Raw genomic sequence first — 56,138 nt, 5'->3', positions numbered from 1 at the left:
ACCGCTACGGTCTGGGCCCTGGAACGGTTCCCGGCGCGCGCGCGCGGCATGGCGGCCTGACGCGGCCGCAAGACGAATGCACATGGAAGATAAAGCAATGGACAAGCAACACGAAGACGACAAGCCCGGCGCCCCTGGCGCGCCCGATACACGCGACACTCCCGATACGGCTGGCGATGCCCTGGCGGACGCGGCGCGGCGCAGGTTGATGGTGCGCGGCGGCCTCGTCGCCGGGGGCATGGCGGCCTTTGCCGCCGGCTATGGCGAAACCGTCACCCGCGCGGTGAAGGGCCTGGCGCACGGCACGGCCGGCGTCCCCACGGCGCATGCCGTGCGCGGCAATTCGCTGGCGGCGGAATTCCGCATCGACCCGCTGACCGGCGTGCTCTCCGCCCAGCCGGGCCAGACGGTCAGCCCGTCCAGCTGCCTGGGCTGCTGGACCCAGTGCGGTGTGCGCCTGCGCGTGGACACCAAGGAAAATCGCATCCTGCGCGTGGCGGGTAACCCCTACCACCCGCTGGCCACCACGCGCCCCGCCGCGATGGAAACCCCGGTGCGCGAGGTCTACGCGCAACTGGGCGGCGAGAACGGCCTGGAAGGCCGCGCCACGTCCTGCGCCCGCGGCTCGGCCATGCTGGAACAGATGAACAGTCCGTTCCGCGTGCTGCAACCGATGAAGCGCGTGGGCGGGCGGGGCGAAGGCAAGTGGCAGACCATCTCATTCGAACAGCTGGTGCAGGAAGTGTGCGAAGGCGGGGACCTGTTCGGCGAAGGCCACGTGGAGGGCTTGCGCGCCGTCTTTGACCGCGACACGCTGCTGGACCCCGACAATCCGGAGTACGGCGCCAAGGTCAACCAGTTCCTGTTCACCGACGCCTCCAACGAAGGCCGCACGCCGCTGATCCAGCGCTTTGCCGCGCAGTCGTTCGGCACGGTCAACTTCAGCAACCATGGTTCGTATTGCGGCCAGAGCTTCCGCGTGGGCGCGGGCGCCGCATTCGGCGACCTGAAAGGCATGCCGCACGGCAAGCCCGATTGGGACAACGCGCGCTTCGGCCTGTTCATCGGCGCGGCGCCGGCGCAAGCGGGCAACCCGTTCCAGCGCCAGGCCCGGCAACTGGCCGAGGCACGGGTGCGGCCTGAGGCGGACAGCTTCACGTATGTCGTGGTGTCGCCCGTACTGCCCGCGTCCTCCAGCCTGTCGGCAGGCTCGGGCAACGAATGGCTGCCGGTGAACCCCGCCAGCGACCTGGCCTTGGCGATGGGCCTGATCCGCTGGATCCTCGACAACGAGCGCTTCGACGCCCGCATGTTGGCGCAGCCCGGCCCCGATGCCATGAAGGCGGCGGGCGAAGCGGCTTGGACCAACGCCACGCACCTGGTGGTGGCCGAACCCGGCCACCCGCGCCTGGGCACGTTCGTGCGCGGCGCGGACCTGGGCTGGCCGCGTCCGGCCGACGCCGACGAAAAATGGGAAGACGTCTACGCGGTGCGCCTGGAAGACGGCACGCTCGCGCCGCACACGACCGCATCGGCCGCCACGATGTTCGTCGACGAGCGCATCGCCGTGCCCGGCATGGCGGGCGGTTCGGAAACCGTGCGCGTCTGCTCGTCGTTGGCCTTGCTGCGCGAGGAATCGCACCGCAAATCGCTGGACGACTACGCCGGCTTGTGCGGCGTGCCCGCCGACAAGATCGCTGCGCTGGCCAAGCGCTTCACCAGCTACGGCAAGCGCGCCGTGGCCGACGCGCATGGCGGCACGATGAGCGGCGCGGGGTTCTATACGGCCTACGCCATCGCCATGCTCAACACGCTGGTCGGCAACCTGAACGTGGACGGCGGGCTGGTGCTGGACGCCGGCCCGTTCCCGCCTTACGGCCCCGGCCCGCGCTACAACATCGCGGGTTTCGCCAACCGCGCCACGCCCAAGGGCGTCGCCTTGTCGCGCAACCGCTTCCCATACGAGAAGTCCAGCGAATTCAAGCGCAAGAAGGCGGCGGGCCAGCCGGCGTATCCGGCATCCGCGCCGTGGTATCCGGCCACGGGCGGCCTCAGTTCCGAAATGCTGGCGTCCGCCCTGGCGGGGTATCCGTACCGCGCCAAGGTCTGGTTCAACCACATGAGCAACCCGATCTACGGCATCGCGGGCTTGAAGGGCGTGATCATCGACAAGATGAAAGACCCGCGCATCCTGCCGCTGTCGGTATCGATCAACCCGTTCATCAACGAAACCAACGCGCTGGCCGACTACATCGTGCCGGACACCGTCACCTACGAAAGCTGGGGCGTGTCGGCACCCTGGGCCGACGTGGTCGCCAAGGCCTCCACCGTGCGCTGGCCTGCCGTCGCGCCGCGCGTGGCGCGCACGGCCACCAATGAACCCGTCTGCCTGGAGACCTTCCTGATCGCCTGCGCCAAGCGTCTGGGCATGCCGGGCTTCGGCGAAAACGCGATCTCGGACAAGGACGGCGCGAAGTACGCGTTGGACACACCGGAAGACTTCTTCCTGCGCGGCATGGCCAACATCGCGTTCTCGGCCGGCCGCGCCGTGCCCGAGGCCAGCGACGACGACATGGCGCTGACGGGCGTGGACCGCTACCGCAGCCTGTTGCAGCACAAGCTCAAGCCCGGCGAATGGCGGCAGGTCGCCATGCTGATGAGCCGGGGCGGACGCTTCGACAAGATGGAGGATGCCTGGGTGGACAAGGGCCAGAACCGGCATACGCGCCAAGCCTACGCCAAGCCCTTGCAGATCTGGAGCGAGGAACTGGCGGGGTTCCGCCATGCCATGACGGGCGAACGCTACAGCGGCTGTCCCACCTGGTATCCGGCGCGCCTGGCCGACGGCCGCGCCATGCGCGCGGCGTACCCGGCGCAGCAATGGCCGTTCCTGCTCAGCTCGTTCAAATCGAACCTGATGAGCTCCATGTCCATCGGCGTGAACCGCTTGCGCCAGGTGCATCCGCACAACCCGGTGTCGATCAACCGGCAGGACGGTGAACGCCTGGGGCTGCGCAATGGCGACGCCGTGCGCATCGTGACCCCGGGCGGCGCGGTGACGGGGCTGGCCCTGTTGCGCGACGGCATCCAGCCGGGCGCGGTGGGCATCGAGCACGGCTACGGCCATACCGAGCTGGGCGCGCGCGCCCACGTGGTCGACGGCAAGCCGATGCCGCACGATCCGGCGCTGGCGGCAGGCGTCAACCTGAACGACTTGGGGTTTGGCGACGCCACCCGGGGCGAGCACGCCAACGTCTGGATCGACTGGGTGTCGGGGGCGGCGGTGCGTCAAGGGCTGCCGGCGCGGATCGAACGCGCGTAGGCCGTCGGGGGCTCGGCTGCGGCCCTGACCCCGGCTCCTGACCCCGGCTGACACCGGCGCGCCTTAGCGCACGACGGTGTCGGCCACCAGTTCCAGACCGTCCGCGCCGACGGCCACGTCAGGCAGTATGCCGCTCAGGTCTCCGGGCCGTGCGGCGGCGGTGCCTGACCGGCTGATGCGGATCTCCACGCGCACGTTGCCGGCCCGCGACAGCGTGGCGTCGGGCGACATGGCGCTGCTGTCATCCAGCACGAACGCGCGTGGCAGGTCCGACACGCGCCACTGCAGGATCGCCAGCGGCATGCGCGAGCCCTCGACGGGCCGCGCCAGGATGAACACGGTATCGCCGGGCTGGACCTGGCTGCGCAAGGCCTCGGCGATGCGGGCATGTCCGCTGATGCGCGCGGCCGGGGCAGACGCGCCGCCGGCGGGCTGCGCCTGGGCCGTGGCAGGCGCAGCCGGCGCACCGGCAGTCATCGCGCGCGCCTGGGCGATATTGGATTGGATCTGCCGCGCGGCCTCGGAGTCCGGCGGCAGCAGGGCTTGCAGGCGCTCCCAATGGGCCAGCGCCTCGGCCGCGTCGCCGCGCCGCAACGCCATCATGCCCGCCAGCGCCAGGGCCTTGGGCTGGTCCGGCTGCGCGGCCAGCGCCTGCGCTACCGCCGCGACCGAATCGGCGTCAGGCACGCCCTGGTTCGCCGAGAGCAGCGCGTCGGCCATGTCGGCCAGCACCGCGGGTTGGCCGGGGAACAGGCGCAGCACCTGCCGGTAGGCGGCCACGGCGTCGGCATAGCGGCCCAGCGTTTCATAAGAGCGCGCCAGCGTGTACCAGCCGTCCGCATCGTCGGGCGCGTTGCGCAGACGCTGCGCCAGCGCATTGATGGCCAGCGCCATGTCTTCGCCCGATTCGGCTGCATGCGGTTCGGCGGCGCCTGCCATGACGGAGACATCCGCCGCGGCGCGCGGATTGCCCAGCTTGCCGTAGAGCAGCACGGCGGCCACGGGGATCAGCACGCTCAGCAGGCAAGCCGTCGCCACGCCTGCCCGCTGGCCGCGGACCGGCGCGGCCTGCCGCTGGCGCAAGGCCAGGTCTTGCAGCAGGTCGCGTTGCAGCTCGTCTTCCGCCCGCGCCAGGCCGTCGGCGCTCAGGCTGCCGTTCTGCCGGTCGCGCCGCAATTGCTCGCGCTGGGCCAGGTAGAACGCGCGCACGCTGGCGTCCGACGCCGGGTCCGCCTTCGGCGCCCGGCGTACCAGCGGCGGGATCAGGCACAGCAGCGTCGCCAGCAGCAGCGACAGGACGACAAGCCAGAGCGTGGTCATGAGCCGGTATCCAGAAAGCGCGCGGCGCGGGCGCGTTCGTCGGCGGTCAAGGGCGCGCGCGCGCCCGTGCGCCGTTTCAGCGTGCGCAGCAGCACCCAGAATCCCAACGCCAGCAGCGCGAATGGCCCCAGCCACAGCAACCAGGTGATGGGCTTGAAGGGCGGGTCATAGCGCACGAAATCCCCGTACCGGTCTTCGAAGAAGCGCATGATCTGCGCATCGCTGCGGCCCTCGGCCAGTTGGGCATGGATCAGGTTGCGCATGTCGTGCGCCAACGGCGCATTGGAATCGGCCAGCGTCTGGTTCTGGCAGACCAGGCAGCGCAAGCCATGCGCCAGCTTGTCGGCGCGTTGCTGGTCGGCGGACGACAGCGGGGGCAGGGCGGGCGGCGTCTGCGCGGCGGCCGTGCCGGCCGCGCCCATCGCGAGGGCCAGCGTCAGCAGAAGCGGGGCAAGGAATCCGGGCGCTCTCATCGCAAGCTCTCGATCAGGGGTTGGATCCGGGTGCGCCAGATGTCCGGGGTGATCAGGCCAAGCTGCTTGTAGCGGATGCGTCCGGCGCCGTCGATCACGAAAGTCTCGGGCACGCCGTAGACGCCATATTCGATGCCGACGCGGCCGTCGGTGTCGCTGGCGGATGCGATGTACGGATTGCCGTTGCGCGCCAGCCACTCCAGCGCGTCCTCGGGCTTGTCCTTGTAGTTCAACCCGTACAGCGGAATGCCGTGGCGCTGGGCGACGTCGCGCAGCACCGGCAGCTCCTCGCGGCACGGGCCGCACCAAGACGCCCACACGTTCAGCAGCCAGACCTGGCCGCGCAGCGCCTGCACGTCCAGCTGTGGGCCGGGTTGTTGGATGGATTGCTGGCCGGATTGTTGCCCGGGCGCCCGCAGCAGCGGCAGGCTGATGGCGGGGGCGGGTTTGTCGATCATGGCGGACGGCACCGCGCGCGGGTCGCGCGACAGGCCCATCGCCAGAAACACCGCCATCGCCATGAAGACGCCCAGCGGCAGCAGGTATCGCAGCATCAGTACCCCTCCCGCGCCGCGTGGGCGGATGGGGCGGCCTCGGTCCTGGGCGGGCGCGCCGAAGCCTCCTGCGCGTGGCGGTAGCGCTTGTCGCCCGCCGCCAGCAGGCCGCCCAGCGCCATCAGCAGGCAGCCGGTCCAGATCCAGGTCATGAAGGGCTTGACCTGGATGCGCACGGTCCAGGCGCGGTCGCCCACGGGTTCGCCCAGCGCCACGAACAGGTCGCGGGTGAAGCCGCTGTCGATGTCGGCCTGGCTCAACGCCATGTCCTGCACCGTATACAGGCGCTTTTCGGGATACAGCGTCACGACCGGCTTGCCGTTGCGGGTAACGGGGAACACGGCGCGCTGCGCGCTGTAGTTCGGGCCGGCGGCGGGCGCCACGCTGGCGAACGTGAACTGGTAGCCGCCGGCTTCCTGCGTGGCGCCCAATTCCATGCGCAGCTCGTGCTTGACCTCGTAGCCGTTGGCCAGCGTGACGCCGGCGATGAAGATGCCCACGCCCGCGTGCGCCAGCAGCATGCCGTACCAGGCGCGCGGCTGGCGGCCCAGCCGGCGCAGCCATTGGCCGCCGCCATCCGTCAGCCGTTGCGCGGCGTGCGCGGCGGCGCTGCCGACCGACCACGCCGCCAGCCACAGGCCCAGCATGATCATGGGCGAGCCCAGCCGCAACGGGCCCGGCATCGCCAGCGGCAGCAACACGGCCGTCGCCACGCTGACCGCGAACGCCGCGCGCAGCCGCCGGCCCAGGTCGGGCAGGGTGGCTTGTTTCCAACGGGCCATCGGGCCCACCCCCATCAAGAAGACGGCCGGGGTCATCAGCGGCACGAACACGGCTTCGAAGTAGGGCGGCCCGATGGAGATCTTGCCCCAGTCCAGCACGTCCAGCACCACCGGGTATAGCGTGCCCAGCAGCACCGAGCCCGCCGCCACGGTCAGGACGACGTTGTTCGACAGCAGCAGGGATTCCCGCGACAGCAGAGAAAAGCCGCCGCCCAGGCCGACCGTCGGCGCACGCCACGCGTACAGCGTCAGCGAACCACCGACGATCACGGTCATGAACGCCAGGATGTACAGTCCGCGGCCCGGATCCACCGCGAAGGCGTGCACCGAGGTCAGCACGCCGGAGCGGACCAGGAACGTCCCCAGGATGCTGAGCGAAAACGTGCAGATGGCCAGCAGCACCGTCCAGCTGCGGAAGGCCCCGCGGCGCTCGGTCACGATCAGCGAGTGGATCAGCGCGGTGCCCGCCAGCCACGGCATGAACGAGGCGTTCTCCACCGGGTCCCAGAACCACCAGCCGCCCCAGCCCAGCACGTAGTACGCCCATGCGCTGCCCAGAAGGATGCCGACGGTCAGGAAGGTCCAGGCGGCCAGCGTCCACGGCCGGACCCAGCGCGCCCACAGCGCATCCAGTTCGCCCGACAGCAAGGCCGCGATCGCGAAGGCGAAGGCCACGGAAAACCCCACATAGCCCATGTACAGCATGGGCGGGTGCACGATCATGCCGGGGTCCTGCAGCAGCGGGTTCAGGTCGCGGCCGGCCATGGCGGGCGGCATCAGCCGTTCAAAGGGGTTGGACAGGAACAGCAGAAACAGCAGGAAGCCCACGCTGATCCAGCCCATCACCGCCAGCACGCGGCCGGCGAACGCCAGCGGCAGGCGGCGGCTGAACACGGCGACGGCCAAGGTCCAGGCGGTCAGCAGCAGCAGCCACAGCAGCAGCGACCCCTCGTGCCCGCCCCAGACCGCCGCGAAGCGGTATGCGGCAGGCAGGTCTGCGTGGGAATTGCCGGCCACATACAGCACCGAAAAATCGTTGTGCACGAACGACCAGGCCAGACAGCCGAAGGCCAGCACGGTCAGGCAGAACTGGCCCACGGCGGCCGGCCGCGCCACGCGCAGCCCCGCCTGCCAGCCGGTGGCGGCGCCGATCAGCGGCAGGATGGCCTGCGCCAACGCCGTCAGCAGCGCCAGGATCAGGCTGAACAAGCCGATTTCGGGAATCATTTCGCCTGCCCCTGCATCGTGTTGGCGGCCGTGGCCTGGCCGGCGCGCTTGAGCGCATCGGCGGCCTCGGGCGGCATGTAGTTCTCGTCATGCTTGGCCAGCACTTCGGTGGCGCGGAACACGCCGTCGGCGTCCAGCCTGCCGGCCACCACCACGCCTTTGCCTTCGCGGAACAGGTCCGGCAGCAGGCCCTGATAGGTCACGGGCACCGTGTGCGCGGTGTCGGTCACGAGGAACCGCAGGGTCAGCCCGTCGGCGTCGCGTCGCACCGAGCCTTGCTCCACCAACCCGCCCACGCGGAAGCTGCCGTTGCGGGGGGCCTCTTGCGCCACCACCTGCGTCGGGCTGAAGAAGAACACCAGGTTCGATTGCAAGGCGTTGAGCACCAGCGCGGTCGCCAGGGCCAGCAGGCCCAGCCCGCCCGCGATGGCCAGCACGCGGCGCTTGCGCGGCGTCATGGGCGGGCCTCGCCGGCTTGTCCACGCGCCGCCGCGCGCCGGGCGCGTGCCCGGCGCCACAGCACGGCGGCCTCCAGCCCCATCAGGGCCAGCGTGACGCCGTAGGCGCCCAGGATGTAGGGGCCGTGGCCCTGCAAGGAGAACAGCGCGTCCCAGCTCATGGCGCCTCCGGGGCGGGGCGGCCGGTGCGCGCCGCACCCGGCTCGCGTTCGGCGATGATGCCGCGCACGCGCGCCAACGCCACCGCCGCGCTGTACAGCCAGAAGGCCGCCACCATCAGCAGCATGGCCGAGACCATGATGCGCGCCATGCTGGGTGCCGTGGTCAGGTTGATGGATGCGCCTTGATGCAACGTGCTCCACCACCGTACCGAGAAATAGATGATGGGAACATTGACGACGCCGGCCAGCAGCAGGATGGCGCCGCCGCGGTCGGCGCGACGGATATCGTCGGTGGCGGCCTGCAAGGCCATGAAGCCCAGATACAGGAACAGCAGGATCAGTTCCGACGTCAGCCGCGCATCCCAGACCCACCAGGCGCCCCAGGTGGGCTTGCCCCACAATGCGCCCGTCCACAGCGTCAGGAACGTGAAGAGCGCGCCGGTGGGCGCCAGCGCCCGCATCATCATGAACGACAGGCGCGTGTTGTAGATCAGGCCCAACGCGGCGTAGCCCGCCATGACCAGGTACAGGAACATCGACATCCAGGCCGCCGCCACGTGGATGAACAGGATGCGGTAGACCTCGCCCTGCTGGCTGTCGGCAGGCGCCACGGCCAGGCCGACGTACAGGCCCGCGCAGGCGAAAAGCGTGGCCGCCAGCGCCAGCATCGGGATCAGGCGGCCGGCCAGCGGGTAGAACACGGCCGGCGAGGCGTAGCGCATCCAGCCCGCGCCGGCGGGGGCCGGGCCGGCGGCATAAGGCGAATCGAAAGCGGGTTGCTTGTGCATGGGGCCTCTCAGTCCAGCGCCACGCGCAGCGCGGCGGACGCGCTCCAGGGGCAGAGCAGGATCGCCAGGCACAGGCACGCGCCCAGCAACGACAATTGCGGTCCTGCGCCCAGGCCCGCATGCGTGGCGGACACGGCGCCCGCCCCGAAGATCAGCACCGGCACATACAGCGGCAGCACCAGCAGGGGCAGCAGCGCGCCGCCGCGCAGGCCCAGCGTCAGCGCAGCGCCCAGCCCGCCCACCAGCGCCAGCGTGGGCGTGCCCAGCAGCAGGGACAGGACCAGCACGCCGATCGCCTGCGGCGGCAGGCCGAATTGCAGGGCCAGCACGGGGCTGGCCAGGATCAGCGGCAGGCAGCCGGTGAACCAGTGCGCGACCAGCTTCACGCCCACCAGCAGCGGCAGCGGATGCGGCGACACCAGCAGTTGCTCCAGCGCGCCGTTGGCATGGTCCTGCGTGAACGGGCGGTGCAGGCTCAGCAGGATGCCCAGCAGCGCGCAGACCCACAGCACGCCCGGCCCGATCGCCAGCAGCAAGGCGGGGTCGGGGCCGACCGCCAGCGGGAAGAGGGATCCCGCGACGATGAAGAACAGCGTGGCGCCCAGCGTATCCGCCGGCCGCCTCCAGGCAAGCCGGATGTCACGCAGCGCCAACTGAGACAGCGTAGCCAGCATCCGCGTAGTCATCCATGTTCAGGGTTTGCGTGCGAGAGGCGGCGGTGCCGGGCGTCCGGTGCGACGCCACCACCGCCGCGCCGCCTGCGTCCAGGTGCGTGTCCAGCGCGCGCCACAACTGGTCCAGGCTGGCCGCGTCCAAGCCGGCGTCGGGTTCGTCCAGCAACCACAGGGGCTTGCCGCCCAGCGCCACGGCGGCCATCGCCAGCCGGCGGCCCTGGCCTTGGGACAGCCGGGCGGCGGGCAGGTGCAGGCCGCCTTCCAGCCGCCAGCCGCGCAGGCCCGCGGCAATGGCCGTATCGTTCTGCGGGGTGCCCGCGACATGCAGGGCATAACGCACGTTTTCCAGCGCGGTCAGTTCGCCGCACAGCCCGTTGGCATGCCCCAGGAACGCCACGCCCGCGAAATAGGCGGCGGGGTCGCGGCGCGCGTCGATGCCCTGTGAATGCAGCGTGCCGTCCAACGGGCGCAGCAGGCCCGCCAGCATGCGCAGCAGGCTCGTCTTGCCGCTGCCGTTGGCGCCCCGCACATGCAGGAGCTGGCCGCGATGCAGGTCGAAATCGACCGGGTGTGCGCCATCGGGGCCGCCGCGCGGGCTGCGCAGCCCGCTGGCGGCAAGCATCGGCGGCGGCGCGTCAGCGGGCCGCATTCGCCACCTCTTTGGGCGCCCCGGCCGGCGGCGTCGCGTCAGAGGTCTGGCCGGGCGGGATGTGCGGCAGCGTATGGGCGATGCCCTTGTGGCAGTCGATGCAGGTCTTGGTCTTGTCCGCCAGGTAGGTGGAGTGCATGTTCTGCGCGCGCACGCTCTGGCGCGTGAAGTCCATGTATTCGTAGTTGTGGCAGTTGCGGCATTCCAGCGAGTCGTTGGCCTTGAAGCGCGCCCATTCGTGCTGGGCCAGTTCCAGCCGCTTGTCCACGAACTTTTCGCGTGTGTCGATGGTGCCGAAGATCTTGCCCCACACTTCCTTGGAGGCCTGCATCTTGCGGGCGATCTTGTCCGTCCAGTTGTGCGGCACGTGGCAGTCCGAACACAGGGCGCGCACGCCTGAACGGTTGGTGAAATGGATGGTGCCCTTCAATTCCGCGTACACGTTGTCGCGCATTTCATGGCAGCCCGTACAGAACTTCTCGGTGTTGGTCAGCTCCATCGCGGTGTTGAAGGCGCCCCAGAACAGGATGCCGCCGATGAAGCCGCCGATCGTCAAAAATCCCAGGCTGAAGTGCACGCTGGGGCGGCGGATGATGTTCCAGTAGCGCTTGATGAGCTTGAACATGGCGGCATCAATCCCTTACTTCTTGTCGGTGGCCGGGGCGGTCAGGCGCTTGAGGATCCCGTCGATGTCCTGATAGGTGTTGGACACCAGCGGCTTGGCCTCGGCCTGCGGCACGTGGCACTGCACACAGAAATAGCGCCGTGGCGACACCTCGGCCAGCACGTTGCTGTCGCGGTCCATGTAGTGCGTCACGCTCAGCGGCGGCGCCTGGGTTTCCTCGGTGTTCACCCGCGCGTGGCAGGCCAGGCAGCGGTTGTAGTTCTTGTCGATCTGGTAGCCGTCGATCTTGTGCGGGATGGTGGGCGGCTGCATCGAATAGGTGCGCATCCGCTTGATGTCCTTGTTCTCGATCGGGCTGATCAGCGGCGGGTCGGCCTCTTCGGCGATCGGGGTGGGCCCCCGCATGGGGTCTTCGACCTCGAACGGCGGGGCGGCCCAGGCAGCCGAACTCAGAAGGATGCTGAAGGCGATGATGGCGGCGCGTAGGTTCATGGCTGTCTCCCGGGGGCCGTTCAGACCTTGACGATCTTGACCGCGCACTTCTTGAAGTCGGTCTGGAACGAGATCGGGTCAGTGGCGTCCAGCGTGACCTTGTTGATCAGCTGGCCGGCGTCGAACCAGGGCACGAAGACCAGGCCGCGCGGCGGCTTGTTGCGCCCGCGGGTCTCAAGCCGGGTGCGCATCTTGCCACGGCGCGATTCGATCTCCACTTCCACGCCGCGCCGCAGGCCCATCGCCTGCGCGTCGTCGGGGTGCATGAAACAGACCGCGTTGGGAAACGCCCGATACAGCTCGGGCACGCGCCGCGTCATCGATCCGGAATGCCAGTGCTCCAGGATGCGGCCGGTGGACAGCCAGAACGGATATTCCTTGTCCGGCGATTCGGGGGGCGGCTCGTAGGGCAGGGCGTAGATCACGGCGCGGCCGTCCGGATTGCCGTAGAACTCGAAACCGGCGCCGGCCTTCACATAGGGATCGCTGCCTTCGCGGTAGCGCCACAGGGTCTCTTTGCCGTTGACGACGGGCCAGCGCAGGCCGCGCGTCTCATGATAGGTGTCGAAGGGGGCCAGGTCATGGCCGTGGCCTCGGCCGAATTCCGCATACTCCTCGAACAGCCCTTTCTGCGCATAGAAGCCGAAGGCTTTCGATTCCTGGTTTTCATACTCCGCGTTCAATTCGCTGTTGGGGAATTTGTTGACGCGGCCGTTGGCGAACAGCACGTCGAACAGGGTCTTGCCCCGGTATTCGGGCTTTTTCGCCAGCAAGTCGGCGGGCCAGACCTCTTCCACCTTGAAGCGCTTGGAAAACTCCATCAGCTGCCACAGGTCGGACCGCGCATCGCCCGGCGCGTTCACCAGTTGATGCCAGAACTGCGTGCGCCGTTCGGCGTTGCCGTAGGCGCCTTCCTTTTCCACCCACATGGCCGCGGGCAGGATCAGGTCGGCCGAAATGGTGGTGACCGTGGGGTAGGCGTCCGACACCACGATGAAGTTGTCGGGGTTGCGGTAGCCCGGCAAGCCCTCGTTCATCAGGTTGGCCGCCGCCTGCATGTTGTTGTTGACCATCACCCAGTAGGCGTTGATCTTGCCGTCCTTCAGCATGCGGTTCTGCAGCACCGCGTGCGCGCCCACCTTGTCGGGGATGGTGCCGTCAGGCAGTTGCCAGATGTCTTCCGCGTGCGCGCGGTGCTTGGGGTTGGTGACGACCAGGTCGGCGGGCAGGCGGTGGGAAAACGTGCCCACTTCGCGCGCGGTGCCGCAGGCCGACGGCTGGCCGGTCAACGAGAACGGGCTATTGCCCGGCGTCGAGATCTTGCCCGTCAGCAGATGGATGTTGTAGACCATGTTGTTGGCCCACACGCCGCGCGTGTGCTGGTTGAAACCCATGGTCCAGAACGAGGTCACGCGGATCTTCGGGTCGGCATAGAGCTCGGCCAGGTCCTGCAACTGCTTTTGCGGCACGCCGCTCAGCTTGGACGTGTATTCCAGGTCGTACTTCGAGACGAACTTGGCGAACTCGTCGTACGTGATGGGCTTTGAGCCGCCCGCCTTGTCGGCATTCTTGGCGGCCTTCTGCAAGGGGTGGTCGGGCCGCAGGCCATAGCCGATATCGGTGTTGCCTTCGTGGAACACGGTGTGCTTGTCCACGAAGTCGCGGTTCACGCGCTTGGTCTGGATGATGTGGTTGGCGATGTAGTTCAGGATCGCCAGATCCGTCTGCGGCGTGAAGGTCAGCGTCAGGTCGGCCAGTTCGTACGAGCGGTGCTCGAAGGTCGACAGCACCGCCACGCGGGTCCTGGGCGCGGACAGCCGGCGGTCGGTCACGCGGGTCCACAGGATGGGGTGCATCTCGGCCATGTTCGAGCCCCACAGCACGAAGGCGTCGGCGTTCTCGATGTCGTCGTAACAGCCCATGGGCTCGTCGGCGCCGAAGGTCCGCATGAACCCCACGGCCGCGGACGCCATGCAATGCCGCGCGTTCGGGTCCAGATTGTTCGACCGGAAGCCGGCCTTCATCAGCTTCAGCGCGGCATAACCTTCCCAGACGGTCCATTGGCCCGACCCGAACATGCCGACGGCGGTCGGCCCTTTGTCTTTCAACACCCGCTTGAACTGTTCGGCCATCACGTCGAACGCCTGGTCCCAGGACACCGGCGCGAACTCGCCGTCCTTGGCGTACTTGCCGTCCTTCATGCGCAGCAGCGGCGTGGTCAGCCGGTCGTTGCCGTACATGATCTTGGACAGGAAATAGCCCTTGACGCAGTTCAGGCCCTTGTTGACCTCGGCGTTGAAGTCGCCGTGCGTGGCCACGACCTGGTTGTCCTTCACCGCGACGTTCACGCCGCAGCCGGTCCCGCAGAACCTACAGGGCGCCTTGGACCATTTCAGCTTGGCCGCTTCGGATTCGGTCACGATGTTCTGCGTGTACCCGACGATGGGGATGCCCGCCACCGTGGCGGCGGCCGCAGCGGCGGATTGCTTGATGAAGTCTCTACGAGCCATGGACATCGCCAATCTCCTCGTTCATCGTGGCAAGCGTGTCGGCGTGCTGGTAGACCAGCGCCGAGGCCAGCACGCCATCCAGGCGCTGGATCTCGGAGATCCGCGCCATCATGTCGTCGGTGGAAGGCGCTTCCAGCGTGATCACCAGTTTTCCGGTGTCGGACGCGCCATGGATTTCAGAGCCCGCGACGGCCAGGATGGCGGCGCGGACATCGGGCAGGCGTTTGGGCAGGGCGTGCACGACCAGGCTGGCGATGTGCAGCTCGGGCGGCGGCGTGGACGCCGGGGGGGAGGGAAGCGCGGACATGGGGGTTCCGTCGCGTCGCATCAGCTGCCCGGAGGGCCGGCGATCAGCTGATAGAACCAGACGATGAAACCGTAGCCCGCCACGATGACAACCGTCAGAACGGGGGCCATGACAGCCGTCAGGAACAGGAAACTTCGCAGCTCCTGAGGCTTGGTGTAGCCATCAGACTCGTTTTGCACACACCACCTCACTACGACAGTTGGGGTATTGCGTTTAACGTGCGGATGTCGAAGTTTTTAGCAGTGCTTTTACCGGGCGTCAATGTTGCATCACAGCGAAAAAATCTTGCCGTGGCGCTATATATTGAAATGCATAACGCCTTTTCGGGATGGGGTCCGGAAGGCGTCACGCACTTGATACTGATTCGTGTTGAGGATTAGCCGATGGCGCCGTAGATGCGGCGCGCGTCTTCTGCCGTGGCCAATGGCCGGCCCAGCGCGCGCGCGCCTTCGGCGGCCTGACGGACCAGCGCCGCATTGCCCGGCGCGATGCTGCCGTCACGCAGCTTCAGGTTGTTTTCGAAGCCTACGCGCATGTGGCCGCCAAAGGCCGCTGCGGTCGTGACGCAGGCGTTTTCCTCGGCGCCGAATGCGCAGATCGCCCACGGCAGCGTGTGGTCGTACGCCGCCAGGAAAGGCAGCAGGTCATAGGCCGAAGACGTCTGGCCCACGCTGTAGCGGCCCAGCACGAACAGCACCGACCACGCGCCCGGCGGCACCAGCCCGCGGGCGCGCAGCGACTGCCAGCGCCGCACGTCGCCTTCGTCGTACAGGATGATCTGGGCCATGATGCGACGTTCGGCTACCCATGCGAAAAACGCCGCCAGTTCCGTTTCGGGGATGTCCGGCACCGCGATTTCGCGCAAGCCCATGGACACGGCCTCGGGCTGCAGTTCACGCACCAATGCGATCTGTTCGGCCGCCTGGTAGACGCCGGCGGCTTCGCTGGTGACCTGCACCAGCAGCTCGCGGCCCACGGCGCGGTCGACGGCGGCCAGCGCTTCGCGGTAGGCATGCGCGTCCAGCAAGTGGCTGCCGTCGGGCTTGCGCACGTGCATGTGCATCATGCCGGCGCCCGCGTCCAGGCAGGCGCGCGCTTCAAGCGCCAGCGTTTGCGGCGTCATCGGCACGGCAGGATGGTCGGCGGCTTTCTTGTATGCGCCGTTGGGCGCCACGGTGATGACGACGGGGGAATCGGCCAGCGCGGCGCGCGGCAGGGCAGACGCGTTCAAGGCTGGATCTCCGGCAGTTCGGGGCTGATCAGGTCCAGGCCGGCGCGCAGCAGGCGGTCGTAGCGGGCGCGCTCGGCGGCGATGGTCTCGGGCGTCCAGGCGTAGAAGCCTTCGCCCGCTTTCATGCCGTAGCGGCCGTCGGCGGCGCGTTCGGTCAGGCAGCGCGCGGGGTGGTCCGCATTGCAGAAGGTCGGATACATGGTCGCGCCCGCGGCGGCGTGCACGTCGATGCCCGCGTGGTCGCGCTGCATGACGGGGCCGGCCGCCAGGAAGCGGAAGCCGAAGCCGAAGCGCACGGCCGCGTCCACGTCTTCCGGCGACGCGATGCCGCGGTCGATCAGATCGAACGCTTCGCGCGACAGCGCGTGCTGCAAGCGGTTGGCCAGGAAGCCGGGCAGGTCCTGCTTGACTTTCACCGGCACGCTGCCGCAGCGGCGCATGAAGGCGATCAGCGAATCCGCGCAGGCGTTGTCGCTGGCTTCGCCCAGCACCACTTCCACCAGCGGCACCAGGTGCGCGGGCATGAAGAAGTGCAGGCCCAGCATGCGGCCGCGTGTTTCCAGGCCCTGGCCGATGGCGCTGATGGGGAAGCTGGAACTGTTGCTGGCCAGGATGGCGTCCGGGCGGGCGCGCTTGGCCAGGTCCGCGAACAGCGCCTGCTTGATGTCCAGGCGTTCAGGGATGCACTCGATGACGAGATCCACGGTCGACCAGTCCACCGCGTCCAGGCCGGGCGCGGTGGCCAGCAGGGCGGCATTGGCTTCTCGGCCGATGGTCTTCAAGTTTTCGGCGACGCGGGCGGGCAGGCCGGCCGCGCGTTCCGCGTTGGATTCGATCACGGTCGTCCGGCAGGCCGCGCGGGTCAGCACCACTGCCACGTCCGCGCCCATCGTTCCGCCGCCCACTACCACCGCATGCGCCGCGCCCGGGTTGGGCAGCGCTGTTGCGTCCGTCTGCATGGTTTGCTCCTTTCTTGCATCGTCGTTGGGGGCGAGTGTAGAGAAGGCGCTTTGATTGATGAATCAGATTTTTTGGATAGAATGATCGGTAAAACAGATCAATAGAGACAAACAAGACACCATGCAGATCAATCTTTCGATGCGCGATATCGACACCACGCTGGTGCTCGGCCGCACGCTCAATTTCCGGCAGGCGGCGGCGCAATTGCACCTGTCGCAATCGGCGCTGTCCACGCAGGTCCAGCGCATCGAAGAGGCCCTGGGCGTGCGGCTGTTCGACCGCACCACGCGCACGGTGCGGCTGACGGCGGCCGGCGAAGTCTTCATGCAGCAGGCCGCGACCTTGCAGGTGGCGTTCCGCGACGCGATCGCGGCGGTCAGCGGCGTCACCAGCGCCGAGCAAGGCCAGGTCTCGGTCGCCGCGTTGCCGTCGCTGGCGGCTCGGCTGCTGCCGCGCGTGCTGATGGCCTACCGACAGGCACATCCGCATGTGGCGCTGAAAGTTCGTGACACCTTGTCGGGCCCCGCCTTCGACCTGGTGCGCGCAGGCGAGGTGGACTTCGCGCTGACCGCCGCCGACCCTCAGCACGCCGACCTGCACTACGTGCCGTTGCTGTCCGACAGCTTCCTGTTGCTGATCCCCGAATCGCACCCGCTCGCCAAGACGCGCGGGCCGGTGCGCTGGGCCGATACCGCCAGCGCCGCGCACGTGTCGATGGTGCAGCCCAGCAGCGTGCGGCAGTACACCGAATGGGCGTTCCTGCAGAACCGCATCCGCTTCGCGCCGGCGTTCGAGGCCGAGCACCTGACGACGATCGTGGCGATGGTCGAATGCGGTTTCGGCGTGGCGGCCTTGCCCGAGATCGCGGCGGGCGCGGTGTCGCAGACCGCCATCGTCCAACGGCCGCTGACCGGGCCGGTGGCAGAGCGTTCGATCGGCCTGGTCACGTCGCGCAACCGCAGCCTTTCGCCGGCCGCGGCGGCGCTGGTGCAGACCCTGAAAGGGTACTTGGCGGCGCATCCGCGCTAGGGGTTTGCGGCGCCGCGCGGGCCCGCTTTTGATTTCGCTCAATGGGCTGCGCTAAGGCTCTCGACACGAAGTGGCCGGTGGTATTATTCTCAGTACACTAACTAATTGGAGCTGCCCCAACGTGCCGGATGTACAGAAAAAGACGACGTCCCAGAAGCGCGTCGCAACTCAACAGACAGACAGCAATATCTTCGATCCGGCCAAGCAGGTGCTGTGGTCGCGCCCCGGCTATCTGGTGCGGCGCCTGAACCAGATCCACTACGCCATGTTCTACGAAGAGTGCAAGACGCAGAACGTGACGCCCGTGCAATACGGCGTGCTGACCGCGCTATCGCTCAGCCCTTGGCTGGACCAGACCGCCATCGGCATGGAGTTGGGGCTCGACCGCACCACCACCGCCGATGTCGTCAAGCGGCTGCAAGAGCGCGGGCTGGTGGAACGCCGGGTCAATCCCACCGACAAGCGGTCGCGCCAGGCGGTGATCACCCCCGAAGGCTTGCGCATCATGGGACTGCTGCAGGAAGGCATGGCCCGTGCGCAGCAGCGCCTGCTGGAACCCTTGTCCGCGCGCAACCAGGAAATCTTCATGAAGTTGCTGTCCACCCTGGTTGAAGCCAATAACCAGTACAGCCGCACGACCCTGAAACCGATGTAGGGCGGGGGCCGCCGCGCCGCCGGCGCGCGCCTGCCCCTTTTCGCTTTCAGTCCTTCAGCGCATTCATCTGGGGCACGCTGCGGGCGGCTTGCCCGTCCCCCAGCGTATTGCGCACCCAGACCAGCTCGGCGGCGATCGCCACGGCGATCTCGGCCGGCGTTTTGCTGGCGATGCGCAGGCCCACCGGGCCATGCAGGCGGGCGATCTGGTTGTCTTCCAGATCGAACAGCCGCAGCCGCTCCCGGCGCTTCTCCTGGTTGGCGCGCGAACCCAGCGCGCCGACGTAGAACGCGCGGGATTTCAACGCTTCCAACAGCGCCATGTCGTCAAGCTTGGGATCATGGGTGACGGCGACGATCGCAGTGCGTTCATCGGTGCCGATCTCCAGCACCGCATCGTCGGGCATGCTGGTCAGCAACGTGGCTTGGGACGCGCTCCAATCGCTGAAGAACTCTTCGCGCGGATCGCACACCGTGACGTGGAACTCCAGTGTCGCGGCGACGTCCGCCAGCACGCGGGCCGTCTGGTTCGCGCCGATGATCAGCAAGCGCCAGCGCGGCCCGTAAACGCTGCGGAACATCCGGCCATCGAAATCGGGGCCGTCGGCGGGACCGGCGGGCGATACCGACGTGTGGCCGTCCAGCAGGTCCACCGTGCGCTGGATCAGGCGATGCTCGCGGATCGACGCCAGCACCCGGTCCAGCCACACCGTGTCGCGCAGCCGTTCGCTGATCAGGCGCAGCGTGCCGCCGCAAGGCAGCCCGAAGCGCGCGGCCTCGTCCCGCGTGACGCCGTAGGTCAGCCGGGCAGGGGCGTCTTCCAGCGCGCCGGAACGGGCCCGCGCAATCAAATCGTCCTCGATGCAGCCGCCGGACACCGACCCGATCACGCGGCCGTCGTCGCGCACCGCCAGCATGGCGCCTGCTTGCCGCGGCGCCGAGCCCCAGGTTTGCACAACGGTCACCAAATGCACGCGGCGGCCCGCGGCGACCCAGTCGCGGGCAAGTTGCAGTACGTCCAGATCCAGGGCGTTCATCGGCTTCTCACAGAGGAAATGCCGCGGCGGCGAAGAGGCGCCGACACGGCTTATGCTCACTGTACTGATGATTAAGGCGGCTGTCACTAGTGTCTATCCCTACCTGTTTTCGCGCCGTTTCCGCCCTATCCGAAGGCGCCGCGTCGGCCTCGGGATTTCCCTAATTGGTCAGTACGCTGACTATAAAGTCAGTATACTGACGTAAATTCGGAGGCTGAGCGGGGTGGTTCCCTTGCGAGGGAATGCCGCCCCGGATATCGGTTGTTCCAATCATATAGTCAGCGTACTGATAATAGTCGCTGACATGCCGGGGCGGGGCAGGCGCCGCGCCATCACACTGGGAGCAGGGGAATGAGCAAAGTGCGCAAGATCGCATTCGAGGAGCACTACACCGCAGTCGGATTCAAGGACTATTCAAAGAGCTTCGCGCAGCATATCGATCCTGCCGTGCTGGCCGACCTAGCGGCGCGGCTGGTGGATTTCGATGAAGTCCGGCTGGGCGAAATGGATCGTGCGGGGATCGACTACGTCATCCTGTCGCAGACGGGCCCCGGCGTGCAGGCGGAAGCCGATGCCGCGGTGGCGCTCAACCGCGCCAAAGAGAACAACGATTTCCTCGTCAGCCAGATCGCCCGGCATCCGACCCGGTACGGCGGCTTCGCCACCGTGCCGATGCACGACCCCCTGGTCGCTGCGGCGGAGCTCACGCGTTGCGTGAAGCAGCTGGGATTCAAAGGCGCGCTGATCAACGGGCACACGGGCGGCGTCTACTACGACGACCGCGCCTACGACCCGTTCTGGGAACAGGTGCAGGAACTGGATGTGCCGATCTACCTGCATCCGACTGATCCCTATGTCATTCCGCAGGCCTATTCGGGTCATCCGGAACTGGTGGGCGCATCGTGGGGCTGGGGCGTCGAGACCGCCACGCATGCGCTGCGGCTGCTGTTCGGCGGCGTGTTCGACCGCTTTCCCGGCGTCAAGCTGATCCTGGGGCACATGGGCGAGGGCCTGCCGTTCCAGCGCTGGCGCTTCGACAGCCGCTTCGCGGTCTATTCGCACGGCATCAAGCTGGCGCGCGCGCCGTCGGAATACCTGGGCAGCAACATCGTCATCACCACGTCCGGCGTCTGTTCGCCTCCCACGCTGATGGCCGCGATTGCCGAAATGGGCCGCGAGGCGGTGATGTTCTCGGTGGACTATCCCTACGAATCGACTGTGCTGGCCGCCGAATTCATCGAGCAGACGCCGATGGACGACGCGACCCGCGAGCTGGTCTGCCACGGCAACGCGCGGCGCCTGTTCAAACTCTGATCCCCCGGAAAAAAAGGAGCAACCATGCAAAGACCCTTCCGTATCGGCCAGATCGTGCCGAGCTCGAACACGACGATGGAGACCGAGATCCCCGCGATGCTGCTGGCGCGCCAGCAGATCCGGCCGGAGCGCTTCACGTTCCATTCCAGCCGGATGCGCATGAAGAAGGTGGTGAAGGAGGAACTGGCGGCGATGGATGGCGAATCCGACCGGTGCGCCGTGGAACTGAGCGACGCTCGGGTGGACGTGCTGGGCTACGCCTGCCTGGTGGCGATCATGGCGATGGGCCACGGCTACCACCGGGTCTCGGAAAAGCGTTTGCAGGCGCATACGGCCGCCAATGGCGCGGACGCGCCGGTGATCACCAGCGCGGGGGCGCTGGTGGATGCCCTGAAGGTAATCGGCGCCCGCCGCATCGTGGTGGTGGCCCCGTACATGAAGCCTTTGACCGAGCTGGTGGTGGACTACATCCGCAACGAAGGCTTCGAGGTCGTGGACTACCGCGCGCTGGAGATTCCGGACAATCTGGATGTCGGGCGCCACGACCCGGCGCGGCTGCCGGAGATCGTCGCGCAGATGGACACCCGCGATGTCGACGCCATCGTGTTGTCGGCCTGCGTGCAGATGCCGTCGCTGCCGGCTATCGCCAAAGTCGAGGCCCAGACCGGCAAGCCGGTGATCACCGCCGCCGTGGCCACGACCTACGCCATCCTGAAATCGCTGGATCTGGAACCGGTCGTCCCGGGCGCGGGCGCGCTGCTGTCGGGCGCCTACTGAGGAAAACGGCCATGAGCACATTTCTCTATGGCGGCAATGTCCACGCCAATGGCATCCGCCAGCACTACCTGCGCTACGGCGGCGGCCACGCGGCGGGCCGCGACGCGGTCGTGATCGTGCCGGGCATCACCAGCCCCGCCGCCACCTGGGGCTTCGTGGGCGAGCGGTTCGGCAAGACGTTCGATACCTACATCCTGGACGTGCGCGGACGCGGCCTGTCGGAAGCCGGCGCGGCGCTGGACTACGGACTGGACGCGCAAGCCGCCGACGTGCTGGCTTTCGCGGACGCGCTGGGACTTGAACGCTACAGCCTGGTCGGCCATTCCATGGGCGGGCGCATCGGCGTGCGCGCGGCCCGGAGCCGGCCGGCGGGCCTTGGCCGCCTGGTCCTGGTCGACCCGCCGGTGTCCGGCCCCGGCCGCCGGCCGTATCCGGCCAAGCTGCCCTGGTACGTCGATTCCATGGCGCAGGCCCGCCACGGGATGGATGCCGAGGCCATGCGCGCGTTCTGCCCAACCTGGACGGACGCACAACGCCAACTGCGCGCCGAATGGCTGCACACCTGCGACGAGCGCGCCATCGTCCAGAGCTTCGAGGCCTTCCAGACCGACGACATCCATGCCGACCTGCCGCTTGTGGACGTGCCGGTTCTGCTGGTGACGGCGGAAAAGGGCGACGTGGTGCTGGAGGAGGACGTGGCCGAAATCGCGCGGCTGGCGCCCGGCACGCGGCATCACCGGGTGCCCGCGGCGGGTCATATGATCCCGTGGGACAACGAGGAAGGCTTCTACGCGGCTTTTGGCGATTTCCTGGGTGCGCCGCTGGCGCGGGCCTGAATCGCCGGGCCCTCAAGCAAGGAGAGACTCATGCCTGTAAGCGACTATGAACTGGTGAAGGCCTGGCAGCAGGTGCTGACCTTGTCCAAACTACAGCCCGGCCAGTCCGTGACGGTGCTGACCAGCGCCGCGACGCACCCCCAGACGCTGTCGACCGCGCTGATCGCGGCGCAGTCGATGGGGGCGGTGGTCAACCGGCTGGACTTGCCGCCCGTCAACGGCGAAAAGGCGTTAAGCCGCGATTCGCTGGCCTACCTCGGCACCACGCCGCTGACCGGGAACAGGCCCGCGATCGCGGCGCTGAAGGAAAGCGATCTGGTGCTGGACCTGATGACGCTGCTGTTTTCACCGGAGCAGCACGAGATCCTCGCCACCGGCACCAAGATCCTGCTGGCGGTGGAGCCCCCCGAGGTGCTGGCGCGGCTGGTGCCTTCCGAGGCGGACCGCACCCGGGTGAAGGCCGCGGCCGCACGCATCGGCGCCGCACGCGAGATGAGCGTGGTGTCGGACGCGGGCACCGACCTGCGCTGCCCGTTGGGCGAGTTTCCCGCCATCAGCGAATACGGCTTCGTGGATGAACCGGGGCGATGGGACCACTGGCCCAGCGGCTTTGTCCTGACCTGGCCCAACGAGCGCGGCGCCAACGGCAGGATCGTCATCGACGCGGGCGACATCCTGCTGCCGCAGAAACTGTACGTGCGGTCGCCGATCACGCTGACGGTAGAAGACGGCTTCGCCACGCGCATCGAAGGCGGGGTCGACGCGGAACTGCTGCGCGAGTACGTGGCGTCGTTCCGGGACCCCGAGGCGTATGCGATATCGCATATCGGCTGGGGCCTGCAACCGCGCGCGCACTGGACAACGCTGGGGCTGTACGACCGCGAGGCCACCATCGGCATGGATGCGCGGGCGTACGAGGGGAATTTCCTGTTCTCGCTGGGCCCGAACAACGAGGCGGGCGGCAGCCGGACCACCACCTGCCACATCGACATCCCGCTGCGCGGCTGCATCGTGCGGCTGGACGGCGAAGACGTGGTCCGCCAGGGCAAGGTGCTGGACGGCGCCGCCGGGCAGGACTAGGCCATGACGCACCCCACTTCCGAACCAGGAACCCGACGCATGCACGACGATATCTCCGCCTACGAACGCCAGGGCTTCGGCGCTGCGATGGCCCCCAAGCCGCCCTACGGTCTGCTGATCGTGGACCTGGTGAACGGGTTTGCCGACCCGGCCGTTTTCGGCGGCGGCAACATCGCCCCGGCCATCGAGCAGACCACGCATTTGCTGGCGCATGCCCGCCGCCAGGGCTGGCCGGTGGCGCACAGCCGTATCGTGTTCGCGGACGACGACGCCGACCAGAACATCTTCACGCTGAAGGTCCCGGGCATGCTGACGCTGAAGGAAGCGCATCCCAACAGCGCGATCGTGCCTCAGCTGACGCCCGCCGCCGGGGAACTGGTGGTGCGCAAGACGGTGCCGTCGGCGTTCTTCGGCACCGGCCTGGCGGCATGGCTGTCGCAGCGCGGCGTGCAGACGCTGGTGGTGGCGGGCGCGGTCACCAGCGGCTGCGTGCGGGCCAGCGTCGTGGACGCGATGCAGTACGGCTTCCGGCCGCTGGTGGTGTCGGACTGCGTGGGCGACCGCGCCATCGGCCCGCACGAGGCCAACCTGTTCGACATGCGTCAGAAGTACGCCACCGTGCTGACGCGCGAGGAAGCGGTCCGCGCGACGCAGGCCTGACGGCGTCGGCGGCCTTCCAGAAAAAAAGGGGTTGCGCCTGGCGGCGCAACCCCTTTCGGCGTTAACGGCGCGCCGGCCTAGACCGGGTACACCAGATCATTGGCCAGGATGGTGGTGTCGTACACCACCTGGCGCTCTTTCAGCTTGAGCACGTCGTCCTGCCGCGTGAAACGGTCGTAGTAGGTGCCGGCCAGGTGCAGGGTCGTGGGGCCTTCCACCAGGGTCTGCATCAGCATGAACGCGGCCTGGGCCTCGATCTCGCCGTCGGCCGATTCGCTGATCACGCGGGTGTTGCAGACCAGGTGCAGCATGTAGCGCGGGGCGAACATCTGGGTGCGGGAAATGGCTACGGCGCGGTCTTGCATCATGCCGCGGCCCTCGGAATAGACCAGCCCGACCGGCAGGCCCAGCTCGGCGTTCTCGCGCGCGGTCACGCGGTACAGGCCGTCCTCGGTGAAGAAGCCGGGCCAGGCCTCGACCTGCCCGGCGTCCAGTGTCGCGCAGTATTCGGCGTGGAATTCCTCGATTTCCTGGCGCAGCGCGATGGCGCGCGCCGGGGCGATCTTGCGGGGGGTGAATTCGAATCGGGTTCTCATTTTTCTCGGTTCCTGCCTTAGAAGCCCATCACGCCACGGTAGTAGCTGTACATCGAGCGGATCGCGGCCTCCGAAATCAGCGTGTTGGACGTGCCTTGCTTGCCGGATTCCAGCTTCAGCACGTTGACGTCCGTGCTGGCGCGCCGCACGCCTTCCTGCACGAACTTCATGGCTTCGTTGTCTTCCAGACCCAGGAAACCGGCCGGCCCCATCAGGTTGCCCTGGCGCAGGCGGTGGCGCTCCATTTCAGGCGTGTCGTCCTCGTAGCCGAACATGGTCCATTGCATGATCATGCTGTCGGGCCCGTTGGGCACGATCTGGCGCACCCCCAGCGTGTTCATTTCGCGCTGCACGATCAGGTTGGGCCACACCGTCTGCATCGTCACCGACCAGGGAGAATCGAATTCCTTCACGAATTCCAGGAAGCGGTCGTCCTGCAGATGCAGGCCGTCATGGAAGGAGCGCATTTCCTTCTTGTTCTCTTCGCTGACGCTGGCGTACTTGTCCTCGCTCTTGGCGGAAGCCATGGTGCCGTGGCGGCCGTGCACCGGGTCGACAAGCATGGCCGACTTGTTGCCGGCCACCAGCAGCCCGAACACGACCAGGAACGAATGCAGCAGCGTCGCGTGGTACGGGTCTTTCAGGTTCTCGTGGTACATCTTCCAGTTGCACGGCAGCTCATTTCGGTAGTAGCCGTGGATCTTCAGCTTCTTGCCGGGAAAGACCGTGTCGAAGTCGGTCAGGATCTCGGGCGTCAGGTACTGGTCGATGGGTTCGACGTCAGCGCTGTAGGACGCGAAGATGACGCCGTTGCGCGTGGTCACGTGCAGCTTGCGCAAGCCGTGCTCTTCGTTCTTGAAGTCCTTGGGCATGCCGCCTTCGCGGTTCACGCCGCGCTTGAAGGGGATGCCTTGCAGATTGCCCTTCAGATCGTACGACCACTGGTGGTACGGGCAGACGAATTCCTTCGCGTTGCCCTGGCTGTTGCGGCAGAACTCGGCGCCGCGATGCGCGCAGCGGTTCTCGAACACGTTGACCGAACCGTCCTCCGCGCGCGAGACCACCACCGGCGTCGGCCCCACGTAAGAGCGCTTGTAGTCGCCCGGATTCGGCAATTCGGCTTCCAGGGCCACGTAGTTCCAGGTCTTGCCGTGGAAGATCTTTTCGATTTCCTGGTCGTAGACGGCGTTGCTGGTATAGACCCAGTCGGGGATGTAGTGCAGCGCGTCTTCCGGCCAGACACAGTCGGCCAGGGTGGCGTCCTTGATGGCTACCGTACGGCCGATGACGGTTTGTGATTGATACATGGAAAGCTCCTGTCGAGGCGGGGCAACAATGGAATTCAGGGCGTGGCGGCCGCGTGCTGCTGGCAGGCTTTCACCAGCGGCTTGAGCGCCACGGTTTCGTCGGCGTAGCGCAGCGGATCAATGCGCAAGCCTTGTTCGAACAGCACGCGCAGTTGGCGCAGGTCGCCGCCGGCGTTGATGGCGATGGCATGGACGGGGATGCCGTCGCGGTGGCCCAGCCAGATGAACTTGGGCGCGTCGGCGCCGCTTTGGGGCGTTCCGCGGCAGGCATAGGCCAGGCCCGGTTGCGGCAGGCCCAGCATCTGCACGTTGCAGCCGAACTGGTCGGTCCAGAACCAGGGGTAGGGCTCGCCGGGCGCGGGCTGGCTCAGCATGCCGGCGGCGGCGGCGCGCGCCTGTTCGTTGGCGTTCTGCCAAGATTCCAGCCGCAGCGCCATGTTCAGATGACGCCGGTGCTGGCTGGCGCAGTCGCCGGCGGCGTAGACGTCGGGATCGCTGCTGCGGCACTGGGCGTCGACCACGATGCCGCCGTTGGCGGCGTCCAGGGCCAGGCCGGCCTCGGCGGCCAGCGACACCTCGGGCGCCAGGCCGATCGCAACCACCACCACGTCGGCGTCGATCAAGGCGGCGTCCTGCAATTCGATCGTGAAACGGGCTTGATGGCGGACCGACTCGTCTGGATGGGGCTGCCGGGTGCAGCGCGCCATGCGCGCGTCCAGGCGCAGCGTCACGCCGGCGTGGCGGACGCGTTCGGCCAGCCAATCCGACAAGGCCGGCGGCAGCACGCGTTCCAGCAGGCGCGGGGCGCTTTCCAGCACGGTCACGCGGGCCCCCAGCGCGCGCGCGGTAGAGGCGACTTCCAGGCCCAGGAAGCCGCCGCCGATGACGGCGACGCGCGCGTCTGGCGTCAGGCCGGCGCGCAGCGCGGCCGCGTCATCCAGCGTTCTGATGTAATGCACGCCGGGGGTGCCGCGGGGCAGGTTGGGCAGTTCGCGCGCGCGGCCGCCGGTCGCAAGCAGGCAGCGGTGGTAGCGCAAGCTGCGCCCGTCAGCCAGATGGACAAGATGGCCGGCAGGATCCAGCCGAACCGCTTCGGCGCCGGTCAGCAGCGCGATGCGCCGCTGCTCATAGAAGCCGCCGGGATGGACGGCCGTCTGCGCATGCGCCTCGGCCGCCTGCAGCACGGCCTTGGACAGGGGCGGGCGTTCGTAGGGGGCATGGGCTTCGCGGCCGATCAGCGTGATGGGACCTTCATGGCCCAGGTCGCGCAAGGCCGCCGCCGCTACCGCGCCGGACTGCCCGGCGCCGATGATGAGGATCGAGTCGGCGTCGGCCATGGTCAACCCTGCACGTTCGCGTAGATGTCCTGGCCTTCGACTTTGACCGGGTACACCCGGATGCCGCTGGTGGCCGGGGCGCACTTGGCTTCGCCGGTGCGGATATCGAACCTGGCCTGATGCAACGGGCATTCGATGCAGCCGTCTTCCAGATAGCCGTCGGACAGCAGCGCATAGGCGTGCGTACAGACGTTGTCCGACGCGAAGAACTCGCCGTCGCTGCGATATAGCGCCAGCTGTTTTTCGCCGGCGGCGACGGGGATGACCTCGTCGTCGTCGGTCAGTTGGTCGGTCGAGGCAATGCGGATCCAGTTCATATTGTCTCTCTAATCAGTATGCTGAGTAATGACGTCAGTGTACTGCCCAAAAAATCAAGGCAGGAGCTAGGGATTTCCCCGAAGGCCTGATTGCCGGCGGCTTGCAGTGCGCTCGTAAGCGGCTGGAAACGCAGGGTTTTCACGCGTTTCGAAGTCGGGATTAACCTTGTTGACACTCAAAATTACTGTCAGTATGCTGATCAACAATTCAGTGTGCTAACGTTTTTTTCAGTCTAAAAATAGCGGCGTTGGCATGGGTTGAGACGGGTCCAAGGGGACTCAATCTAATCAGATCGGGAGCACTACATGCAACGACGCCGTTTCCTCGCACAAGCCGCTGGCGCCGCCGGCGCCGGACTTGCCACGGTGGGCATGCCCGCCATCGCGCAATCCGCCCCGGCGGTGCGCTGGCGCATGTCGACCAGCTGGCCCAAGAGCCTGGACACCATCTACGGTTCGGCCGAAGAGCTGTGCAAGCGCGTGTCGCAACTGACGGAAGGCAAGTTCGAGATCCGCGCGTTCCCTGGCGGCGAACTGGTGCCCGCGGCGCAGAACATGGACGCGGTCAGCAACGGAACGGTCGAATGCAACCACGTGCTGAGCACCGCCTACATCGGCAAGAACACGGCGCTGACGTTCGATACCGGACTGTCCTTCGGATTGAGCGCGCGCCAGCACAACGCCTGGATCCATTACGGCGGCGGCCTGAAGATGCTGCGCGCACTCTATAAGAAGTACAACATCGTCAACCACGTCTGTGGCAACGTCGGCGTGCAGATGGGCGGCTGGTACCGCAAGGAGATCAAGTCGGTCGCCGACTTGAAGGGCCTGAACATGCGGATCGGCGGCATCGGCGGCATGGTCCTGTCCAAGCTGGGCGCGGTGCCGCAGCAGATTCCGCCTGGCGATATTTATCCCGCGCTGGAAAAGGGCACCATCGACGCCGCCGAGTGGATCGGGCCTTACGACGACGAGAAGCTGGGCTTCAACAAGGTGGCGCCTTACTACTATTCACCCGGCTGGTTCGAAGGCAGCGCCTCGATCACCAGCATGGTGCACGACAAGGCCTGGGACGCGCTGCCCCCGGCCTACCAGGCCGCGTTCGAAGCCGCCGCGGGCGAACAGACCATGCGCATGCTTGCCAACTACGACGCGCGCAACCCCCTGGCGCTGCGCAAGCTGATCGCCGGCGGCGCCAAAGTCAGCTTCTTCCCCAAGGAAGTGATGGACGCGGCCTACAACGCGTCACAGGAACTGTGGGTGGAGCTGTCCGCCAAGAACCCTGACTTCGCCGCGATCTATCCGGACTGGAAGAAGTTCCAGGTGGACCAGGCCGGCTGGTTCCGCGTCGCCGAAAGCCCGCTGGACAACTACACTTTCGCCGCCGTGGCGAAGTCGCAGGCCAAGTGATCCCGGGAGGCAGAAGGCAGTCATGACGACAGAACACGCCAATACGCACGGCCGGCCGGGCAAGCCGCAGGGAGTGGGCGCGCGGGTGCCGCGCAAGGAAGATGCGCGCCACCTGCACGGCAAGGGCAATTTCGTGGCCGACATGGCCATGCCGGGCCTGAGCGAAGTCGCGTTCCTGCGCAGCCCGCTTGCGCATGCGCGCATTTCGGCGGTGCGCGTGGCCGACGCGGTGGCCGGCAACGTGTTCCTGCGTCAGGCGATGCCCGATGCGCGCGACATCGTGGCCGATTCGACGCTGCCTACTTATCAGGCGTCGGCCCAGCCGCCGCTGGCCTCCGGCAAGGTGCGCTTCGTGGGGGAACCCGTCGCCATGGTGTTTGCGCCGACGCGCGCCGAAGCCGAGGACTATGCCGAAATGATCGAGGTCGATTACGACGACCTGCCGGTATACGCGGACGTGGACAGCTCGCAGGCGGCGACGGGCGACCTGCTGCATGAGCAATGGCGCGACAACGTCTTCGTCACGCTCAACGCCGATAAGCAGTTCGATGAATACGCGGCGCAGGCCGACGTGGTGGTCCGGCGCAAGATCGACCTGGCGCGCCAATGCATGGTCCCGATGGAGGGCAAGGCGGTGCTGGCGTACTGGGACCACCAGGCCGACCAGCTGGTGGTGATCAGCGCCACGCAGGTGCCGCACATGATCCGCAGCGTGCTGGCCCAGTGCCTGGACCTGGAGCAGGGCCGTGTGCGGGTGGTGTCGCCGGATGTGGGCGGGGCCTTTGGATACAAGTGCGTCCTGCAGCAGGAAGAGCTGTGCGTGGCCTGGCTTGCCAAGACCTTCAAGCGGCCGTTCCGTTTCATCGAGGACCGCCGCGAACACCTGACCGCGGGCGCCAACTCGCGTGAACACCATTACGAGATGGTGGCTTACGCCGACCGCCGCGGCAAGCTGCTGGCGCTGGACGCCAAGATCACCATCGACGGCGGCGCCTATTCGGTGTGGCCGTTCACCATCGGCCTGGAACCGGGGCAAGCCATCGGCAACCTGCCCGGTCCGTACGCCTTCAAGGGCTACCGCTGCGTCACGCGGGCGGTGGCCACCAACAAGCCCGGCTTCGTGCCGTACCGGGGCGTGGCGCGCACTGGCGTGTGCTTCGCCATGGAACTGACGATGGACGCGATCGCGCGCGAAGTCGGACGCGAGCCTTGGGAGGTGCGCCAGGAAAACCTGGTGCAGGGCGACCAGATGCCGTTCGTCAACGTCACCGGCAAGCATTTGGACAGCGGCGATTATCCGGCCAGCTTGCAGCAGGCCATGGACATGATCGGCGTGGATGCGGTGCGCGAACGCCAGCGGCGCGGCGAAGCCGACGGCCGCCTGATCGGGGTGGGCCTTGCGACCTACACCGAGCAGGCCGCGCACGGCACGTCCGTGTTCGCCGCTTGGGGCACGCCCGTGATTCCGGGCTTTGACCAGGCGACGGCCCGCGTCACGCCCGACGGCGGATTGGAGTTGCGGGTCGGCGTGCATTCCCACGGGCAGGGCATGGAGACTACATTCGCGCAGATCGCCAACGAGATCCTGGGCGTCGACGTGGGCAGCATCAAGCTGCTGCACGGCGATACGGGGCAGACGCCGTTTTCCACTGGCACCTACGCGTCGCGCTCGCTGGTGATGTCGGGTGGCGCCGTGTCGCAGGCCTGTAAGCGCCTGCTGCCCCGGCTGACGCATATCGGCGCGCACTTGCTGCAGGCCGATCCCGCCGGCGTGGCCTGGAACGAGGACCGCCTGGAGGCGGGCGGCAAATCGGTGTCGGTCAAAGACGTGGCGGACGCCTGGTATCTGCGGCCGCAGTTGTTGCCGCCCGACGTCGACCCCAGCGGCCTGGAAGTCACGGTGGGCTACAAGCCCAAGGTCGACACGGGTTGCTTCACCTACGCCACCCATGCGGCGGTGGTGGCGGTGGATCCGGGCACGGGCGGCGTCGAGATCCTGGATTACGTGGTGGTGGAGGATTGCGGGACCATGATCAATCCGATGGTGGTAGAAGGCCAGACCATCGGTGGCGTGGCCCAGGGCATCGGCACCGCCTTCTATGAAGAGACGCCCTACGACGAGAACGGCCAGCCGTTGGCGTCGACCTTGGCGGACTACATGCTGCCCGGCGCCACGGAAGTCCCCAACATGCGCCTGCACCATTTCGAGACGCCGTCGCCGCATACCGAATTCGGCGCCAAGGGCATGGGCGAGGGGGGCGCGATCGCGCCGCCGGCCGTGCTGTTCAACGCGGTCAACGACGCGCTGCGGCCGCTTGGCGCGGCGGAATTGCTGCGCACGCCCTTGTCGCCCACGCGGGTGCTGGCCGCCATCGCGCAGGGCAAGCAGCCGGTTCAGGCCGCCGCCGAGGTGATGGCATGAAGGCCGCCGCATTCGACTACGCGCGCCCCGGCACATTGCAGGAAGCCCTGAGCGCGCTGCGCGAACACGATGGCCGCGCCAAGCTGATGGCCGGCGGCCAGTCGCTGGGGCCGATGCTGAACCTGCGCCTGGCGCGCCCGCCTGTGGTGATCGACATTTCGGGTTTGCCGGAGCTGCGGACCGTCACGCGCCAGGGCGGCATGCTGCGCGTGGGCGCAGCCGTGACGCACGCTGAAATCGAGGACGGCGTGTACGAGCTGCTTCGCGGCACCCCGTTGCAGCAGGTGGCCCCGGGCATCGCCTACCGCGCCATCCGCAACCGGGGGACGCTGGGCGGCAGCCTGGCGCACGCCGATCCCGCAGCCGACTGGGTGCTGACGGTGGTGGGGCTGGGGGCGGCGCTGGAGATCGCGGGACCGGACGGCGTGCGCATGCTGCCGGCCGAGGGCTACATGCAAGGCGCCTACACGACGGGGTTGCGCGACGACGAGCTGATCGCGGCGGTGCACATTCCGGTGCCGGGGCCGCAGGCGCGCTGGGGCTATTACAAGTTCTGCCGCAAGACGGGCGAGTTCGCCGAGGCCAGTTGCGCCGCCTGGTTCGATCCGGCGACGGGTACGGCGCGCGTGGCGGTGGGCGCCCTGGACGGCGCGCCCAAGCTGCTGCCCCAGTTGGCGGCGCGCATCGCGCAGCAGGGCCTGGCCGCCCTGGACGAGACGTTGCTGGCCAAGGAATTGGCCGGCGTCATGCAGGACAAGGATGAACACCACCGCAAGCTGCACGGGACGGCCGTGGCGCGCTGCCTGGCGCAGGCGTTGGGTTGACAGGAAAAACCATGGTTCAGGTGACATTGGAAGTAAACGGCAAGCGCGTGTCGCATGAGGCGCCCGCGCGGATGCATCTGGGGGATTTCCTGCGGGATCAGGTGCGCCTGACCGGCACCCACCTGGGTTGCGAACATGGCGTCTGCGGCGCTTGCACGGTGCTCGTCGACGGGTCGCCGGTGCGGTCCTGTATTTCGTTCGCGGTGGCTTGCGAAGGCCGGCACGTGACCACTATCGAGGGGTACGACGCCGATCCGGTGATGCAGCGGCTGCGCGCCGCTTTCACGAAGCACCACGCTTTGCAGTGCGGCTATTGCACGCCGGGCATGTTGGCGACGTCGCGCGACATCGTGCTGCGCCTGCCCGAGGCCGATGAAAGCCGGGTGCGGGTGGAGCTGTCCGGCAACCTTTGCCGCTGCACGGGCTATATGGGCATCGTCGCCGCGGTGATGTCGGTGCTGGCGGACTTGAGGGAGCAGCCCGACGCGGCGGTCCAGGCCCTGCGCACGGCGCAGGCGCAGGGGCGCGGCGCCGCGCCGGTGGCGGAAAAGCCCGTGGCGTTCGCCGGGTTCACCCCAACGGCGGCGAGTGTCGCTGCACCGGCCACAGCGTCCGCAGCAGCGGACGCCCCGCCGGTGGCTTCCGCCGCGCCGGCGGGCAAGAAGGAAGGCCGCGGCAGCCAGATCGACGGTGGCTTCCAGGTGCCGTTCCCCGCGGCGGAGGTCTGGGCGTTCATGGTGGACCTGCCGGCGCTGGCCAGTTGCCTGCCGGGCGCCTCGATCGAATCGCACGAAGGCGACCGCGTCAAAGGCCGCGTCGCCATCAAGTTCGGCCCGATGGCGGCGGCCTTCAACGGCGCGGCCCGGCTGGAACGGGACGACGCCGCGATGCGGGCCGTGTTCCGGGGCGCGGGGCAGGACTCGCTCAGCCAGTCGCGCGCCAATGGCGACATCACGTATCAACTTGAAGCGGTGTCGCCGACCGAGACGCGCGTCAACGTGAACCTGCTGTATTCGCTGCAGGGGCCGCTGGCGCAGTTCTCGCGTTCGGGGCTGGTGCAGGATTTCGTGCGCCGCATGATCGCCGACTTCGGCAACAACGTGACGGCCAGGCTGCGTCAACCCGCTGGCCAGGGCGAACCCCTGGTTCAAGCCAGTTTCAATCCCACGGCCATGTTCTTCAGCGTGCTGTGGGCGCGCATCAAGCGTTGGTTCGGCCTGGGCGGCTGAGCGCGGACGGGAACCGGCCGCCGCCCGCGCGGCGGCCGCGCAGTGTCGACGGATGACGGGGAAAATCATGCACGCGATATTCGCAAGAGGGTGGCGCAAAGCGCTGTTGGGTCTGGCGGCGACCGCGCTCTGCGCATCGGCCGGCGCGCAGGCGCTGGAGCCGCTGCGGGTGCGGCTGGACTGGACGCCGTGGGGCGTGCACGGGGCGTTTCATCTGGCGCAGCAGAAGGGCTGGTACAAGCAGGCCGGCCTGGACGTGTCGCTGGAGGATGGCAACGGGTCGGTGACGACGGTGCAGATCGTCGGCGCCGGCGACAGTTTCGACGTGGGGCACGCCGCGTTGGCCTCGATGATGATCGCCCGCGAGAAGGGCATGCCCGTCAAGGCGGTGGCGGTGTTCGCGCGCCAGAGCGATATCGGGTTGCTGGTCCCGGCAGACGCCGGCATCACCGGCCCCGCCCAGTTGAAGGGCAAGAAGGTGGCCTACACCGCCGGCTCGCTGGAAGCGCCGTTCATCGATGCCTTCCTGGCCGCGGGCAAGCTCAAGAAGAGCGACCTGGAGCTGATCAACGTGGATGCCGCCGGCAAGGCCTCGACCTATGCGGTGGGGCGGGCCGACGCCGCGTTTTCCACGATCCCGTTCTTCCTGCCGGTGGTCTCGCAGAACCGGCCGTCCAGCGCGGTGCGCTTTGCCGACTTCGGCCTGAACATGCCCAGTTTCGGCCTGTTCGCCAACGAATCCAAGCTGGCGCAGCGGCGCGACGCCATCGCACGCTTTGCCGGCGTGACGGCACGCGCCTGGGAATACATCTACGCCGGGCATCAGGACGAGGCGGTGGCCGCCATCCTGGCGCAGCGGCCGCAGGCCCGGCTGGACAGGACGGTGCTGCGCGGCCAGATCGACGCCTTGCAGCCGTACTTCGGGCAGCCCGCGGCGGGCCAGCGCCTGGGCGCCATCGTGCCGCAGGATTGGGTCCAGGCCGTCAAGACGCTGTCTTCCGTGGGGCTGGTCGGCGCGGGCGCCGACCCCGCCTCGTTCTATGCGCCGGACCTGGCGCACCCTGAACGCTACGACAATCTGGTGCAACCATGACGCCGTGGGCGGTAGCGGCACGCGACGTGCGGAAACGCTATCCGGGGGCATCGGGCGTCGAGGCCCTGGCCTCGGTATCGGTCGAGGTGCCGCCGGGCCGCTTCGTCAGCATCCTCGGGCCGAGCGGCTGCGGCAAAAGCACGTTCCTGCGCTGCGTGGCGGGGCTGGAGACGGTCTCCAGCGGCGAACTCAGCGTGGCCGGCGTGCCGGTGGCGGGGCCGCCGCAAGGCATGGGCATGGTGTTCCAGCGCGATGCGCTGCTGGAATGGCGCAACGTCTGGCGCAACATCCTCTTGCCGATCGAATTCGCGCACAAGCCGGTGGCCGCGTACGAGGCCAAGGTGCGCGGGCTGCTGGCCTTGACCGGGCTGGAGACCTTCGCCCAGAGCTATCCGCGCGAGCTGTCCGGCGGCATGCGCCAGCGCGCCGCGATCTGCCGCGCCCTGGTCGACGACCCGCAACTGCTCCTGATGGACGAGCCTTTCGGGGCGCTGGATGCGCTGACCCGCGACCAGATGAACGTGGAGCTGCAGCGGATCTGGATGGAAACGCGCAATACGGTGCTGTTCGTGACCCATGGCATCGCCGAGGCGGTGTTCCTGGGCGACGTGGTGATGGTGTTTTCGCCGCGCCCCGGCCGCATCCTGGAGACGATCGAGATCGATCTGCCGCGGCCCCGGCCGCTGGCGCTGCGCGAAACGCCGGCTTTCGGCGAATACGTGCGGCATATCCGGGGGCTGTTCCAGCAAATGGGCCTGATCGACGAGGGGGCTCGGACGGCTGCCCGCGCGGAGGCCGCCCGATGATCCGGCTATTGCGGGGAACCGTCCGCCGGATGGCGGGCCTGGCGTCGGTGGCCGTGTTCCTGCTGATATGGGAATTCGCCGCCAGGGCGTTCCATGTCCGGCCCATCATGCTGCCGCTGCCCGGGCAAGTGGTGCTGGAACTGGCGTCCGAGTGGAGCTGGTACGCAGGGCACGCGGCCTACACCCTGATGACCACGCTTGCCGGCTTTGCGCTGGCGGTGGCGGGCGGCGTGGGGATCGCGATCATGCTGGTCGGTTCGCGCTGGTTCGAACGCTTCATCTATCCCCTGATCGTGGCCCTGAACAGCGTGCCGAAGGTCGCCATCGCGCCCTTGTTCGTGATCTGGATGGGCACGGGCGCCGAGCCCAAGATAGCCATCGCGTTCCTGATCGCCGTATTCGCGATCATCGTGGACACCGTTCATGGCCTGCGCTCGGTGCCGCAGGACGTGCTGGACCTGGGCCGGGTGCTGAAGGGGTCGCGCCGCGATTTCTTCTTCAAGGTGCGGCTGCCCAGCGCGCTGCCCTCGATCCTGGCGGGCATGAAGGTGTCGATATCACTGGCGCTGGTGGGTGCGATCGTCGGCGAGTTCGTGTCGTCGCAGCGCGGCCTGGGCTACGTGATCATGAGCGCCCAGGGCACCTTCGACACTGTGAGAGTGTTCGCCGCGATCTTCGTGCTGGCGCTGATGGGCATGTTGCTGTTCGCGCTGCTGGCATGGCTGGAGCGCTGGTCGACGCCGTGGCTGCGGCACCACCGCGAAGACGGCTGAGGCAGGTTTCTGGCCCCGGGGCGGCGGACCGTGCCGGGGCCGGAAAAAAACGTGTGGTCAAAAAACAATTCTGGGGAAAACAGATGCAAGCACTACTCGCCTTGTCGCGCGGCATAGACGCGATCAACCTTCGGATGGGCCGGGCGGTGTCCTGGGTGACGCTGCTGGTCGTCCTGGTCAGCGCCGGCAACGCCATCATCCGCAAGGTCTTCCACTACAGCTCCAACGCCTGGCTGGAATTGCAGTGGTACATGTTCGGCGCCATGTTCCTGCTGACGGCGGGCTACACGCTGCTGAAGAACGACCATGTGCGCGTGGACATCATCGCGTCGCGGCTGTCGCGGCGCGCCCAGGTCTGGATCGAGGTCTTCGGCGTGGTGTTCTTCCTGCTGCCGGCCTGCCTGTTGATCATGACCCTGTCCTGGCCGGTGTTCATGGATTCCTACCTGAGCAACGAACAGTCGTCCAACTCCGGCGGCCTGCTCCGTTGGCCCGTCAAGCTGCTGATCCCGGTGGGCTTCGCGCTGCTGGTGCTGGCCGGCCTGTCGCACCTGATCAAGTGCGCCGGCTTCCTGATGGGTCGCTGCCGCGATCCGCGCGAGCGCGAGGGCGCCAAGAGCGCGGAAGAGGAACTGGCCGAGGAAATCGCCCGTGAAGCGCAAGCGCGCGAAGCGGCCTCGTTGCGTGGACTGGACGACAAGGGCCGCTGATCATGGAGTTCTTCATTGCCAATCTGGCGCCGATCATGTTCGCCACGCTGATCGTCTTCCTGTTGCTGGGCTTTCCCGTCGCGTTCGCGCTGGCGGCCAACGGCATCCTGTTCGGCCTGGTGGGCATGGAACTGGGGTTGCTCAATTCCTCGCTGTTCCAGGCGCTGCCGCAACGGGTGTTCGGCATCATCTCCAACGACACGCTGCTGGCGGTGCCGTTCTTCACGTTGATGGGACTGGTGCTGGAGCGCTCCGGCATGGCCGAGGACCTGCTGGAGACGATCGGCCAGCTGTTCGGCGCGGTGCGCGGCGGACTGGCCATCGCGGTGGTGTTCGTGGGCGCGATGCTGGCGGCGACGACCGGCGTGGTGTCGGCCTCGGTCATTTCGATGGGGCTGATCTCGTTGCCGATCATGTTGCGCAACGGCTATGACCGCAAGCTCGCCAGCGGCGTGATCGCGGCCTCGGGCACGTTGTCGCAGATCATCCCGCCGTCGCTGGTGCTGATCATCCTGGCCGACCAGCTGGGCCGCTCCATCGGCGACATCTACCGGGCGGCGATGGTGCCGGGCTTCATTCTGGCCGGCCTGTACATCGCTTACGTCGTCATCATGAGCCTGCTGAAACCGGCTTCGGCGCCCGCGCTGCCCGAAGAAGCGCGCCGCTTCCAGGAACCGAACGGCACGCGGGGCGGGCGTTCGCTGCTGGTGCTGATGGTGATTTCGGCCGTGTCGGCCTACTTCCTGGGCCTTTGGGTCGAGAACAACACCGCGCCGGTCGACGAGCGCATCGTGGTGGCGCTGCTGTTCTGGGGCGCCACGGCCTTCGTTATCGCGCTGATCAACAAGGCGCTGCGGCTGGGCCTGCTGTCGGCGCTGGCCGAACGGGTGACGTTCGTGATGATCCCGCCGCTGGCGCTGATCTTCCTGGTGCTGGGCACCATCTTCATCGGCGTGGCGACGCCGACCGAAGGCGGGGCCATGGGGGCGGTGGGCGCCATCCTGATGGCGCTGATCCGGCGCCGCCTGTCATTGGACCTGCTCAAGCAGGCGATGGACACGACCACCAAGCTGTCCTGCTTCGTGGTGTTCATCCTGGTGGGGTCCACCGTGTTCGGCCTGACGTTCCGCGCCGTCAACGGCGACCTCTGGGTCGAGCATCTGCTGACTGGCCTGCCCGGCGGGCAGTGGGGCTTCCTGATCGTCGTCAGCGTCCTGACCTTCGTGCTGGCCTTCTTCCTGGACTTCTTCGAACTGGCGTTCATCATCGTGCCGTTGCTGGGGCCCGTGGCCGACAAGCTGGGCATCGACCTGATCTGGTTCGGCGTAATCCTGGCCGTCAACATGCAGACCTCGTTCATGCATCCGCCATTCGGCTTTGCGCTGTTCTACCTGCGGTCCGTCGCACCGCGGGACCGCTACAAGGACCGGGTGACCGGGAAGATGATCGAGCCGGTCACGACGGGGCAGATCTATTGGGGCTCGGTGCCGTTCATCGTGATCCAGCTGCTGATGGTCGCCGCGGTGATGGCGTTTCCGGGCATGGTGATGCACTACAAGAGCGACGCGCCGGCCGTGGATCCCGGTTCGGTGTCGCTGGAAGTGGGCGGGGCGTATGGCGGCGGGGCCTACGGGGCCGATTCCGCTCTGCTCCGAGGCCAGGTAGGCGTCGCGCGAGGGCAGCAGGTGGTCGCGGCATACCGTCATCAGCGCGTCCCGGTCGCCGTCGCGCAGCGCCTGGATCATGGCCCAGTGCTCCTGGCGAGCGCGTTCGCGGTAGCCGGCCGCCACCAGCGTGCCGAAGCGGATCGGGTGGGTGCGCCGGGCGTACTCCTCGATGGCCTGGCCCAGCACGGCGTTGTCCAGCAGCCCGAAGAATTCCCGGTGGAAGCGCTGGTTGCTGCGGAACACGCGGCGCGCGTCGCCATCGGCCACCGCCGCGTCGTGTTCGCGCTGCACCGTCACCAGCGCCGCCAGCCGCGCTTCGGGCACGGGCAGCGGCATCTGGCTGGCGGCATGCACTTCCAGGACTTCGCGCAGCGCATACAGCTCCATCACTTCACGGGTGGAAAACGCCCGCACGACGGCGCCGACATTGCGCTTTTTCTCCACCACGCCCAGCAGTTCAAGCTCGGCCAGCACTTGCCGCACGGCGTGGCGCTTCATGGCGAAGCGCGCCATCAGGTCGTCCTCGGTCAGGCGTTCGCGCGGGTGCAGCCGGCCGAAGACGATGTCTTCTTCCAGGGCAGCCACCGCGGTCTGCGTGGCGTCGGGGGCCTCCGCTTGCAGGGCGTCGGGCGTGATGGCGTTCATGGCGGAGGCGTTACTTCTTCGGCACGGTGTCGTGGGTGACGCCGGCGCGCAGGAAGTCGAAATCGACGCCCTGGTCGGCCTGCGTCACGGTTTGCAGGAACAGCTTGCGGTAGCCGCGGTCGGCGGTAGGCCGGGTGATGGGCTGGGCCGCGGCGCGGCGTGCCAGTTCGGCGTCGTCCACCAGCAGCGCGATTTCACGCTGGGCCACCGACAAGCGGATGCGGTCGCCATTTTGCACGTAAGCCAGCGGCCCGCCAATGGCGGCCTCGGGCGTGACGTGCAGCACGATAGTGCCCGCCGCCGTGCCGCTCATGCGGCCGTCCGAAATGCGGACCATGTCCTTGACGCCCGCGCGCGCCAGCTTTTTCGGAATCGGCATGTAGCCCGCCTCCGGCATGCCGGGCGCGCCGGTCGGGCCGATGCGCTTGAGTACCAGGATGTCGTCGGCGGTCACGTCCAGCGCGTCGTCGTCGATGCGGCGCGCCATGTCTTCGGCGTCTTCGAACACCACCGCGCGGCCCTCGTGCTCCATCAGCTTGGGGTTGGCGGCCGACTGCTTGATGATGGCGCCGCCCGGGGCCAGGTTGCCGCGCAGCACGGCCAGGCCGCCCACCGGGTAGATGGGCGACGCCGCGGTGCGGATGACGTCCTGCGTGAAGGGGGCGGGCGCGGCGTCCAGCTCCTGGCCCAGGGTGCGCCCGGACACGGTCATCACGTCCAGGTGCAGGAAGGGCCGCAGTTCGCGCAGCAGCGCCAGCATGCCGCCGGCGTCGTGGAAGTCTTCCATGTAGTGCTGGCCCGACGGCTTCAGGTCGACCAGCACGGGGGTTTCGCGGCTGATGCGGTCCAGGCCCGCCAGGTCGATGTCGATGCCCAGGCGGCCGGCGATGGCGGTCAGGTGGACGATGCCGTTGGTGGACCCGCCGATCGACAGCAGCACGCGCAAGGCGTTTTCGATGGACTTGCCGTTGATGATCTGGTCGGGCGTCAGCCGGGACGCGGCCATGGCCACGGCGGTGGCGCCGGTGCGTTCCGCCACGCGCACGCGGTCGGCGGTGACGGCGGGGGCGGACGCGCCGCCGGCCACCATCATGCCCAGCGCTTCGGTGATGCAGGCCATGGTGCTGGCCGTGCCCATGACGGAACAGGTGCCCACGCTGGCGACCAGCTGGTTGTTGACGTCGGCGATTTCCGGCGCGTCGATCTCGTCGGCGCGGTAGCGGCCCCAGTAGCGGCGGCAGTCGGTGCAGGCGCCCACGCGTTCACCGCGGTGCGACCCGGTCAGCATCGATCCTGTGACCAGCTGGATGGCGGGCACGCCGGCCGAGGCGGCGCCCATCAACTGGGCCGGTACCGTCTTGTCGCAGCCGCCGATCAGCACGACGGCGTCCATGGGCTGCGCGCGGATCATCTCCTCGGTGTCCATGGACATGAGGTTGCGCAGGTACATGCTGGTCGGCTGGGAGAAGCTTTCGTGCACCGAGATGGTCGGGAAATCCATCGGCAGGCCACCCGCCAGCATCACGCCGCGTTTGACAGCTTCGATCAGCTGGGGCGCGTTGCCGTGGCACGGGTTGTAGCTGCTGCCGGTGTTGACGATGCCGATGATCGGACGGGCCAGCGCGTCGTCGGAAAGACCGGCGCCCTTGATGAACGCTTTGCGCAGGAACAGCGAGAACCCTTTGTCGCCATAGTTGGTCAGCCCGCGCGCCACGCCCTGGGCGGTGGCGCTGTCGCTGTCGAAAGGCCCTGCTGCGGGCTTGCCGCCTTTGGTCTCGTCCGTCATTTTCAGTCCCGATAATATTATTGATAATCCAGGGGCAAGATCATATCCAGCCTTTGGCGCAGGCCGCAAGCGCTTTGTGCATGCCGATATATTGATCTGTTTATTAGATCAGTCGATAGAAAAATTCTGATTCTTCAATCAAGTTTCGACTCCTAAACTGGCGCCGTTGACGAGCCGGGCGTCCGTCCATTCCTATACTCATCCCGGCTGGAGAGACCCTAATGTCAGACCTGCGTCTGCGGCCGCGCCGTGCCGTCCTGCTTTCCCTTCTGGCCATCTGTGCCGGCGTTTCCGCCCCGGCGCTGTCAGCCGACGCTTACCCCGACAAGCCCATCCGCCTGATCGTGCCGTATCCGCCCGGAGGCGCCACCGACGTGATCGGCCGCGTGCTGGCGCAGGAGTTGACGGGCGCGCTGGGCCAGTCGGTGATCGTGGAGAACCGCGCGGGCGCTGCCGGCAACATCGGCGCCGACCAGGTCGCCAAGGCGCAGCCCGACGGCTACACCTTGCTGATGGGTGCGCTGACCAGCCATTCCATCAATGCCGCCCTGTACCGCGGCCGCGTCACGTATGACGTGGAAAAGAGCTTCGCCCCGGTGTCCATCGTGGGCACGGTGCCGCTGGTGTTCGTGGTGAACCCGTCGGTGCAGGCCAAGACGCTCTCGGAATTCATCGCGTTGGCCAAGTCCAAGCCGGGCTACATGACCATGGCGTCGGCCGGCAACGGATCGCCCCAGCATCTGGCGGGCGAAATGTTCAAGCGCTCGGCCGGCGTGGACATCCTGCACGTCCCCTACAAGGGCAGCGGCCCCGCCATGACCGACCTGATGGGCGGCCAGGTGCTCAGCATGATCGAAACCGTGCCGGCGGCGCAGGGCAACATCAAGGCGGGCAAGCTGCGCGCGCTGGCGGTGACCTCGCCTGTCCGCGTGGACGCGCTGCCGGATGTTCCGACCGCGGCCGAAGCGGGCCTGAAGGACTTCGAGGTCAGTTCGATGTTCGGCATCGTGGCGCCCGCCAATACGCCGGCGCCGGTGATCGACCGCCTGAACGGTGAATTGAAGAAGATCCTGGCCAAGCCGGAAGTGAAGGCGTCGTTGCTGAACCAGGGCGCCATTGCCACCTGGACGACGCCGGCCGATGCCCGCGCCCGTGTCTCTGCCGAACTGGCACGCTGGACCAAGGTGATCGACGAGGCCGGGGTGAAGGGCGACTGATCCGCGGGCTTGATCCCTGCGGTTGCGCCGTTTACGCGACACGCCGAAGATTTCTTCATGGAATCTTCGGCGATTTTGTTTGTGCATTGCGATGGGGGGCAGCGCAACAAGGCGTTCGCGCCAGGTCGCGGCGGCGCACTAAAGCTGCCAGGAGCGAGAAGATTCCCCACACGCCCGTGATAGCCGGTGAAACAATCCGCAATACTGCGAATATCGCATGGACAAAGGGTATTGACCCCGTTCAGGCTAGGCCGTAATGTACTTTTCGGTCCGACTGGGGCTGTTCATCCTAAAGGACGCTTTTTTAGCCTGAACTGGCCGTAGGACAAGTGGGGGGATACCACGATGACAGAGAATCAGGACGAACGGTCGATCCTGTATACGCATTTCGGTACGCACAGCCCATATTGGAGACTGTCGGCCGATAGCGACGCCTTTGAGCTTGCGGCGATCAAGGGCGCGGCCAATATTGCGATGGCGCTGCGCCCGGATCAGGCGGATGCGATCCGTTCCCTGACGGGCATCACGTCCAGCATGCGCATCGACATCTCGCTTTACGGGGATCCGTTGCGGCTGCATCTGGTGGGCCGCAAGATCAACCCCAACGAATGGGCCGGCACCGCATCGGCGCATTCCGACACCGAATCCGTCGCCAAGGACCTGGTCGAAGGCCTGTCGTTTGCCGAAACCGTGGTGTCCGAAGCCAACTCCGTGATCGTCATCGTCGACCAGAACGGCCGGGTGCAGCGCTTCAACAAGCTCAGCGAGGAATACACGGGCAAGCGCGAGCAGGACATCGTCGGGCGCAGCGTGTTCGAGATGTTCATGACGCGCGAAGAGGCCATGGCCTCGCGCCGCAATATCGCCGAGTTCTACAAGCGCGGGCAGTCCTATGAGGCCGAACGGCTGATCAATACGGTCAAGGGCCCGCGGCTGTTCCTGTTCCGCAACAAGTTCGTCACCAGCGGCAGCGGCGAAAAGCGCGTCTACCTGATCTGCTCGGGCACCGACATCACCGAAGAGCGCCAGGCGCAGGAACGCCTGCGGGTGTTGGCCAACACGGACATGCTGACCAACCTGCCCAACCGCCATTCCATCACCGCGCGGCTGAAGGCGGCGCTGGCGGCTGGCAAGGAAGGGCGGGGCGGGGTGCTGTTCCTGGACCTGGACAACTTCAAGCGCATCAACGACCACTACGGCCACGGCTTCGGCGACCGGCTGCTCAAGGCGGTGTCGGTGGCGATTTCCACCTGCCTGTCCGAAGGGCAGACGCTGGCGCGGCTGGGCGGCGACGAGTTCATCGTGCTCCAGGAAGAGGCGCAAGCCTGGCAACTGGAAGCGACCGCCGAACGCATCATCGAACGGCTGCGTGAACCCTTCCGCCAGGGGCTGATCGAGGTCTACACCAGTTGCTCGATCGGCATCGCGATGTACCCCGACCACGGCGCCGACCTGGACAGCGTGGTGCGCAGCGCCGATATCGCCATGTACGTGGCCAAGGAGGCGGGGCGCCATACCTACCGCGTGTTCCAGCCGGAGATGGACCGCCGCAATGCGGACTACGTATGGCTGGACACCAACCTGCGCAAGGCGCTGGCCGAAAACCACCTGATGTTGTATTACCAGCCCAAGCTTGCCGGGCGCACCGGTGAAGTCGACGGCGTGGAAGCCCTGCTGCGCTGGCGCTCGCCCGAGCGCGGCATGGTCTGCCCCAGCGTCTTCATTCCGTATGCCGAGGAATCGGGCCTGATCTCGCCGCTGGGCGTCTGGGTCATGCGCGAGGCCGCCCGCCAGGCGGCCGCCTGGAAGCGCGAAGGCCTGAACATCCGGATCGCGATCAACATGTCGGCGCGGCAATTGGACGACAAAGGCGTGGTCAGCGACTTCATGAGCGCCATCGGCGACGCGGAGCTGGACCCGTGCCTGCTGGACATCGAACTCACGGAAAGTTGCCTGATTGAAGACGAAGTCGCGGCGATCGACCTGATCAAGCAATTCCGCCAATTGGGCGCGCGCGTCCACCTGGACGATTTCGGCACGGGCTATTCGTCGTTGTCGCAGCTGGCGCGCATTCCGCTGGACGCGATCAAGCTGGACGCCAGCTTCGTGCGCGGCGTGAACGAGAACCCGGTGTCGCAGGCGCTGGCGCGGGCCATCGTGGCCGTGGCGCGCACGCTGGAGTTGAAAGTCATCGCGGAAGGGGTGGAAACGTCGGAAGAAACCGCGTTCCTGGACACGCTGGGCGTGGATGCCAAGCAAGGCTATCTGTACGCCAAGCCCATGCCCGCGTCCGAACTCGTCGCCTGGCTGGCCCAGCGCCGCCGGCTGCATCTGATCGCCTGATACAGCCGGCGCCGTCATGCACCGGGTCAGTGCATGGTGGCTTCCTGCGTCGCGTCGGGGTTGGCGGCGGTGCGCCGGTTCTGCGCCATCACCAGGCGCTCCATGTAGGCGCGGTCCTTGGGATCGATTGAGAACGCGGCTTCCACCCAGTCCTCGGTGATGTCCATCAGTTCAGAGCGCGACAGGTTCAGCACGCGCTGGCGCGCTCGCAGCATGGCCCGCATGCCGTTGAGCTTGGGGCGCATCACGTCGATGAAGGTGCGCGTGGCACGGTACGCATCGCCCGGCTCGAACAGCGCGTCCACCAGCCCCTTGCCGTGGAACCATTCGGCGGTATGCGATTCGCCCGTGCTGATCAGGTCTTCGGCCAGTTTCATGCCCGACCGGCGCGCCACCAGCGAATAGCCGCCCATGCCGGGGAACAGGTTGAACGCCATTTCCGGGAAGCCCATCCGGGCATTGTTCTGCGCCAGCACGAAGTGGTGCGCCAGGGCCGCCTCGAAGCCGCCGCCCAGCGCCGTGCCTTCGATCATGGCCAGCGATATCGCACCGGTGTCGAACCCGCGCGAGGCGGCATGCACGCAGTCCACGCACGCTCTTGCATAGGCCCGCAAGGCTTCGCGCTTGCCGGTCCGGATCGCCTCGGCGAAGAAGTTCAGGTCGCCGCCCACGTTGTAGATCTGCGGCACCAGCGAACCCGTGACCCAGAAGTCGATGGGCAGGCCAGAGTCCTTGGCGGCGCGCGCCAGCGTCATGATTTCGTCGATGAGTTCAAGGTTGAAGCAAGGCCGTGGCTGCGCCCGGAGCATCATCCACATGACACGGCGTCCCTCTTCATAAAACGCTGAAATCTGCTTCATGTTGCCCGCTGCGGTGAAGGGGTGGCAGTCTGGATGAATGAGTTGATTCATGTGCTTTCGTCCAATCGGTCAAGGTGAGTCGGTGTACTGCCGGGTCAGCCTAATACAGAGCTTCCGGCTGCCGTCTCATGCAAACCTCGTCCGGTTGGCCAGACTTGTCCGTAAGTCAAAAGCGCGAGTGAACAATGCAGGATTCTTGCGAAATTAGGCGACGGATCGGCCTCTCGGGCGAGACCCGCATCGCCGCAACGGATGAGGACTCTCGCAAATTCGCGTGGATCGGGGCGATGCGCCAAACGCCGTTGGGGCGGCTCGGGCTCATGCGTTCGGATGAGGATGGTTTCGACTCGGTGCGCATCCGCGGCTTCGACGCCAGCAACGTGGCGCGGCGCAACGGCAGCGTTTTCCTGACCTACAAGCCGGTGGAAGGGCTGTACGGCGAAACCGGGCTGACTTTCGTGGGCGACCGCTACGCCGACAACACCAACCTGACGACGTTGCCGGGCTATGCGCGCTGGGACGCGATGCTGGGATACCGCACGAGCCATTGGGATTGGCGGCTGGCGGTGTGCAACATCACCGACAAGACCTACTACGGCTCGGCCATTAGCGCCGGCCAGATCCAGGTGGGCGAACCTCGCACCGTGGTGGCCACGGCGCAGTGCCGGTTCTGACCGGAAGAGGGCGGGGCCCGTTGTCCGGGCCCCGCGTGCGGCTTACTGCGGTTCGATCTTGGCGTCGATGGCGCGCTGCGTCCAGATCCGGCGCTGCGATTCGGCGAAGGCCTTGTGATCGGCCACGGAATTGGGCGCGACCTGCATGCCCAGCGCGTCGAATTTCGCGACGGTGTCGGCTTCGCCGAGGATGCGGGCGATTTCGCCGTTCAGCCGTTCGACCACCGGCGCCGGCGTGCCCGCGGGCGCCGCCACGCCGACCCACACCACCAGGTCGAAGTTCTTGTAGCCGGCTTCCGCCAGCGTCGGCACATCCGGGAAGTCCTTGGCGCGCGTCTGCCCGGTGAAGGCGATGCCGGTCAGCTTGCCGCTGTGCATGAACGCCGTCACGACGGACTGGTCCGCGAACAGATAGTCCACATGCCCGCCCAGCAGGTCCGTCACGGCGGGCGGCTGGCTCTTGTAGGGCACGCCGTTGGCCGCCGCGCCGGCGACCGTGTTGAAGGTGGCGCCGGCGATCTGGCTGGTGGGCGATCCGTAGGCGTAGTTCAGCGGGCGGGCCTGGGTCGCCTGCACCAGCTTGCTGACGGAGGTGTAGGGCGAATCCGCGCGCACCACCAGCATCATCGGGATCGTCGCGATCCGGATAACGTGGATGAAATCGCCGGTGGGGTCATAGGGCAGCTTGCGGAACAGCGCGGGCGTGGCCGAATGCGTCGAACTGCTGGTCAGCACCAGCGTGTAGCCGTCCGCCGGTGCGCGCGCGGCCGTGACGGCGCCGATCGTGCCGGACGCGCCGGGCTTGTTCTCGATGACGATGGGCACGCCCAGGCGCGGCCCCAGCTTTTCCGACAGGATGCGCGCGCTGGTGTCGGTGGCGCTGCCGGGGGAAAACGGCACGACGATCGTAATGGGTTTGCTGGGATAGGCATCGGCCGCGTGGACGGCCGCGCCGCTAGCCGCCAGGGCCAGGCCTGCGCAGGCGGTTGCCAGCAGGCGCCGGCGCACCGGGTGCGGAATTCGGGTCATGAATGTCTCCTGTCTTATTCTTGCCCGTCTGCCGCGGCACGCGGCGTCGAGGCCATGCGGCATGATGCGTCTGGCCGGCTTATCTCAACAAGGGACTAATTTTCATAGACCTATTCCGTATCGGGATTAATCGGCCGGTCGTCCAGAAAAGCGGTGGGGTCCGGCGACGCTTCGCGGGCGCGCAGCGTCGATTCCAGTGCATCCAGGAAGGTCTTGGCGGCCAGCGACAGCCGGGTGCTGCGGCGCTGAATCAGCCATAGCTCGTGGCGGCGCTCCGGTCCGCCCTGGAGGGCGGCTGTATGCAGGCCCAGCAGGCGCGCGAACGCGCAGACATAGCCCGGCACGATCGTGATGCCCAGCCCCGCCCGCACCAGGTTCAGCACCGAGGTCAGCATGCCGGCTTCGATCCCGGAATGGAGTTCCAGATCCAGTTCGCCGCTGATGCGGTCGACGGCGCGGCGCACGCTGTAGACGTTGCGCAGGGTGATGTGGTCGTGGGCCGCCAGGTCCGGCCAGCGCACGGTCTTGCGCCGGGCCAGCGGGTGGGACGGGGCGCAGACGGCGTACATGGAATCGCGGTAGATGACGCGCGCCTCCAGGCCTTCGCCGTGCGTCTGCGTCGACACGATGCCGAAATCCGCATGGCCATGGCGGACATGCTCAAGCGTGTCGTCCGTGTTCAGCTCGTAGAGCTCCAGCTTCACCCCGGCGTACCGGCGGTGATAGCGGGCGATGACGTCGCCCAGCAGGCCGACCATCATCATCGGCGAACTGGCCACGCCCACCGCGCCGCTTTCCAGCGTGCGCAGCCCGGACATGCTGCGTTCCGCCGCCCGCACCGTGCCCAGGATCTCTTGGGCGTAGGCATAGAAATCGGCGGCGCCATCGCAAGGGGTGACGCTGCGGGTCGAGCGTTCGAACAAGGGCTGGCCGACTTCGGCCTCCAGCTCGGCGCACAGCTTGCTGACGGCGGACTGGGTGACGAAGGCGGCGCGGGCGGCGGCGGTGAAACTGCGCAGCTCGTAAAGCGCGCAGAACACGCGCAGCTGCTTGAGGGTGATGTTCATGATCGGGCGGGCAGGGCGCGGCGGCCCGGGATGGGCTTAGCCGCCAGCGTCGAGCATATCCCGATCCGCGTCCTGCCGCGGCGCCGGCCGGCGCAATGCCCCCGGCGTGCGCGAGAACCGCACGGGGATCGACGTGGCGGTCAGCGTCCCTTCGGTCGGGTGTTCCACGCGCTGGAAAAAGCCCGTGGCCGCCAGATGGGGGTCGTCGAACAGGGCCTCGGGCGTGTTCACGCGGGAGTGCGGGATGTCGGCGTCGGCCAGCAGGGCCAGCCAGTCCCCGGTGCCGCGTTGGGCGACGATGGCGGCCAGCTGCTGGTAGAGCGTGTCGACATTGCGGGCGCGCATCGGCGGCGTCTGGTAGCGCGGGTCCATGGCCAGGTCGTCGCGCCCGGCCAGGCTGAAGAAGCGCTGCCATTGGGCGTCGGTGTAGGGCAGCAGGGCAATATAGCCGTCCCGCGTGCGGTAGGGCTTGCGCTCGGGCGACAGCACCCGGTTGTAGCCCATGCCGCCGCGCGGCGGTTCGAACGTGCGCCCGCCCAGGTGTTCGACCAAGGTGAAGGACACCAGCGTTTCGAACATGGGCACTTCGATCGCCTGGCCGCGGCCGGATTTCTCGCGCTCGTACAAGGCCATGGGGATGGCGTAGGCCAGCGTCAGGCCCGCCACCTTGTCGGCCATGATGGTGTTGACGTAGGCGGGGGCGCCCGCGTTGCGGCCTTGCAGGTCGGCCAACCCGCACATGGCCTGGATGATGTCGTCGAAGGCGGGCTTGGCGGCGTAGGGGCCGTCCTGCCCGAAGCCCACTGCCGAACAGTAGATCAGGCGCGGATTGCGGGCGCACAGGGTGGCGGCGTCCAGGCCCGCCCGCGCCAGCGCGCGGGGCCGCACGTTCGAGATGAACACGTCGGCGCCGTCCACCAGCGCCAGCAGCCGCTGCCGGTCGTCCGGGTCCTTCGCGTTCAGCGTGATGCTGCGTTTGTTGCGGTTCAGGTTCAGATAGGCCGCGCCCATGCCCGGCGACGCGGCGGGCGCCGAGGCGCGGAAGACGTCCCCTTCGGGCGCCTCCACCTTGATGACGTCGGCGCCCATGTCGCCCAGGATCTGCGTAGCGTAGGGCCCCATGCCGACCGAGGTCATGTCGATGACGCGCACGCCCGCCAGCGGGCCGCCGCCGTCCGCCGGGGTCATTGGCCGTCCCGCTTGTGCTTGCGGGCCAGGAACGGGGCCATGTACCGGCGCGGCTCGTCTGTCGTGAACGCGTCGCCGAAGGCGTCGACGCTGCGGTCCAGGCCCGCGTCCACGGTCGAGGTCTCCCAGTAGCGCAGCAGGGCTTTCTGCGACGCGACCGCGCGCGGGCCGCTGGCCGCGATGGGGCCGACGGTGCGCTCGACCAGCGCGTCCAGTTCGCCCGCATCGCACAGGAACTGCAGGAAGCCCCAGCGCAAGGCCTGTTCGGCATCCACGTTTTCACCGGTCAGCAGCAGCCAGTGGGTCGCGCCCGGCCCGATCAGCGCGGGCAGCAGCACGGCATGGATGACCGACGGAATGCCGACCCGGACTTCCGGCATGCCGAACACGCCGTCGCGCGACCCCAGGCGGATGTCGCAGGCGGCCGCCAGCTCCATGCCCGCGCCCAGGCAGAAGCCGGGAATGCGGGCGATGGTGGGCACGGGCACGTTGCGCACGGCGTCGCACAGGTCGCGCAGGTGGGTGATGAAGGCGCGGCCGCCGGCGGGGTCCAGCTCGGCCATTTCATAGAGATTCGCGCCGCCGATGAAGGCGCGCTCGCCCGTGCCGCGGATGACCAGCGCACGGGCATCGGCCCGCTCGGCAATCCACCGCACCGCTTGCGTCAGGCCCTGCGTGACGGGCGTCGCCAGGATGTTCAGGCTCTTGGCGTCGTGGATCTGCAGGGTGTAGACGCCGCGTTCGTCGCGGTCGATGCGGCTGTGGGGGAAGTCGGGGATGGGGGCGCTCATGGTTTGCGGTCTCCGGATCGTTAGGGTCGGAAGCCATGCTAGAGGCGGCCGGCGATCACAACAAACGAGTAATTTTCATGGAATAAGTCTGAAGTGGAATAAATTGGCCGGCAACGCTGGGCGGGGCGCGGTGTCAGGCCACGCCGCCGTTGGCGCGCAAGATCTGGCCGTTGACCCAGCCGCTGTCCGGGCCGGTCAGAAACGACACGACGCCCGCGATGTCGTCGGGCTGGCCCAGGCGTTCCAGCGGCGGCATCTTGGCGAAGTGTTCGATCAGTTCGGGGCTCTTGCCCTTCAGGAACAGCTCGGTGGCGACCGGGCCGGGCGCCACGGCGTTCACGGTGATCTGGCGGCCGCGCAGTTCCTTGGAAAACACGTGCGTGAAGCTCTCGACCGCGGCCTTGCTGGCGATGTAGACCGCGTAGCCCGGCAGGTTCAGCGCAATGGTGGTGCTGGACACGTTGACGATGCTGCCGCCATCGGCCAGCCGGGCAGCGGCTTCACGCAGCGTGTTGAAGGTGCCGCGCGTATTGATGTCGAAGGTCTGGGCATAGTCGTCGTCGGAGGTGTCGGCCAAGGGCTGCACCTTCAGCACGCCGGCGCTGTTGACCAGTGCGCTGATGCGTCCCAGCCCGGATTCCACCTTGTCGAACAGCGCGCGCACGTCGGCCGCCTTGGACACGTCGGCCTGCACCGCCAGAGCGCGGCCGCCCGCCTGGCGGATCTCGTCGGCCAGCGCATCGGCCTCGGCCGAACGGGATGCGTAGTTGATGCCGACCGCGTAGCCGTCGCGGGCCAGGCGCCGCACGATGGCGGCGCCGATGCCGCGCGATCCGCCGGTGACCAGGGCGACGCGTTGCGGGGTCGATTGAGAGGCTTGGGTGTTCATGCGGTGTCTCCAGGGGGCAGGGGGAATGGAGGCATCATGAACTATTCCAAACTGAAGATAATTACCCTATATTCGCTAACATAATTCCATTTGCATTAATAATAGGGTGCCCGGGATGGATCGTTTCCAGGAAATGCAGGTGTTCGTCCGCATCGCTGAACGGGGCAGTTTTTCCCAGGCGGCCGAAGACCTGCAGATACCCCGCGCCACAGTCACCAACCTGATCAAGCGCATGGAAAGCCGCCTGGGCGCCCGCCTGCTGGAGCGCACCACGCGCCAGGTGCGGCTGACGCACGACGGCGAGGCCTATTACCAGCGCTGCGTGCGTCTGCTGGCGGATCTGGAAGAGGCCGACGGCGCGTTCCTGAACACGGCGCCCAAGGGGCTGCTGCGCGTGAACGCCCAAGGCACGCTGGCCAAGTACTTCGTGATGCCCGGGTTGCCGGGTTTTCTTGAGCGCTATCCCGACATCGTCCTGCATCTGGGCGAAGACGACCGCCTGGTGGATATGGTGCGCGAGGGGGTGGACTGCGTGCTGCGCGCGGGCGCCCTGCAGGATTCGTCGCTGGTGGGCCGGCAGATCGCGCTGATGCCGCTGGTGACGGTGGCCAGCCCCGCGTATCTGGCGCGTTTCGGCACGCCCGCCAGCCTGGAAGACCTGGAGGGGCACCGCGCGGTGGACTATCTGTCCAGCGCCACCGGACGCACCATGCCGCTGGACTTCTTGGTGGAGGGGCGCAGCGTGCTCGTGCGCCCCGGGTCGGTGGTCAGCGTGACGGGCGCCGAGCTCTACACCGGCGCGGCTTTGGCCGGCCTGGGGCTGGCGCAGGTGCCGCGCTACCGCGTGGAGCGGGAGCTGGCGGCGGGACATCTGCGGATCGTGCTGCCCAAGGCGCCGCCGGCACCCATGCCGGTATCGGTGCTGTACCCGCAGAACCGGCAGGTGTCGGCCCGGGTGCGCGTCTTCACGCAGTGGCTGGTCGACGTGTTCGCCACCGCCTTCGATCAAACGATGCCGGTCAGGTAGTACACCGCGATCACCACGAAGACCGACATCGTCGATATCAGCGTGATGGCGAAGATGTCGCCGTACGACTGCCGGTGCGTCAGGCCGGTGACGGCCAGCAGCGTGATCACCGCGCCGTTGTGCGGCAGCGTGTCCATGCCGCCGCTGGCCATGGCGGCGACGCGGTGCAGCACGTCCATGGGGATGCCCGCCGCGAGCGCGCCGTCGATGAAGGTCTGCGACATCGCGGCCAGCGCGATGCTCATGCCGCCCGAGGCCGACCCGGTAATGCCCGCCAGCGAGGTCACGGCGATGGCTTCGCCCACCAGCGGGTCGGGGATGGATTTCAGCGCCTCGGCCACCAGCAGGAAGCCCGGCAATGCGGCGATGACGCCGCCGAAGCCGTATTCGGCCGCCGTGTTCATGGACGCCAGCAGCGCGCCTGACACGGCGCTTTTGCTGCCTTCGGCGAAGTGCGCCTTGATGCCGCGGAACGAGAACAGCAGGATGGTGAAGATGCCGGCGATCAGCGCGCCCATCACCGCCCACAGCGCGACCTGGTCGGCGGCATTGACGGGCATGGGCTTGGGCAGGCCGGGCAGGTCCACTTCGGCGCCTGCCGGATACCAGCCGGGGATCCAGCGCGTCAGCAGGAAGTTGGCCACGCCCACCACCACCAGCGGCAGCAGCGCGATCAGCGGATGGTGGTCGCGTTCGCTGGGCGGCGTCGCGGGTTCGTTGCGCAGATCCGTGCCGTAGGTCTCGCCGGCGGCGGCTGCGCGCTTGCGCCGCCATTCCAGGTAGGCGACGCCCGCCGTCAACGTGAACGCCGCGCCGATCAGCCCCAGCCAGGGCGCGGCCCAGGTGGTGGTCTCGAAGAAGGTGGTGGGGATGATGTTCTGGATCTGCGGCGTGCCCGGCAGCGCCGTCATCGTGAACGTGAACGCGCCCAGCGCGATGGCGCCCGGCATCAGCCGCTTCGGGATGCCGCCCTGGCGGAACATTTCGGCGGCGAACGGGTAGACCGCGAACACCACTACGAAGAGCGACACGCCGCCATAGGTCAGCACCGCGCACACCAGCACGATGGCGGCGATGGCGCGTTCGGCGCCGATCATGCGCAGCACCGCCCGCACGATCGCGCGGGAAAAGCCCGACAGTTCGATCAGCTTGCCGAACACGGCGCCCAGCAGGAACACGGGGAAATAGAGCTTGGCGAAACCGGCCATGCGCTCCATGAAGATGCCTGAAAACACGGGGGCCAGCGCGGAAGGATCCGTCAGCAGCACCGCGCCCATGGCTGCGATGGGCGCGCACAGGATCACGCTGTAGCCCCGGTACGCCGCCAGCATCAGAAACGCCAGCGCCGCCACCACGATGAACAATCCGGTCATTCGATACTCCAGGAATGAAGAGATAAGGGGTGAAGGGGCTACACCTTACCTCATCGAACCGGGGTCTTCGTGGCGCGTGGCGGCTCAGGCGTCCAGCTGCCCTTGCGCCTGGCGCGCGATGTTCAGGTCGATCGCGGCGTCGTCGCCGTCGCCCAGGTACCAGACGGCGGACAAGCCGCACCATGCCACGATCCATTGCAGCAGGCGGCGGCGATCCAGGCCGGACTCGGCCACGATCAGGTCCAGGCGTCGTTCGAAGCAGCCGGGCACGATGGCCACGGGCGGCACGGGGTCCGACAGGTCGGGGTTGCAGAAGATATTGGCGTAGTCGAACGCGCGCTCGCCGTACAGGCGCTTGGGGTCGATGACCAGCCAGCCGCGTTCACCGAAGTCCAGCACGTTGTCGTGGTGGACATCGCCATGCAGCACGACGAGGTCGCGCGGATCGTCCAGCAGCGCGCGGGCATGGCGGGCGCTGTGCGCCAGGATGCCGCCTTGCGCCCGGGCCATGGGCCACAGCTCGACGAACCATTCCTCCAGGCTGCGCAACGGGGGCAGCGGCTTGGCGCGGGGGGCGTGCAACGCCTTCAACACGCCGCAGAGGATGCGGGTGGCGTCGTCGTCGCGGCCCGTGCGGGCGTAAGCCGCCAGCGAGCGCGTGCCGGTGGCGCGTTCCAGCAGGATGGCGTGGTCGTCATGCGCCAGCACGCGGGCCGCGCCCTGGCCGTCCCACCACGTCATCAGTACGCCGCCTTGCCGCTCGTCTTCTTCGACCGACACCTTCAGCATGGCCGGCGCGCCGTCCTGCATGACCGGCAGCAGGCGGGCGGCGGGGGTCTTGATGGGGGCGCCGTCGGGCACGAGGTTCCAGCGGGTCAGGTAGGCGTCGAACATGGGGCAGGGGGGGCGATGGTTGCCGGGCTGTATATAGTAGGGCCTGCCGCCGATCGGTTGTCGCGCCTGTCGCCCATGCCGTGTCCGCCGGCGCTATCAAGGAGGATCAAGGATGACCGAATCGCAACCGGACCAGGCGCATTGGACCTCCGTGGCCGATCAATGGATCACGTGGGCGGGCACGCCTGGGCATGACGCTTTCTGGGCGTACCGAGAGGGTTTCGCGGCGTACCTGGGCGGGGGACAGGGGCGCGCGCTGGAAATCGGCTGCGGCGAAGGCCGTATCAGCCGCGAGGCCCGGGCACTGGGTTATCGCGTCACCGCAAGCGATGCGGTCGCCGCGATGGTCGAGGCCGCGCGCGCCGCGGATTCCGCCGATCGGTACGACGTCGCGCCCGCGCAGTCGCTGCCCTACGCGGACGGCGAGTTCGACCTGGTGATCGCCTACAACGTGCTGATGGACGTGGACGACGTGCCGGCGGCGTTGCGGGAGGCGCGCCGGGTGCTCAAGCCGGGCGGCACGCTGTTCATTTCCATCGTCCATCCCTTCCGCGACCGCGGCCGCTTCACCGGGCCGCAAGCGGACGCGCCGTTCGTGATCGACGGCACCTATTACGGGCGGGAGCACTTCGATGGCAAGGAAACGCGCGACGGCCTGAGCATGCACTTCGCGGGCTGGTCGCTGCCGTTGCAGGACTACATGGCGGCGCTGGAAGCGGCGGGGCTGGCGATCGTATCGCTGCGCGAACCGCAGCCGGACGCGGCATCGACGGCGCAGCTGCAGCAGTGGACCCGGCTGCCGATGTTCCTGTGGATCAAGGCCAGACCTTTGTCGATAGGTGCGTGAGTGCTTTGCGGAAATTGGCAGTTAAGTTGACGGATCGGATACTGTTCGATTTCTTACGCCGAACGGGATATGAACGGAAGGGAGAGATCCCGATGCTGGCAGCAAATGCGTTTTTTGATCGTCAAAGAAGATGTGTGGCTTGAGTACATCTAGGATGGCCTTTTTTTCTATGCCACCAAGGAAGAAAGCTTCATTCACGTTGATGTCCCAACTACGCATTGTATTGATCACACGCTGATGTGAGGGCGCGTTCCTGGCTGTCACGATGGAGATTCTTAGCCTGGGTGAGTACTTGGGGTCTCGCTCTGCCTTGATCTGTTCTTTTTTTTGAATTGCAGAGAGTTTTTCGAGAAGCTCTTTCAATAGACCAGGATTGTGTGGAACGAATGCTCTGTCTGATTCATGCTTATGGAATTCGTACAGGTCATTGGTGGCGTGAAAGACTGTCTCAGCCTCGTCATCTGCGATCACACCGTCGAAGTCGAACGCTACGCGCAATTCTTCTTCTCCTGCCAATTCAACATGCTGCGATTCCAACACCTGGCCTGCTGGATATCCAGCTAGGACTGCCTGTTTCACATCAGCTTCATTCGCTGACAGAAACAGACTGATTGACAGCGCGGGAATGTAAGCGTGAGGATTTCTCCCTTGAAGAAAAATCGCCCGAGTCATGCCGAGACGGTAATGCTCGATGGAATTCATGACTCTCATGCCGGTGTCTGGGTCATTGCGTGAAAGCAGTATGAGCTAGCCCAGGTTTTCCGGACACCCGAAGAAGTAGACAATACTTGAAGGAGGTGTCCCATGGATAAATCCAAGCCCGATAGCAGTGCGACCGGCGCCAAGCGCCAGCACCATAGCCGCGAGTTCAAGGTCGAGGCGGTTCGCCAGTTGGAGCAAGGCCAGGTTACTGGCACCCAACTGGCTTTGATGCTGGGTGTGAAGCGCTCGATTATTTACCGATGGAAGAAGGAGCTCGCCACACACGGGCCTGACATTTCTTTCCCCGGTAAAGGCCGAACTCGCAGCGACGAACAGACCGAGATCCAGCGCCTCAAGCGCGAGTTGGAGCAGGTTAAGGAAGAGCGCGACATCTT

54 protein-coding genes and 2 pseudogenes (1 of these 56 running past the window's edge) are annotated in these 56,138 nt (G+C 67.3%); 24 read left to right on the top strand and 32 right to left on the bottom strand.

What is annotated here, in order from left to right:
• Nucleotides 1-60: the end of an NrfD/PsrC family molybdoenzyme membrane anchor subunit gene (gene nrfD, locus A9973_RS15850; protein WP_183014702.1), read on the top strand. 975 nt of this gene lie to the left of the window's left edge; only the last 60 of its 1,035 coding nucleotides appear in the window; its start codon lies beyond the left edge, outside the window; it ends in the stop codon at nt 58-60.
• A gap of 37 nt (nt 61-97) precedes the next feature.
• Nucleotides 98-3,322: a tetrathionate reductase subunit A gene (locus A9973_RS15845; RefSeq protein WP_183014701.1), complete on the top strand. Its 3,225-nt coding sequence runs from the start codon at nt 98-100 to the stop codon at nt 3,320-3,322.
• Between the two features lie 63 nt (nt 3,323-3,385).
• Here A9973_RS15845 and ccmI read toward each other — a convergent pair whose 3' ends face one another.
• The 16 genes from ccmI to A9973_RS15765 all read right to left on the bottom strand — a co-directional run bounded on the left by ccmI (nt 3,386) and on the right by A9973_RS15765 (nt 16,532).
• Entirely contained in the window at nt 3,386-4,642 is a 1,257-nt protein-coding gene (ccmI, locus tag A9973_RS15840) for a c-type cytochrome biogenesis protein CcmI (RefSeq protein WP_183014700.1), read from the bottom strand.
• Entirely contained in the window at nt 4,639-5,115 is a 477-nt protein-coding gene (locus tag A9973_RS15835; RefSeq protein ID WP_183014699.1) for a cytochrome c-type biogenesis protein, read from the bottom strand. The genes ccmI and A9973_RS15835 overlap by 4 nt, the downstream gene beginning before the upstream one ends.
• The gene (locus A9973_RS15830) at nt 5,112-5,669 is read right to left on the bottom strand and encodes a DsbE family thiol:disulfide interchange protein (protein WP_183014698.1); all 558 of its coding nucleotides are present in this window, start codon (nt 5,667-5,669) and stop codon (nt 5,112-5,114) included. Before A9973_RS15830 ends, A9973_RS15835 begins: the two co-directional genes overlap by 4 nt.
• A complete protein-coding gene (locus A9973_RS15825; protein ID WP_183014697.1) occupies nt 5,669-7,678 on the bottom strand; it encodes a heme lyase CcmF/NrfE family subunit in 2,010 nt (669 codons plus the stop codon). The genes A9973_RS15830 and A9973_RS15825 overlap by 1 nt, the downstream gene beginning before the upstream one ends.
• Nucleotides 7,675-8,136, bottom strand: coding sequence for a cytochrome c maturation protein CcmE (ccmE, locus tag A9973_RS15820; protein WP_183014696.1), 462 nt, complete (start codon nt 8,134-8,136; stop codon nt 7,675-7,677). The genes A9973_RS15825 and ccmE overlap by 4 nt, the downstream gene beginning before the upstream one ends.
• The gene (gene ccmD / locus A9973_RS15815; RefSeq protein ID WP_183014695.1) at nt 8,133-8,297 is read right to left on the bottom strand and encodes a heme exporter protein CcmD; all 165 of its coding nucleotides are present in this window, start codon (nt 8,295-8,297) and stop codon (nt 8,133-8,135) included. Before ccmD ends, ccmE begins: the two co-directional genes overlap by 4 nt.
• A complete protein-coding gene (gene ccmC / locus A9973_RS15810) occupies nt 8,294-9,085 on the bottom strand; it encodes a heme ABC transporter permease CcmC (RefSeq protein ID WP_183014694.1) in 792 nt (263 codons plus the stop codon). Before ccmC ends, ccmD begins: the two co-directional genes overlap by 4 nt.
• A gap of 8 nt (nt 9,086-9,093) precedes the next feature.
• Entirely contained in the window at nt 9,094-9,759 is a 666-nt protein-coding gene (ccmB, locus tag A9973_RS15805) for a heme exporter protein CcmB (protein WP_183014704.1), read from the bottom strand.
• Nucleotides 9,725-10,408, bottom strand: coding sequence for a heme ABC exporter ATP-binding protein CcmA (ccmA, locus tag A9973_RS15800; RefSeq protein ID WP_183014693.1), 684 nt, complete (start codon nt 10,406-10,408; stop codon nt 9,725-9,727). Before ccmA ends, ccmB begins: the two co-directional genes overlap by 35 nt.
• Complete coding sequence (locus A9973_RS15795; RefSeq protein WP_183014692.1) at nt 10,395-11,033, bottom strand: cytochrome c3 family protein; 639 nt, start codon at nt 11,031-11,033, stop codon at nt 10,395-10,397. Before A9973_RS15795 ends, ccmA begins: the two co-directional genes overlap by 14 nt.
• 15 nt (nt 11,034-11,048) lie before the next feature.
• Complete coding sequence (locus tag A9973_RS15790; protein ID WP_183014691.1) at nt 11,049-11,525, bottom strand: nitrate reductase cytochrome c-type subunit; 477 nt, start codon at nt 11,523-11,525, stop codon at nt 11,049-11,051.
• Nucleotides 11,526-11,545: 20 nt separating this feature from the next.
• A complete protein-coding gene (napA, locus tag A9973_RS15785; protein ID WP_183014690.1) occupies nt 11,546-14,041 on the bottom strand; it encodes a periplasmic nitrate reductase subunit alpha in 2,496 nt (831 codons plus the stop codon).
• The gene (locus tag A9973_RS15780) at nt 14,025-14,342 is read right to left on the bottom strand and encodes a chaperone NapD (protein ID WP_183014689.1); all 318 of its coding nucleotides are present in this window, start codon (nt 14,340-14,342) and stop codon (nt 14,025-14,027) included. Before A9973_RS15780 ends, napA begins: the two co-directional genes overlap by 17 nt.
• 20 nt (nt 14,343-14,362) lie before the next feature.
• Complete coding sequence (gene napE / locus A9973_RS15775; RefSeq protein ID WP_105560214.1) at nt 14,363-14,521, bottom strand: periplasmic nitrate reductase, NapE protein; 159 nt, start codon at nt 14,519-14,521, stop codon at nt 14,363-14,365.
• 197 nt (nt 14,522-14,718) lie between these two features.
• Nucleotides 14,719-15,573 (bottom strand): 3-keto-5-aminohexanoate cleavage protein, encoded by an 855-nt coding sequence (locus tag A9973_RS15770; protein WP_183014688.1) that lies wholly within the window; start codon nt 15,571-15,573, stop codon nt 14,719-14,721.
• Entirely contained in the window at nt 15,570-16,532 is a 963-nt protein-coding gene (locus A9973_RS15765) for a 3-hydroxyacyl-CoA dehydrogenase family protein (protein WP_183014687.1), read from the bottom strand. The genes A9973_RS15770 and A9973_RS15765 overlap by 4 nt, the downstream gene beginning before the upstream one ends.
• A gap of 121 nt (nt 16,533-16,653) precedes the next feature.
• Here A9973_RS15765 and A9973_RS15760 point away from each other — a divergent pair, with 121 nt between their 5' ends.
• Both A9973_RS15760 and A9973_RS15755 read left to right on the top strand, forming a co-directional pair.
• A complete protein-coding gene (locus A9973_RS15760; RefSeq protein ID WP_183014686.1) occupies nt 16,654-17,562 on the top strand; it encodes a LysR family transcriptional regulator in 909 nt (302 codons plus the stop codon).
• 187 nt (nt 17,563-17,749) lie between these two features.
• Complete coding sequence (locus A9973_RS15755) at nt 17,750-18,217, top strand: MarR family winged helix-turn-helix transcriptional regulator (RefSeq protein WP_370539494.1); 468 nt, start codon at nt 17,750-17,752, stop codon at nt 18,215-18,217.
• A gap of 46 nt (nt 18,218-18,263) precedes the next feature.
• Here A9973_RS15755 and A9973_RS15750 read toward each other — a convergent pair whose 3' ends face one another.
• Entirely contained in the window at nt 18,264-19,253 is a 990-nt protein-coding gene (locus A9973_RS15750) for an XdhC family protein (RefSeq protein WP_183014684.1), read from the bottom strand.
• A gap of 351 nt (nt 19,254-19,604) precedes the next feature.
• Here A9973_RS15750 and A9973_RS15745 point away from each other — a divergent pair, with 351 nt between their 5' ends.
• Genes A9973_RS15745 through A9973_RS15725 form a run of 5 tightly spaced genes read left to right on the top strand, consistent with a single transcriptional unit; the run spans nt 19,605 to nt 23,920 of the window.
• Complete coding sequence (locus A9973_RS15745) at nt 19,605-20,567, top strand: amidohydrolase family protein (protein ID WP_183014683.1); 963 nt, start codon at nt 19,605-19,607, stop codon at nt 20,565-20,567.
• 24 nt (nt 20,568-20,591) lie between these two features.
• Nucleotides 20,592-21,344: an Asp/Glu racemase gene (locus A9973_RS15740; protein ID WP_183014682.1), complete on the top strand. Its 753-nt coding sequence runs from the start codon at nt 20,592-20,594 to the stop codon at nt 21,342-21,344.
• A gap of 11 nt (nt 21,345-21,355) precedes the next feature.
• The gene (locus A9973_RS15735) at nt 21,356-22,180 is read left to right on the top strand and encodes an alpha/beta fold hydrolase (RefSeq protein ID WP_183014681.1); all 825 of its coding nucleotides are present in this window, start codon (nt 21,356-21,358) and stop codon (nt 22,178-22,180) included.
• A gap of 30 nt (nt 22,181-22,210) precedes the next feature.
• Complete coding sequence (locus tag A9973_RS15730) at nt 22,211-23,260, top strand: 2,5-dihydroxypyridine 5,6-dioxygenase (protein WP_183014680.1); 1,050 nt, start codon at nt 22,211-22,213, stop codon at nt 23,258-23,260.
• A gap of 39 nt (nt 23,261-23,299) precedes the next feature.
• A complete protein-coding gene (locus A9973_RS15725; protein ID WP_183014679.1) occupies nt 23,300-23,920 on the top strand; it encodes an N-carbamoylsarcosine amidohydrolase in 621 nt (206 codons plus the stop codon).
• A gap of 77 nt (nt 23,921-23,997) precedes the next feature.
• On the opposite strand, the gene A9973_RS15720 is transcribed toward A9973_RS15725, so the two are convergent.
• Genes A9973_RS15720 through A9973_RS15705 form a run of 4 tightly spaced genes read right to left on the bottom strand, consistent with a single transcriptional unit; the run spans nt 23,998 to nt 27,477 of the window.
• On the bottom strand, nt 23,998-24,516 hold the full coding sequence (locus tag A9973_RS15720; RefSeq protein WP_183014678.1) for a nuclear transport factor 2 family protein: 519 nt from the start codon (nt 24,514-24,516) through the stop codon (nt 23,998-24,000).
• Nucleotides 24,517-24,533: 17 nt separating this feature from the next.
• The gene (locus tag A9973_RS15715; protein ID WP_183014677.1) at nt 24,534-25,823 is read right to left on the bottom strand and encodes an aromatic ring-hydroxylating dioxygenase subunit alpha; all 1,290 of its coding nucleotides are present in this window, start codon (nt 25,821-25,823) and stop codon (nt 24,534-24,536) included.
• A gap of 35 nt (nt 25,824-25,858) precedes the next feature.
• Nucleotides 25,859-27,160 (bottom strand): NAD(P)/FAD-dependent oxidoreductase, encoded by a 1,302-nt coding sequence (locus A9973_RS15710; protein ID WP_183014676.1) that lies wholly within the window; start codon nt 27,158-27,160, stop codon nt 25,859-25,861.
• 2 nt (nt 27,161-27,162) lie between these two features.
• On the bottom strand, nt 27,163-27,477 hold the full coding sequence (locus tag A9973_RS15705; RefSeq protein ID WP_183014675.1) for a non-heme iron oxygenase ferredoxin subunit: 315 nt from the start codon (nt 27,475-27,477) through the stop codon (nt 27,163-27,165).
• A 306-nt stretch (nt 27,478-27,783) separates the two neighbouring features.
• On the opposite strand from A9973_RS15705, the gene A9973_RS15700 reads away from it, so the two are divergent.
• The 9 genes and pseudogenes from A9973_RS15700 to A9973_RS15660 all read left to right on the top strand — a co-directional run.
• On the top strand, nt 27,784-28,887 hold the full coding sequence (locus A9973_RS15700; protein ID WP_183014674.1) for a TRAP transporter substrate-binding protein: 1,104 nt from the start codon (nt 27,784-27,786) through the stop codon (nt 28,885-28,887).
• A gap of 22 nt (nt 28,888-28,909) precedes the next feature.
• Nucleotides 28,910-31,309, top strand: a complete 2,400-nt coding sequence (locus A9973_RS15695; protein WP_183014673.1) for a xanthine dehydrogenase family protein molybdopterin-binding subunit — start codon at nt 28,910-28,912, stop codon at nt 31,307-31,309.
• On the top strand, nt 31,306-32,133 hold the full coding sequence (locus A9973_RS15690) for a xanthine dehydrogenase family protein subunit M (protein ID WP_183014672.1): 828 nt from the start codon (nt 31,306-31,308) through the stop codon (nt 32,131-32,133). The genes A9973_RS15695 and A9973_RS15690 overlap by 4 nt, the downstream gene beginning before the upstream one ends.
• An 11-nt stretch (nt 32,134-32,144) precedes the next feature.
• Nucleotides 32,145-33,362, top strand: coding sequence for a 2Fe-2S iron-sulfur cluster-binding protein (locus A9973_RS15685; protein ID WP_183014671.1), 1,218 nt, complete (start codon nt 32,145-32,147; stop codon nt 33,360-33,362).
• A gap of 67 nt (nt 33,363-33,429) precedes the next feature.
• A complete protein-coding gene (locus tag A9973_RS15680) occupies nt 33,430-34,455 on the top strand; it encodes an ABC transporter substrate-binding protein (RefSeq protein WP_183014670.1) in 1,026 nt (341 codons plus the stop codon).
• Entirely contained in the window at nt 34,452-35,261 is an 810-nt protein-coding gene (locus A9973_RS15675; RefSeq protein ID WP_183014669.1) for an ABC transporter ATP-binding protein, read from the top strand. The genes A9973_RS15680 and A9973_RS15675 overlap by 4 nt, the downstream gene beginning before the upstream one ends.
• Nucleotides 35,258-36,034 (top strand): ABC transporter permease, encoded by a 777-nt coding sequence (locus A9973_RS15670; RefSeq protein WP_183014668.1) that lies wholly within the window; start codon nt 35,258-35,260, stop codon nt 36,032-36,034. Before A9973_RS15675 ends, A9973_RS15670 begins: the two co-directional genes overlap by 4 nt.
• 83 nt (nt 36,035-36,117) lie before the next feature.
• Nucleotides 36,118-36,744, top strand: a complete 627-nt coding sequence (locus A9973_RS15665; protein WP_183014667.1) for a TRAP transporter small permease subunit — start codon at nt 36,118-36,120, stop codon at nt 36,742-36,744.
• Between the two features lie 2 nt (nt 36,745-36,746).
• A pseudogene (locus A9973_RS15660) lies at nt 36,747-38,390 on the top strand (TRAP transporter large permease subunit); the annotation flags it as partial.
• Here A9973_RS15660 and A9973_RS15655 read toward each other — a convergent pair.
• Together A9973_RS15655 and A9973_RS15650 are read right to left on the bottom strand one after the other, a co-directional pair.
• Nucleotides 38,391-39,056 (bottom strand): annotated as a pseudogene (locus A9973_RS15655) (GntR family transcriptional regulator); the annotation flags it as partial.
• Nucleotides 39,057-39,066: 10 nt separating this feature from the next.
• Nucleotides 39,067-40,842, bottom strand: a complete 1,776-nt coding sequence (locus A9973_RS15650; protein ID WP_183014666.1) for an IlvD/Edd family dehydratase — start codon at nt 40,840-40,842, stop codon at nt 39,067-39,069.
• 221 nt (nt 40,843-41,063) lie between these two features.
• Between A9973_RS15650 and A9973_RS15645 the strand changes: the two genes are divergently transcribed.
• Nucleotides 41,064-42,059: a tripartite tricarboxylate transporter substrate binding protein gene (locus A9973_RS15645; RefSeq protein ID WP_183014665.1), complete on the top strand. Its 996-nt coding sequence runs from the start codon at nt 41,064-41,066 to the stop codon at nt 42,057-42,059.
• Nucleotides 42,060-42,404: 345 nt separating this feature from the next.
• Nucleotides 42,405-44,402: a cyclic di-GMP phosphodiesterase gene (gene pdeR / locus A9973_RS15640; protein WP_183014664.1), complete on the top strand. Its 1,998-nt coding sequence runs from the start codon at nt 42,405-42,407 to the stop codon at nt 44,400-44,402.
• A 26-nt stretch (nt 44,403-44,428) separates the two neighbouring features.
• Here the strand turns inward: pdeR and A9973_RS15635 are convergent, their stop codons facing one another.
• Nucleotides 44,429-45,313, bottom strand: a complete 885-nt coding sequence (locus A9973_RS15635; protein WP_183014663.1) for a crotonase/enoyl-CoA hydratase family protein — start codon at nt 45,311-45,313, stop codon at nt 44,429-44,431.
• 269 nt (nt 45,314-45,582) lie between these two features.
• Here A9973_RS15635 and A9973_RS15630 point away from each other — a divergent pair, with 269 nt between their 5' ends.
• A complete protein-coding gene (locus A9973_RS15630) occupies nt 45,583-45,936 on the top strand; it encodes a TonB-dependent receptor domain-containing protein (RefSeq protein WP_255469178.1) in 354 nt (117 codons plus the stop codon).
• 42 nt (nt 45,937-45,978) lie between these two features.
• Here A9973_RS15630 and A9973_RS15625 read toward each other — a convergent pair whose 3' ends face one another.
• The 5 genes from A9973_RS15625 to A9973_RS15605 form a co-directional block, all read right to left on the bottom strand.
• Nucleotides 45,979-46,965, bottom strand: coding sequence for a tripartite tricarboxylate transporter substrate binding protein (locus A9973_RS15625; protein ID WP_183014662.1), 987 nt, complete (start codon nt 46,963-46,965; stop codon nt 45,979-45,981).
• A gap of 110 nt (nt 46,966-47,075) precedes the next feature.
• On the bottom strand, nt 47,076-48,032 hold the full coding sequence (locus A9973_RS15620; RefSeq protein WP_183014661.1) for a LysR family transcriptional regulator: 957 nt from the start codon (nt 48,030-48,032) through the stop codon (nt 47,076-47,078).
• 36 nt (nt 48,033-48,068) lie between these two features.
• The gene (locus A9973_RS15615; RefSeq protein WP_183014660.1) at nt 48,069-49,220 is read right to left on the bottom strand and encodes a CaiB/BaiF CoA-transferase family protein; all 1,152 of its coding nucleotides are present in this window, start codon (nt 49,218-49,220) and stop codon (nt 48,069-48,071) included.
• Complete coding sequence (locus A9973_RS15610; protein WP_183014659.1) at nt 49,217-50,011, bottom strand: enoyl-CoA hydratase; 795 nt, start codon at nt 50,009-50,011, stop codon at nt 49,217-49,219. The genes A9973_RS15615 and A9973_RS15610 overlap by 4 nt, the downstream gene beginning before the upstream one ends.
• Nucleotides 50,012-50,144: 133 nt before the next feature.
• Entirely contained in the window at nt 50,145-50,900 is a 756-nt protein-coding gene (locus A9973_RS15605) for an SDR family oxidoreductase (RefSeq protein WP_183014658.1), read from the bottom strand.
• 115 nt (nt 50,901-51,015) lie between these two features.
• Between A9973_RS15605 and A9973_RS15600 the strand changes: the two genes are divergently transcribed.
• The gene (locus A9973_RS15600; protein WP_183014657.1) at nt 51,016-51,927 is read left to right on the top strand and encodes a LysR family transcriptional regulator; all 912 of its coding nucleotides are present in this window, start codon (nt 51,016-51,018) and stop codon (nt 51,925-51,927) included.
• Here A9973_RS15600 and A9973_RS15595 read toward each other — a convergent pair.
• Together A9973_RS15595 and A9973_RS15590 are read right to left on the bottom strand one after the other, a co-directional pair.
• Nucleotides 51,906-53,300, bottom strand: coding sequence for a GntP family permease (locus A9973_RS15595; protein ID WP_183014656.1), 1,395 nt, complete (start codon nt 53,298-53,300; stop codon nt 51,906-51,908). The genes A9973_RS15600 and A9973_RS15595 overlap by 22 nt on opposite strands.
• An 84-nt stretch (nt 53,301-53,384) precedes the next feature.
• Entirely contained in the window at nt 53,385-54,194 is an 810-nt protein-coding gene (locus A9973_RS15590; protein ID WP_183014655.1) for an aminoglycoside phosphotransferase family protein, read from the bottom strand.
• Between the two features lie 112 nt (nt 54,195-54,306).
• Here A9973_RS15590 and A9973_RS15585 point away from each other — a divergent pair, with 112 nt between their 5' ends.
• On the top strand, nt 54,307-55,041 hold the full coding sequence (locus A9973_RS15585; RefSeq protein WP_183014654.1) for a class I SAM-dependent methyltransferase: 735 nt from the start codon (nt 54,307-54,309) through the stop codon (nt 55,039-55,041).
• Between the two features lie 21 nt (nt 55,042-55,062).
• Here A9973_RS15585 and A9973_RS15580 read toward each other — a convergent pair whose 3' ends face one another.
• A complete protein-coding gene (locus A9973_RS15580; protein ID WP_255469180.1) occupies nt 55,063-55,782 on the bottom strand; it encodes a 5'-nucleotidase in 720 nt (239 codons plus the stop codon).
• A gap of 63 nt (nt 55,783-55,845) precedes the next feature.
• Between A9973_RS15580 and A9973_RS15575 the strand changes: the two genes are divergently transcribed.
• Nucleotides 55,846-56,138, top strand: a 293-nt coding sequence (locus A9973_RS15575) for a transposase (protein WP_183014653.1), incomplete at its 3' end; no start/stop codon positions are given.

Origin of the sequence: Achromobacter sp. UMC46, from assembly GCF_014170335.1 — a bacterium.
Lineage (GTDB): Bacteria > Pseudomonadota > Gammaproteobacteria > Burkholderiales > Burkholderiaceae_B > Achromobacter.
This window is presented reverse-complemented; position numbering and strand designations above follow the sequence as displayed.

Coding starts and splice junctions, on each gene's coding strand:
- A9973_RS15600 (WP_183014657.1), top strand. CDS start 51,016: ATGGATCGTTTCCAGGAAATGCAGGTGTTCGTCCGCATCGCTGAACGG.
- A9973_RS15665 (WP_183014667.1), top strand. CDS start 36,118: ATGCAAGCACTACTCGCCTTGTCGCGCGGCATAGACGCGATCAACCTT.
- A9973_RS15610 (WP_183014659.1), bottom strand. CDS start 50,011: ATGAGCGCCCCCATCCCCGACTTCCCCCACAGCCGCATCGACCGCGAC.
- A9973_RS15760 (WP_183014686.1), top strand. CDS start 16,654: ATGCAGATCAATCTTTCGATGCGCGATATCGACACCACGCTGGTGCTC.
- A9973_RS15780 (WP_183014689.1), bottom strand. CDS start 14,342: ATGTCCGCGCTTCCCTCCCCCCCGGCGTCCACGCCGCCGCCCGAGCTG.
- ccmB (WP_183014704.1), bottom strand. CDS start 9,759: ATGCTGGCTACGCTGTCTCAGTTGGCGCTGCGTGACATCCGGCTTGCC.
- A9973_RS15700 (WP_183014674.1), top strand. CDS start 27,784: ATGCAACGACGCCGTTTCCTCGCACAAGCCGCTGGCGCCGCCGGCGCC.
- A9973_RS15705 (WP_183014675.1), bottom strand. CDS start 27,477: ATGAACTGGATCCGCATTGCCTCGACCGACCAACTGACCGACGACGAC.
- napA (WP_183014690.1), bottom strand. CDS start 14,041: ATGTCCATGGCTCGTAGAGACTTCATCAAGCAATCCGCCGCTGCGGCC.
- A9973_RS15710 (WP_183014676.1), bottom strand. CDS start 27,160: ATGGCCGACGCCGACTCGATCCTCATCATCGGCGCCGGGCAGTCCGGC.
- A9973_RS15845 (WP_183014701.1), top strand. CDS start 98: ATGGACAAGCAACACGAAGACGACAAGCCCGGCGCCCCTGGCGCGCCC.
- A9973_RS15650 (WP_183014666.1), bottom strand. CDS start 40,842: ATGACGGACGAGACCAAAGGCGGCAAGCCCGCAGCAGGGCCTTTCGAC.
- A9973_RS15765 (WP_183014687.1), bottom strand. CDS start 16,532: ATGCAGACGGACGCAACAGCGCTGCCCAACCCGGGCGCGGCGCATGCG.
- A9973_RS15625 (WP_183014662.1), bottom strand. CDS start 46,965: ATGACCCGAATTCCGCACCCGGTGCGCCGGCGCCTGCTGGCAACCGCC.
- A9973_RS15735 (WP_183014681.1), top strand. CDS start 21,356: ATGAGCACATTTCTCTATGGCGGCAATGTCCACGCCAATGGCATCCGC.
- ccmE (WP_183014696.1), bottom strand. CDS start 8,136: ATGACGCCGCGCAAGCGCCGCGTGCTGGCCATCGCGGGCGGGCTGGGC.
- A9973_RS15595 (WP_183014656.1), bottom strand. CDS start 53,300: ATGACCGGATTGTTCATCGTGGTGGCGGCGCTGGCGTTTCTGATGCTG.
- A9973_RS15715 (WP_183014677.1), bottom strand. CDS start 25,823: ATGTATCAATCACAAACCGTCATCGGCCGTACGGTAGCCATCAAGGAC.
- A9973_RS15590 (WP_183014655.1), bottom strand. CDS start 54,194: ATGTTCGACGCCTACCTGACCCGCTGGAACCTCGTGCCCGACGGCGCC.
- A9973_RS15645 (WP_183014665.1), top strand. CDS start 41,064: ATGTCAGACCTGCGTCTGCGGCCGCGCCGTGCCGTCCTGCTTTCCCTT.
- pdeR (WP_183014664.1), top strand. CDS start 42,405: ATGACAGAGAATCAGGACGAACGGTCGATCCTGTATACGCATTTCGGT.
- ccmD (WP_183014695.1), bottom strand. CDS start 8,297: ATGAGCTGGGACGCGCTGTTCTCCTTGCAGGGCCACGGCCCCTACATC.
- ccmC (WP_183014694.1), bottom strand. CDS start 9,085: ATGCACAAGCAACCCGCTTTCGATTCGCCTTATGCCGCCGGCCCGGCC.
- A9973_RS15835 (WP_183014699.1), bottom strand. CDS start 5,115: ATGAGAGCGCCCGGATTCCTTGCCCCGCTTCTGCTGACGCTGGCCCTC.
- A9973_RS15690 (WP_183014672.1), top strand. CDS start 31,306: ATGAAGGCCGCCGCATTCGACTACGCGCGCCCCGGCACATTGCAGGAA.
- A9973_RS15750 (WP_183014684.1), bottom strand. CDS start 19,253: ATGAACGCCCTGGATCTGGACGTACTGCAACTTGCCCGCGACTGGGTC.
- A9973_RS15695 (WP_183014673.1), top strand. CDS start 28,910: ATGACGACAGAACACGCCAATACGCACGGCCGGCCGGGCAAGCCGCAG.
- A9973_RS15635 (WP_183014663.1), bottom strand. CDS start 45,313: ATGAATCAACTCATTCATCCAGACTGCCACCCCTTCACCGCAGCGGGC.
- A9973_RS15615 (WP_183014660.1), bottom strand. CDS start 49,220: ATGACCCCGGCGGACGGCGGCGGCCCGCTGGCGGGCGTGCGCGTCATC.
- A9973_RS15720 (WP_183014678.1), bottom strand. CDS start 24,516: ATGAGAACCCGATTCGAATTCACCCCCCGCAAGATCGCCCCGGCGCGC.
- A9973_RS15675 (WP_183014669.1), top strand. CDS start 34,452: ATGACGCCGTGGGCGGTAGCGGCACGCGACGTGCGGAAACGCTATCCG.
- A9973_RS15790 (WP_183014691.1), bottom strand. CDS start 11,525: ATGAACCTACGCGCCGCCATCATCGCCTTCAGCATCCTTCTGAGTTCG.
- A9973_RS15740 (WP_183014682.1), top strand. CDS start 20,592: ATGCAAAGACCCTTCCGTATCGGCCAGATCGTGCCGAGCTCGAACACG.
- A9973_RS15725 (WP_183014679.1), top strand. CDS start 23,300: ATGCACGACGATATCTCCGCCTACGAACGCCAGGGCTTCGGCGCTGCG.
- A9973_RS15670 (WP_183014668.1), top strand. CDS start 35,258: ATGATCCGGCTATTGCGGGGAACCGTCCGCCGGATGGCGGGCCTGGCG.
- ccmA (WP_183014693.1), bottom strand. CDS start 10,408: ATGCGGCCCGCTGACGCGCCGCCGCCGATGCTTGCCGCCAGCGGGCTG.
- A9973_RS15630 (WP_255469178.1), top strand. CDS start 45,583: ATGCGTTCGGATGAGGATGGTTTCGACTCGGTGCGCATCCGCGGCTTC.
- A9973_RS15680 (WP_183014670.1), top strand. CDS start 33,430: ATGCACGCGATATTCGCAAGAGGGTGGCGCAAAGCGCTGTTGGGTCTG.
- A9973_RS15585 (WP_183014654.1), top strand. CDS start 54,307: ATGACCGAATCGCAACCGGACCAGGCGCATTGGACCTCCGTGGCCGAT.
- A9973_RS15685 (WP_183014671.1), top strand. CDS start 32,145: ATGGTTCAGGTGACATTGGAAGTAAACGGCAAGCGCGTGTCGCATGAG.
- A9973_RS15795 (WP_183014692.1), bottom strand. CDS start 11,033: ATGTTCAAGCTCATCAAGCGCTACTGGAACATCATCCGCCGCCCCAGC.
- A9973_RS15825 (WP_183014697.1), bottom strand. CDS start 7,678: ATGATTCCCGAAATCGGCTTGTTCAGCCTGATCCTGGCGCTGCTGACG.
- A9973_RS15730 (WP_183014680.1), top strand. CDS start 22,211: ATGCCTGTAAGCGACTATGAACTGGTGAAGGCCTGGCAGCAGGTGCTG.
- A9973_RS15830 (WP_183014698.1), bottom strand. CDS start 5,669: ATGCTGCGATACCTGCTGCCGCTGGGCGTCTTCATGGCGATGGCGGTG.
- ccmI (WP_183014700.1), bottom strand. CDS start 4,642: ATGACCACGCTCTGGCTTGTCGTCCTGTCGCTGCTGCTGGCGACGCTG.
- A9973_RS15605 (WP_183014658.1), bottom strand. CDS start 50,900: ATGAACACCCAAGCCTCTCAATCGACCCCGCAACGCGTCGCCCTGGTC.
- A9973_RS15745 (WP_183014683.1), top strand. CDS start 19,605: ATGAGCAAAGTGCGCAAGATCGCATTCGAGGAGCACTACACCGCAGTC.
- A9973_RS15620 (WP_183014661.1), bottom strand. CDS start 48,032: ATGAACATCACCCTCAAGCAGCTGCGCGTGTTCTGCGCGCTTTACGAG.